This window comes from Granulimonas faecalis, assembly GCF_022834715.1.
GTDB classification, from domain to species: Bacteria; Actinomycetota; Coriobacteriia; order Coriobacteriales; family Atopobiaceae; genus Granulimonas; species Granulimonas faecalis.
Genome location: NZ_BQKC01000001.1, coordinates 1489314 through 1546984, shown reverse-complemented (window position 1 = coordinate 1546984; position 57671 = coordinate 1489314). Strand labels below are relative to the sequence as shown.

At 70.5% G+C, this 57671-nt stretch carries 46 protein-coding genes (2 of these 46 cut by a window edge); 31 read left to right on the top strand and 15 right to left on the bottom strand.

Going from position 1 to position 57671, the window contains the following annotated elements; translation table 11 throughout:
* The 3 genes from OR600_RS07050 to OR600_RS07040 form a co-directional block, all read left to right on the top strand.
* Nucleotides 1-1459, top strand: the 3' portion of a protein-coding gene (locus OR600_RS07050) for a formate--tetrahydrofolate ligase (protein WP_204407376.1). Its footprint begins 209 nt before the window's first position; only the last 1459 of its 1668 coding nucleotides appear in the window; its start codon lies off the left edge, out of view; its stop codon occupies nucleotides 1457-1459.
* A gap of 315 nt (nucleotides 1460-1774) precedes the next feature.
* Complete coding sequence (locus OR600_RS07045) at nucleotides 1775-1978, top strand: cold-shock protein (RefSeq protein WP_135978777.1); 204 nt, start codon at nucleotides 1775-1777, stop codon at nucleotides 1976-1978.
* Nucleotides 1979-2180: 202 nt separating this feature from the next.
* Nucleotides 2181-3338: a glycosyltransferase gene (locus tag OR600_RS07040; protein WP_265590905.1), complete on the top strand. Its 1158-nt coding sequence runs from the start codon at nucleotides 2181-2183 to the stop codon at nucleotides 3336-3338.
* A 60-nt stretch (nucleotides 3339-3398) separates the two neighbouring features.
* Here the strand turns inward: OR600_RS07040 and OR600_RS07035 are convergent, their stop codons facing one another.
* On the bottom strand, nucleotides 3399-4082 hold the full coding sequence (locus OR600_RS07035; RefSeq protein WP_135978779.1) for an HAD family hydrolase: 684 nt from the start codon (nucleotides 4080-4082) through the stop codon (nucleotides 3399-3401).
* 132 nt (nucleotides 4083-4214) lie between these two features.
* Here OR600_RS07035 and OR600_RS07030 point away from each other — a divergent pair, with 132 nt between their 5' ends.
* Complete coding sequence (locus OR600_RS07030) at nucleotides 4215-5621, top strand: Sapep family Mn(2+)-dependent dipeptidase (protein ID WP_251173115.1); 1407 nt, start codon at nucleotides 4215-4217, stop codon at nucleotides 5619-5621.
* Between the two features lie 96 nt (nucleotides 5622-5717).
* Here the strand turns inward: OR600_RS07030 and OR600_RS07025 are convergent, their stop codons facing one another.
* The 3 genes from OR600_RS07025 to OR600_RS07015 form a co-directional block, all read right to left on the bottom strand.
* Complete coding sequence (locus OR600_RS07025) at nucleotides 5718-6782, bottom strand: tetratricopeptide repeat protein (protein WP_265590904.1); 1065 nt, start codon at nucleotides 6780-6782, stop codon at nucleotides 5718-5720.
* Nucleotides 6783-7020: 238 nt separating this feature from the next.
* Complete coding sequence (locus OR600_RS07020; protein ID WP_265590903.1) at nucleotides 7021-7530, bottom strand: hypothetical protein; 510 nt, start codon at nucleotides 7528-7530, stop codon at nucleotides 7021-7023.
* Nucleotides 7531-7982: 452 nt separating this feature from the next.
* Nucleotides 7983-10313, bottom strand: coding sequence for a tetratricopeptide repeat protein (locus tag OR600_RS07015; RefSeq protein WP_135978783.1), 2331 nt, complete (start codon nucleotides 10311-10313; stop codon nucleotides 7983-7985).
* A gap of 210 nt (nucleotides 10314-10523) precedes the next feature.
* Between OR600_RS07015 and OR600_RS07010 the strand changes: the two genes are divergently transcribed.
* The 5 genes from OR600_RS07010 (at nucleotide 10524) to OR600_RS06990 (ending at nucleotide 16266) form a co-directional block, all read left to right on the top strand.
* Nucleotides 10524-10859, top strand: coding sequence for an ArsR/SmtB family transcription factor (locus OR600_RS07010; RefSeq protein ID WP_135978784.1), 336 nt, complete (start codon nucleotides 10524-10526; stop codon nucleotides 10857-10859).
* Nucleotides 10856-13231, top strand: coding sequence for a heavy metal translocating P-type ATPase (locus OR600_RS07005; RefSeq protein ID WP_265590902.1), 2376 nt, complete (start codon nucleotides 10856-10858; stop codon nucleotides 13229-13231). Before OR600_RS07010 ends, OR600_RS07005 begins: the two co-directional genes overlap by 4 nt.
* A 106-nt stretch (nucleotides 13232-13337) precedes the next feature.
* Complete coding sequence (locus OR600_RS07000; protein ID WP_251164101.1) at nucleotides 13338-14699, top strand: threonine/serine exporter family protein; 1362 nt, start codon at nucleotides 13338-13340, stop codon at nucleotides 14697-14699.
* Nucleotides 14696-15442, top strand: coding sequence for a tRNA threonylcarbamoyladenosine dehydratase (locus OR600_RS06995; RefSeq protein WP_135978786.1), 747 nt, complete (start codon nucleotides 14696-14698; stop codon nucleotides 15440-15442). Before OR600_RS07000 ends, OR600_RS06995 begins: the two co-directional genes overlap by 4 nt.
* 5 nt (nucleotides 15443-15447) lie before the next feature.
* Nucleotides 15448-16266, top strand: a complete 819-nt coding sequence (locus OR600_RS06990) for a TatD family hydrolase (protein ID WP_265590901.1) — start codon at nucleotides 15448-15450, stop codon at nucleotides 16264-16266.
* Between the two features lie 256 nt (nucleotides 16267-16522).
* Here OR600_RS06990 and OR600_RS06985 read toward each other — a convergent pair whose 3' ends face one another.
* The 3 genes from OR600_RS06985 to serC are packed head-to-tail and all read right to left on the bottom strand — an operon-like array spanning nucleotide 16523 to nucleotide 20128.
* The gene (locus OR600_RS06985; RefSeq protein ID WP_135978787.1) at nucleotides 16523-17800 is read right to left on the bottom strand and encodes a DUF1015 domain-containing protein; all 1278 of its coding nucleotides are present in this window, start codon (nucleotides 17798-17800) and stop codon (nucleotides 16523-16525) included.
* A gap of 8 nt (nucleotides 17801-17808) precedes the next feature.
* A complete protein-coding gene (locus OR600_RS06980) occupies nucleotides 17809-18972 on the bottom strand; it encodes a phosphoglycerate dehydrogenase (RefSeq protein WP_265590900.1) in 1164 nt (387 codons plus the stop codon).
* A 58-nt stretch (nucleotides 18973-19030) separates the two neighbouring features.
* Nucleotides 19031-20128 carry a 3-phosphoserine/phosphohydroxythreonine transaminase gene (serC, locus tag OR600_RS06975; RefSeq protein WP_265590899.1) on the bottom strand — a complete coding sequence of 366 codons (1098 nt, stop codon included), beginning with the start codon at nucleotides 20126-20128 and terminating at the stop codon, nucleotides 19031-19033.
* Between the two features lie 140 nt (nucleotides 20129-20268).
* On the opposite strand from serC, the gene OR600_RS06970 reads away from it, so the two are divergent.
* The 6 genes from OR600_RS06970 (at nucleotide 20269) to OR600_RS06945 (ending at nucleotide 28578) form a co-directional block, all read left to right on the top strand.
* Complete coding sequence (locus OR600_RS06970) at nucleotides 20269-20970, top strand: HAD family hydrolase (RefSeq protein WP_251164104.1); 702 nt, start codon at nucleotides 20269-20271, stop codon at nucleotides 20968-20970.
* Nucleotides 20971-21001: 31 nt separating this feature from the next.
* The gene (locus OR600_RS06965) at nucleotides 21002-21403 is read left to right on the top strand and encodes a phasin family protein (RefSeq protein WP_135978791.1); all 402 of its coding nucleotides are present in this window, start codon (nucleotides 21002-21004) and stop codon (nucleotides 21401-21403) included.
* A 6-nt stretch (nucleotides 21404-21409) separates the two neighbouring features.
* On the top strand, nucleotides 21410-23131 hold the full coding sequence (locus tag OR600_RS06960) for an ABC1 kinase family protein (protein WP_265590898.1): 1722 nt from the start codon (nucleotides 21410-21412) through the stop codon (nucleotides 23129-23131).
* A gap of 70 nt (nucleotides 23132-23201) precedes the next feature.
* Nucleotides 23202-24320, top strand: coding sequence for an acyltransferase (locus tag OR600_RS06955; protein ID WP_265590897.1), 1119 nt, complete (start codon nucleotides 23202-23204; stop codon nucleotides 24318-24320).
* Between the two features lie 3 nt (nucleotides 24321-24323).
* Complete coding sequence (locus OR600_RS06950; protein WP_265590896.1) at nucleotides 24324-26546, top strand: DUF6541 family protein; 2223 nt, start codon at nucleotides 24324-24326, stop codon at nucleotides 26544-26546.
* Between the two features lie 16 nt (nucleotides 26547-26562).
* Nucleotides 26563-28578: a DUF6541 family protein gene (locus OR600_RS06945; RefSeq protein WP_265590895.1), complete on the top strand. Its 2016-nt coding sequence runs from the start codon at nucleotides 26563-26565 to the stop codon at nucleotides 28576-28578.
* Nucleotides 28579-28680: 102 nt separating this feature from the next.
* Here the strand turns inward: OR600_RS06945 and OR600_RS06940 are convergent, their stop codons facing one another.
* The gene (locus OR600_RS06940) at nucleotides 28681-31743 is read right to left on the bottom strand and encodes a DUF4422 domain-containing protein (RefSeq protein WP_265590894.1); all 3063 of its coding nucleotides are present in this window, start codon (nucleotides 31741-31743) and stop codon (nucleotides 28681-28683) included.
* A 259-nt stretch (nucleotides 31744-32002) separates the two neighbouring features.
* On the opposite strand from OR600_RS06940, the gene OR600_RS06935 reads away from it, so the two are divergent.
* Together OR600_RS06935 and OR600_RS06930 are read left to right on the top strand one after the other, a co-directional pair.
* On the top strand, nucleotides 32003-32683 hold the full coding sequence (locus OR600_RS06935) for a response regulator transcription factor (protein ID WP_135978797.1): 681 nt from the start codon (nucleotides 32003-32005) through the stop codon (nucleotides 32681-32683).
* Nucleotides 32676-33899, top strand: a complete 1224-nt coding sequence (locus tag OR600_RS06930; RefSeq protein WP_265590893.1) for a sensor histidine kinase — start codon at nucleotides 32676-32678, stop codon at nucleotides 33897-33899. Before OR600_RS06935 ends, OR600_RS06930 begins: the two co-directional genes overlap by 8 nt.
* Here the strand turns inward: OR600_RS06930 and OR600_RS06925 are convergent.
* The 5 genes from OR600_RS06925 to OR600_RS06905 form a co-directional block, all read right to left on the bottom strand.
* Nucleotides 33896-34741 carry a histidinol-phosphatase HisJ family protein gene (locus OR600_RS06925; RefSeq protein ID WP_135978799.1) on the bottom strand — a complete coding sequence of 282 codons (846 nt, stop codon included), beginning with the start codon at nucleotides 34739-34741 and terminating at the stop codon, nucleotides 33896-33898. The two genes, OR600_RS06930 and OR600_RS06925, sit on opposite strands and share 4 nt — an antisense overlap.
* 652 nt (nucleotides 34742-35393) lie before the next feature.
* Nucleotides 35394-37304 (bottom strand): ABC transporter ATP-binding protein, encoded by a 1911-nt coding sequence (locus tag OR600_RS06920; RefSeq protein WP_373871645.1) that lies wholly within the window; start codon nucleotides 37302-37304, stop codon nucleotides 35394-35396.
* Complete coding sequence (locus OR600_RS06915; RefSeq protein ID WP_135978800.1) at nucleotides 37297-39075, bottom strand: ABC transporter ATP-binding protein; 1779 nt, start codon at nucleotides 39073-39075, stop codon at nucleotides 37297-37299. The genes OR600_RS06920 and OR600_RS06915 overlap by 8 nt, the downstream gene beginning before the upstream one ends.
* Nucleotides 39068-39511, bottom strand: a complete 444-nt coding sequence (locus tag OR600_RS06910; protein WP_135978801.1) for a MarR family winged helix-turn-helix transcriptional regulator — start codon at nucleotides 39509-39511, stop codon at nucleotides 39068-39070. The genes OR600_RS06915 and OR600_RS06910 overlap by 8 nt, the downstream gene beginning before the upstream one ends.
* A gap of 184 nt (nucleotides 39512-39695) precedes the next feature.
* Nucleotides 39696-40457, bottom strand: a complete 762-nt coding sequence (locus OR600_RS06905) for an IclR family transcriptional regulator (protein ID WP_135978802.1) — start codon at nucleotides 40455-40457, stop codon at nucleotides 39696-39698.
* A gap of 254 nt (nucleotides 40458-40711) precedes the next feature.
* Between OR600_RS06905 and OR600_RS06900 the strand changes: the two genes are divergently transcribed.
* The 9 genes from OR600_RS06900 to OR600_RS06860 all read left to right on the top strand — a co-directional run bounded on the left by OR600_RS06900 (nucleotide 40712) and on the right by OR600_RS06860 (nucleotide 48482).
* Nucleotides 40712-41014: a UxaA family hydrolase gene (locus tag OR600_RS06900; RefSeq protein WP_135978803.1), complete on the top strand. Its 303-nt coding sequence runs from the start codon at nucleotides 40712-40714 to the stop codon at nucleotides 41012-41014.
* Complete coding sequence (locus OR600_RS06895; protein WP_135978804.1) at nucleotides 41007-42176, top strand: UxaA family hydrolase; 1170 nt, start codon at nucleotides 41007-41009, stop codon at nucleotides 42174-42176. Before OR600_RS06900 ends, OR600_RS06895 begins: the two co-directional genes overlap by 8 nt.
* Nucleotides 42177-42234: 58 nt before the next feature.
* A complete protein-coding gene (locus OR600_RS06890; RefSeq protein ID WP_204407300.1) occupies nucleotides 42235-43026 on the top strand; it encodes an SDR family oxidoreductase in 792 nt (263 codons plus the stop codon).
* A 12-nt stretch (nucleotides 43027-43038) separates the two neighbouring features.
* Nucleotides 43039-44334, top strand: coding sequence for a sugar MFS transporter (locus tag OR600_RS06885; protein WP_251173137.1), 1296 nt, complete (start codon nucleotides 43039-43041; stop codon nucleotides 44332-44334).
* A 1-nt stretch (nucleotide 44335) separates the two neighbouring features.
* Nucleotides 44336-45157, top strand: coding sequence for an amidohydrolase family protein (locus OR600_RS06880; RefSeq protein ID WP_265590892.1), 822 nt, complete (start codon nucleotides 44336-44338; stop codon nucleotides 45155-45157).
* 9 nt (nucleotides 45158-45166) lie between these two features.
* Nucleotides 45167-45622, top strand: coding sequence for an RbsD/FucU family protein (locus OR600_RS06875; RefSeq protein ID WP_135978808.1), 456 nt, complete (start codon nucleotides 45167-45169; stop codon nucleotides 45620-45622).
* Nucleotides 45623-45694: 72 nt separating this feature from the next.
* The gene (locus OR600_RS06870) at nucleotides 45695-46582 is read left to right on the top strand and encodes a dihydrodipicolinate synthase family protein (protein WP_135978955.1); all 888 of its coding nucleotides are present in this window, start codon (nucleotides 45695-45697) and stop codon (nucleotides 46580-46582) included.
* 47 nt (nucleotides 46583-46629) lie between these two features.
* Nucleotides 46630-47790 (top strand): lactaldehyde reductase, encoded by a 1161-nt coding sequence (fucO, locus tag OR600_RS06865; protein ID WP_135978956.1) that lies wholly within the window; start codon nucleotides 46630-46632, stop codon nucleotides 47788-47790.
* A 230-nt stretch (nucleotides 47791-48020) separates the two neighbouring features.
* On the top strand, nucleotides 48021-48482 hold the full coding sequence (locus OR600_RS06860) for a zinc ribbon domain-containing protein (protein WP_251173140.1): 462 nt from the start codon (nucleotides 48021-48023) through the stop codon (nucleotides 48480-48482).
* Nucleotides 48483-48853: 371 nt separating this feature from the next.
* Here the strand turns inward: OR600_RS06860 and OR600_RS06855 are convergent, their stop codons facing one another.
* Complete coding sequence (locus tag OR600_RS06855) at nucleotides 48854-50908, bottom strand: class I tRNA ligase family protein (protein ID WP_265590891.1); 2055 nt, start codon at nucleotides 50906-50908, stop codon at nucleotides 48854-48856.
* Nucleotides 50909-50974: 66 nt separating this feature from the next.
* Here OR600_RS06855 and OR600_RS06850 point away from each other — a divergent pair, with 66 nt between their 5' ends.
* From OR600_RS06850 to queA, 3 genes are all read left to right on the top strand, one after another.
* A complete protein-coding gene (locus OR600_RS06850) occupies nucleotides 50975-51550 on the top strand; it encodes a DUF3267 domain-containing protein (RefSeq protein WP_135978959.1) in 576 nt (191 codons plus the stop codon).
* Complete coding sequence (locus OR600_RS06845; RefSeq protein ID WP_135978960.1) at nucleotides 51547-52149, top strand: epoxyqueuosine reductase QueH; 603 nt, start codon at nucleotides 51547-51549, stop codon at nucleotides 52147-52149. Before OR600_RS06850 ends, OR600_RS06845 begins: the two co-directional genes overlap by 4 nt.
* A gap of 76 nt (nucleotides 52150-52225) precedes the next feature.
* Nucleotides 52226-53386, top strand: a complete 1161-nt coding sequence (gene queA / locus OR600_RS06840; protein ID WP_135978961.1) for a tRNA preQ1(34) S-adenosylmethionine ribosyltransferase-isomerase QueA — start codon at nucleotides 52226-52228, stop codon at nucleotides 53384-53386.
* A gap of 726 nt (nucleotides 53387-54112) precedes the next feature.
* Here the strand turns inward: queA and OR600_RS06835 are convergent.
* Nucleotides 54113-55522 (bottom strand): coiled-coil domain-containing protein, encoded by a 1410-nt coding sequence (locus tag OR600_RS06835; protein ID WP_135978962.1) that lies wholly within the window; start codon nucleotides 55520-55522, stop codon nucleotides 54113-54115.
* Nucleotides 55523-55664: 142 nt separating this feature from the next.
* Here OR600_RS06835 and tgt point away from each other — a divergent pair, with 142 nt between their 5' ends.
* Both tgt and recJ read left to right on the top strand, forming a co-directional pair.
* Nucleotides 55665-56813, top strand: a complete 1149-nt coding sequence (gene tgt / locus OR600_RS06830; protein ID WP_251164113.1) for a tRNA guanosine(34) transglycosylase Tgt — start codon at nucleotides 55665-55667, stop codon at nucleotides 56811-56813.
* 111 nt (nucleotides 56814-56924) lie between these two features.
* Nucleotides 56925-57671: the 5' end (the start) of a single-stranded-DNA-specific exonuclease RecJ gene (gene recJ / locus OR600_RS06825; protein WP_135978964.1), read on the top strand. It continues 2577 nt past the right edge of the window; 747 of the gene's 3324 nt are visible here — the first part of the coding sequence; its start codon is at nucleotides 56925-56927; its stop codon lies off the right edge, out of view.

Sequence of the window (57671 nt, the reverse complement as noted above, 5' to 3'; positions counted from 1 at the left end):
GACCACCACCACCATCGGCCTGGCCGACGCCATGCGGCGCCTCGGGACCAACGCCGTGGTGGCCCTGCGCGAGCCGTCCCTGGGGCCGGTCTTCGGCATCAAGGGCGGGGCGGCCGGCGGCGGCTACGCCCAGGTGGTGCCCATGGAGGACATCAACCTCCACTTCACGGGCGACTTCCACGCCATCGGCGCGGCCAACAACCTCCTGGCCGCCATGGTCGACAACCACATCAAGCAGGGCAACGAGCTCGGCATCGACCCGCGTCGCATCACCTGGCGCCGCTGCGTGGACATGAACGACCGCCAGCTCCGCAACGTCGTGGATGGCCTGGGCGGCGTGGCCGACGGCATGCCCCGCCAGGACGGCTTCGACATCACGGTGGCCTCTGAGGTCATGGCCGTGCTGTGCCTGTCCTCCTCCATCACCGACCTCAAGGAGCGCCTCGCGCGCATCGTCGTGGGCTACACCTTCGACCGCGAGCCGGTGCGGGCCGGCGACCTCCACGCCCAGGGGGCCATGTGCGCCCTGCTCAAGGATGCCCTCATGCCCAACCTCGTGCAGACCCTCGAGGGCACCCCGGCCTTCGTGCACGGCGGCCCCTTCGCCAACATCGCCCACGGCTGCAACTCGGTCATGGCCACGCGCATGGCGATGCACTACGGCGACGTCGCCATCACCGAGGCGGGCTTCGGCGCGGACCTCGGCGCCGAGAAGTTCTGCGACATCACCTGCCGCATGGGCGGCTTCGCCCCCGACGCGGTGGTCGTGGTGGCTACGGTCCGCGCCCTCAAGTACAACGGCGGCCAGCCAAAGGCCGACCTCGCCACCGAGGACCTCGGCGCCCTGGCCCAGGGCATGCCCAACCTCCTGCGCCACGTCTCCAACATGCGCGATGTCTACGGGCTGCCCTGCGTGGTGGCGGTCAACCGGTTCCCCACGGACACCGAGGCCGAGCTCGCCCTCGTGGAGGAGGCCTGCCGCAAGGAGGGTGTGGACGTGCGCCTCTCCGAGGTGTGGGCCAAGGGCGGCGAGGGCGGCCTCGAGCTCGCCCGCGAGGTCCTGCGCTTGGTGGGGGAGCCCAACGACTTCGACTACGCCTACCCCAGCGGCACGCCCGTGCGCCGTGCCGTGGAGGCCGTGGCCAGGCGCGTCTACCGCGCCGACGGCGTCGACTTCACGCCCCAGGCCCTCCGGCAGCTCGCCGAGCTCGAGCGCAACGGCTTCGGGAACCTGCCGGTGTGCATCGCCAAGACGCAGTACTCCTTCACGGACGACCAGGCCAGGCTGGGCGCCCCCGAGGGGTTCCGCATCACGGTCCGCGAGGTCAAGGTGGACGCCGGCGCCGGGTTCGCGGTGGTGCTCACGGGCGCCATCATGACCATGCCAGGCCTGCCCCGGCACCCGGCGGCGGAGTCCATCGACGTAGACGAGACGGGGCGCATCACCGGTCTCTTCTAGGCTTCCCATCGATGCCTGTCGTTGGGTTGTCAAGGTGTTTTTCAGTGAAGATGTGACGGAGGCGGGGTCGGGCACGGTGTCGGTCCCGCCTTCTGCCCGGGGCGGTATCCCCAGTTCAGCGGCCCGTCCCGTGCGTCTCGGGCCCCGGCGCGCAAAAACGTCCGAGCCCGGACCCGGTTCTTGGGCCTGCGGTCGGGGGTTTCGGTTAAACTAACCCATGCCCTTGCGGGGTCTGACCCCAGGGGCGTTTGTTCAAGCGCGCATGCGCGCACCATGGTTGCCCTAAGCCAAGGGCAACAGAAAGAAAGGCACGTCATGGCTCACGGTACTGTTAAGTGGTTCAACCCGGACAAGGGCTACGGCTTCATCTCTCGCGAGGACGGGGACGACCTGTTCGTTCACTACTCCGAGATTCAGATGGACGGCTTCAAGACCCTCGATGAGGGCCAGGTCGTCGAGTTCGACATCACCACCGGCCAGAACGGCAAGCTCCAGGCCTCCAACGTCCGCAAGGCGTAGCGTAGGGTCTGACCTGCCTCCTGAAGGCACGCCGTACGGGGGCCGCATCCGACCGGGTGCGGCCCCCGTTCTCTTTCCGGGCTGCGGGGTCCCGAGGGTCCGGACGGGTACATGGTCCCCGAGAAAAGCGGGGACGACCCCAGGGCCGACGCGCCCCAAGGCCGAGCCACCCCGGGACCGACGCACCGAGAGGAGCCGCGCCATGCGCATCGCCTTTGTCATGGACGACCTCGGGGTCCACTCCAACGGGACCTTCGTCACCGCCCGGCGCTACGCCCGCGCTCTCAGGGCTCAGGGTCACGAGGTCCGCCTCGTGGGCGTGGGCGCCGAGGGGGACGACGCCTTCCCCCTGCCGGAGCGCCGCATCCCCGTGGTGACCCCGGTGTCGACGCGCTGCGGCTTCCGGTTCGGCGAGCCGGACCCGGACGCGCTCGACCGCGCCCTCGGGGGCGTGGACCTCGTGCACCTCTTCCTCCCGTTCGCCCTGGAGCGGGCGGCCCTCCGGTGGGCGCGCTCCCACGGCGTGGCCGCATCGGCGGCCTTCCACCTGCAGCCCGAGAACGTCACCTACAACGCCGGCATCGGCGCGGCGCCCCCGGTGTGCGGCGCCGTGTACGCGCTGTTCCGCCGTTGGCTCTACGACGGCGTGCGCCGCGTCCACTGCCCCAGCGAGATGATCGCGGGCCGCCTCGCCGACCACGGCTACCGCGCCCGCACCACCGTGATCTCCAACGGCGTGCCCGCGCCCTTCGTGCCCGCCGGGGCCCCGGCGGGCACCTTCGGCCCCGACGGCTTGGTGCACGTGGTCACCGTGGGGCGCCTCGCGCCCGAGAAGAACCAGGAGACCATCTTGCGTGCCGTGGGCCTCAGCCGGCACCGGGACCGCATCAGGCTCCACATCTGCGGCTCCGGCCCCCGCCGGCGCTCCCTCGAGCGGCTGGGATCCCGGCTCCCGGTGCCGCCGTCGTTCGAGTTCCACGACGCGGCCGGGCTCGTAGCGCTGGAGCAGGCGAGCCCCTTCTACGTGCACGCCTCCGTGGCCGACATCGAGGCCATCTCGGTCCTCGAGGCCTTGGCCTGCGGCTGCGTACCCGTCATCGGCGAGGCGCCCCAGAGCGCGCCCGCGGCCTTCGCCCTCACCCCCGAGAGCCTCTTCCCGGCCAGGGATCCCCGGGCGCTCGCCGAGCGCCTCGACTGGTGGATCGAGCACCCCGACGAGCGTGCCAGGATGTCGGCGCGCTACGTCGCCGAGGGTGAGTCCATGCGCGTCTCGCGGTGCTGCGAGCGGTTCGCGGCCTTCGCCGAGGGTGCCGTGGAGGAGGATGTGGCCCTCGGCCTTGCCGTGGCGGGGGCGCGATGAGAGAGGGCCGCCCCTCGACCCGGCCGAGCCCCCGGGGCACCGCCGGCGGCGGAGACCGGCCTACCGGGCCGTGAGCCTCTCCCAGCCGTCGATGACGAGGGTGGCCTCGGCACTCACGGCGTCGAGGTCCTGGGTGGGGTCGTCGGAGCGCACACCCACGGCCGTGAACCCGGCCGAGGCGGCGGAGCGGAGCCCCGCGGGGATGTCCTCGAACACCACGGTTCGTCCCGGCTCCCGGCCCATGCGGCGCGCCGTCTCCACGTAGATGTCGGGCCAGCGCTTGTCGCGCCCCACCTCGGCGCCGTGCACCCGGAGGTCGAACAGCGAGTCGACGTCCACCCGCGGCTTCAGGGCGTCGAGCACCGCGGCGTCGTTGTTGGTGGCGAGGGCGCAGGCCACGCCGGCCGCGCGGAGGGCCCGGATGTAGTCCTCGGCGCCCGGCCTCAGGCGCACCCGGTCGCGGTAGAGGGCGCTGCCGAGGTCGTTCCACTCGTCGCAGACCTGCTCCACGGTGTCGGGGAGGCCGTAGGTGCCGATGACCCAGCGGGCGCCCTCCCTGAAGCCCCGGGCGGCCAGCTGCGCGGAGAAGCCCGGCTCGTAGGCGATGCCCCGGCGCGAGAGGAACGTCTCGTCCACGAGGCGCCAGACGTGGGACGACTCCGCGATCGTGCCGTCGAAGTCGAAGATGGCGGCCGTGAAGGGGGTGCGCCCCGGGGCGAGGTCGGCGGGGCCTGTGAGGGTCATGGGCGCTCCTGTGGTCGGTCGGCGGACGCGGGAAGTATAGCCGAGCGCGGGCCGGTTGGATGTGGTTTCATGGGCCGTGAAGGAAGCTGTCAGGACAAGCGGCGCCCAGGGCGCCGGCAAAGGAGGTACGCCATGGAAGAGCCCAAGGTCTCCCGCGAGGAGATCGACGCCTACGTGGAGCGCGTGTGGCCCGAGGTGCTCGAGGACATCGCCACCCTCGTGGCCATCGACTCGGTGGAGGACCTCTCAGCCGCCGCCCCAGGCGCCCCGTGGGGCCCCGGCCCGAAGGCCGGCCTCGACGCGGCGCTCAACATCGCCGAGCGCCTGGGCCTCGACGCCCACGACGTGGAGGGCTACATCGGCTACGCCGACCTGCCCGGCAGGAGCGAGAGGCAGGTGGCCACCATCGCCCACGTGGACATCGTGCCCGTGGGTACCGGTTGGGACACCGACCCGTTCACCCTCACGGTGAAGGACGGCTACCTGATGGGCCGCGGCACCCTCGACGACAAGGGCCCGCTCGCCCTCACCCTCTGGGCCGCCCACTTCTTCAAGGAGCGCGGCCAGGAGCTGCCCTACACCCTGCGCTGCATCGTCGGCGCCAACGAGGAGACCGGCCTCGGCGACGTGGACTACTACAACGAGCACTTCGAGCAGCCGGCGTTCCTGTTCACCCCCGACGCCGAGTTCCCCGTGTGCTGCGGCGAGAAGGGCGGCTTCTCGGCCACCTTCACCTCCGGCCCCGTGGCCGGCGGCACCATCGTGGACTTCAAGGGCGGCACCGCCGGCAACGCCATCCCCGACCTCGCCGAGGTCACCGTGCGCGCCGACGCTGCCTCCCTGCCCGCGGCCGAGGGCATCGACATCGAGGACGCCGGCGACGGCCTGGCCCGCCTCACGGCCCACGGCAAGGGCGGCCACGCCTCCCTGCCCGAGGGCACGGTGAACGCCATCGGCATGCTGGTGGACTACCTCTGGGACAACGGCCTCCACTCCGAGGAGGAGCGCCCGTTCCTCGAGCTCGAGCGCCTCATCTTCGCCACCACCGACGGCAGCTCCCTGGGCATCGACGCCACCGACGACATCTTCGATCCCCTCACCTGCATCGGCGGCACCATCGAGGTCGAGGACGGCCGCTTCAGGCAGACCGTCGACGCCCGCTTCCCCAAGTCCACCACGGCCGAGCACCTCGAGGAGGTCCTCTCCAAGCTCGGCGAGGAGCACGGCTGCACCCTCACGGTGGACCTCGCCCTCGTGCCGTTCTACGTCGACCCCTCGAGCCCCGAGATCCAGACCCTCATCCAGACCTACAACGACCACACCGGCAAGGACAAGAGGCCATTCACCATCGGCGGCGGCACCTACGCCCGCGACTTCAAGAATGCCGCGTCGTTCGGCCCCGAGGAGACCGACCTGGTGAACCCCGACTGGGTGGGCGGCATGCACGGCCCCAACGAGGGCGTGTCCGAGCAGCTCCTGCGCGACTCGCTCTCCATCTACATCGACGCCATCGCGCGCCTCATGGAGCTCGACCTCTAGGGGTCGGGCCCCACGCACCGGCGCTCCGCGAACGGGAGGGCGCCCTGGCCACGGCGGCTGGGGCGCCCTTTTCCGTCCCTGTCCGCCGGCGGTGGGTCAGGCGTCCGCCTCCATGGAGAGGGCCACGGTGAGCAGGCTCTCGTCGTTGGTGAGGATGCCCACGAGGGTCGTGAGGTCGCGGGCCACGGGGAAGATGCCGGCGTCCACGGCCGCCTTCGCGCCGTCCACGAGGACCTCGCCCACCCGGGCCACGGGGGCCAGGGGGATGCCGGCGCCCTCGAGCTCGTCGGCGACGGTGCCGGCGGGGGCCGGTTCGTAGCCGCCCTGGGCCTGGAGGTCGCCAAGGGCCTTGGCGGCCGCCGGGGCGCACACGCCGCCCACGGCCAGGGCGTGGCGCAGGCTGGCGTCGGCCAGGCGCAGCTCGCCCTCCTGGCGGAGCGCGCCACCCAGACGCAGGTAGGCGGCGCAGATGGAGTCGGGGTCGTGGGCGAGGGACAGGAGCTCCCTGACGGTGGCCTCGGCCATGGGGGCGTCGCCCAGGAGCTCGTGGCACCGGGCCGCCCTCAGGCGGGCGTTGACGTCCATGGGGTCGAGCTCCACGGCGCGCAGGGCGAACGCGAGGGCGCGGTCGGCGCGGCCCAGGCGCATGGAGAGGCTCGAGAGGGTGCCGTGGGCGTGGTAGTAGGGCGCCGGGACGAGGCGTACCTCGCGGCCGTCGGGGCCCGAAAGCCGGTTGTGGAGCCCGCGCTCGGCGTAGGTGTTGAAGAAGCGCCACACGCGGCAGGCGTCGTCGTGGTAGGGCTCGGCGTCCTCCTCGGCCGCCAGGAGCCCTTCCGGCCTGCGGGCGCACCGCTCCACCCGCACGGGGTCACCGCCCTCGGGGGAGGCGAGGAGCGAGAGGGCTTCGGCCACGGCGCGGCCGAGGTCGCCGTCGGTCAGGAGGGCGTCGCGCACGGCCCCGGGGTCGCCGCCGTCCAGGGTGCCGTCGATGAGGGAGCGCACGACGCGCTGACCCGCGGCGCGGACCTCCCGGTCGTCGTCGTGGGCCGTGGCCTCGAGGACGGCCGCCACGGCGTGGGAGCAGGTTCCGTCGAGGGCGGCGCAGGCGCGGTCCGCGGCCGCCTCCCGGCGCGCGGTCCCGCGGATGGCGAGGTCGGCCATGGCCGAGGCGCCGAGGGCCCGGGCCGCCTCGGGCGTCAGGGGGTGCCGGGATGCCTCGGGCTCGTCGCCCCGCCACGGGGGGGCAGAGGAGCGGGTCGGTCATGGAGAAACGCGGCGTCACGGGGTGGAGGCGCCCGTCGTGGGCGTCGACGGACGCGCCCAGGGCGGCGAGCTCGTCCTCGGGGCGCTCGCCGGGGCCCTCGAGGTCGAGGGCTGCCACGGCGGCGCGGGTGGCGCGTCAGGAGACGAGGGGGCGCCCGTCGACGTCGGCGGCCTGCACCCACGCCTCGTGGAGGCGGGGCGACGTGGAGAGCGCCATGGCGGCGAGCACCATGGCCTCGCGGCACGCGAGCCTGGCGGCCCTGAGCTCGCGGCGCGCCCGGGTGGTGCGGCGGGTGCCGCCGTCCCCGCACCACTCGCGGGGCGCGACGACGTCTGGCTCCACGGTGCCGAAGGAGAGGGCCGCCACGCCGGCCTCGAGGTTGAGGCGGAAGCGGCACTCGAGACGGTAGGGGAGGCGTAGCGACCGGATGCCAAGGGCCAGGGCCCGGCGCACCTCCCACTCGCCGCGGTCGCCGTACCCGGCGGCGCCGGTGTCGATGCCGGCGGCCTCACAGGTGACGGAGCGCTCGATGACGTCCGAGAGCAGGTAGAGCTCGGAGACCGTGGTCTCGGGTCTTCGGCCGAGGCAGCGCTTGGCATAAACGGCGCGGTTGAGGGCCGACTCCACGCGCCGCAGGGCCCGCACGCCCTCCTCGTCGAGGCTGGCCCCTTGATGTCCAGACGCACCTGGCCCGACCGGGCATCGGGTCGGAGGCGCGCGGGGGCGTCGTCGGCGAGGTCGAGCAGTCCGGCGTCGTCGAGCTGCTCGGCCACGAACGAGGAGAGGGCGTCGGGGAGGGTGGGGGAGGTGCGGTGGGCCTGCGTCATCCGGAGGGCGCCGAGCACGGACTTCAGGGGCTCCACGGGGAAGGGGCCCCTCTCGAGTGCGGCCATAAGGCCGTCGAGGTCGATGGTCCCCTCGGCCGCGCCCCAGCCCGTCTCATGTGATGCCATGGATCCTCCCTGCGCTCTCGTGCGCAGGGTACGTCCCCCTCTTTTTCTGCCCCGTATTTAAGGGACAGTGCAGCATTGGGATCCTTGCGTGTGCCACGTCTGCCGCCCGGGTGGGACAAAAGTGTCCGGGTGGTGGGACGGGGGTCAGTCGCCGTGGGGCTGTTCCAGCGACTCCCGCAGCCCCAGGAGCACCTCGTCGCCGTCGAGGAGGGCCGCCGCCGTGGCGAGCTCGCGGGCCACGGGGAAGACGCCCGCCTCCACAGCGGCCCGGGCGGCCTCGCGGACGGCGGAGCGCACAGCCTCGGTGGGGGCGTCCGGGACGCCGCGGCTCGCGAGCACGCGCCCCTGCTCCCCCTCCGGCACCGGCGCGACGCCCTCCTGGGCCTCGAGGGCCGAGAGCTCGAGGGAGGCGATGAGGGCGCAGGGCGTGTTGAGGGCGATGGAGCGCCGGTAACAGGCGTCGGCCAGCTCGAGGTCCCCCTCCTGCCACGAGAGGAACGCGAGCCGGTAGTAGGCGACGGCCGCCCCGGTGGGATCGTAGGCGCGCTCGAGGAGGTCGCAGCAGGAGGAGATGGCCATGGGGATGTCGCCCAGGGCCTCGTAGCGGGCCACGAGGGCGAGGTGCGCCGACGGGTCGAAGGGGTCGAGGTCACGGGCGGCGAAGGCGTGGGCCGTGGCGCCGTCGCCGTCGCCCGTGGCGGCCAGGAGCGAAGACGTCAGCAGGTGGGCGGCCAGGCGCGAGGCGGGCACGAGGGGCGCCTGGGCGCCGTCGGCCCCCTCGAGCCGGTTGTAGAGGCTCCGCTCCACGTAGTTGGAGAAGCAGCGGGCGCCCTCCGGCACCCAGGCCTCGGTGCGGGCCAGGGCTTCCTGCACCTCGGAGAGGGCGGCCGCGCCGTCGCCGCCGTGGATGTGGGCCGCAGCCCGGGCCATGGCGTCGCGCACGGCGTCGACGCGGGTCACCCCCACGGCCAGGGCCATGGGGTCGCACCCGTCGACGGTCCCCTCGAGCAGCACGTCCACGAGCCCGCGCACGGCCTCGCGCACCTCCGGGTCGTCGATGCCGTCGAGCGCGCCCATCAGGAAGGAGACGCTGCTCTCGCATGACCCGCCCAGCCCCGCCGCGATCCTTTCGGCGAGGGCGCGGCGCCGTGCCGCAGCGTCGCGGGAGAGCCCCGCCAGGGTGGGGGACCCGAGCGCCTGCCGGGCCTGCTCGGGGAGCGCCCGGTCGGAGCCCTCCGGCTCCTCCGTGCGCCAACGGGGGCAGAGCGCCTCGTCGTCGAGGGAGAACCCGGGCGCCACGGGATCGAGTCCGTCGCCGTTCCAGGAGACGGAGCCGCCGGCGAGCCGCATGGCCTCCACGGGGTCGCCCAGGGCCGTCGGGTCGAGGTCGGCCACGGACGCCCGCGTCATCTGGGCGGAGAGCACGCAGGAGGGGCCACGGTCGACGCGGACCCACACGCGCCCCACGCCGTCGCAGCGGTCGAACACGTGGAACGCGAGGAGCAGCGCCTCCCGGCACGCGAGCTCGGCGGCCGCGCGGCGCCGCATGGTGCCGGTTGCCTTCACCACGCGGCCGAGGCCCTCCACCCACACGTGCCGGGCCATGGCGTCGGCCGGCTGCGCGGCCAGGGAGAACCCCACGACCCCGGCCCCGGTGTTGACGCGCCACCGGGCGTCCAACCGGTAGGGGAGCTGGAACTCCTCGAGCCCCTCCGACACGGCGCGCCGCACGTCCCACTCCCCGGACGCGCCGGTGACGTCGCCGTCCCTGCGCCACGGTGCCTGGGCGGCCACGGAGGCCTCCACCGACGCGCTGAAGCGGTAGCAGGCGTCCGTGCCCCCGGCGGGGGAGCAGCCCAGCCGGCGGTCGCAGAAGAGCGTCCGGTTGAACGCGGTCTCGACGCGTCTCAGGCGGAGCGGGGCGGCGGGGTCTGTGGGCGGCTCGGCGAAGGAGAGGCGCAGGCACCCGGTGCGGGGCGCCACACGGGCGCGCACGGGGGCGTCGCCCAGCGAGAAGATGTCGGCGTCCTCGAGCTCGGCCGCGAGGAAGAGCTCGAGGGTGCAGGGGAGGGGGGCCGTGCCGCCGCCGAAGACGCCGTCGGCCGAGCCTTGGCGCAGCCGCACGTCGCGGACGAGCCCGGCGAGAGCCACCACGGGCTCGGGGGTCCCGGCGAGGGCCGCGGCGAGGGCGTCCATGTCGAGGGAGCCCGTCTCGGCGGCGGGGACGGGCGCGTGGACAGTGGGGGCGGGGGGCGTCTCGCGGGTAGGGCCGGCAGGCGACAGGGCGCGCCGGGCGAAGGCCCTGCCCGCCCCCACGCCGCAGGCGAGGCCGCCGAGGCACCCGAGCAGCGCCGCGAGGGCGCCCCAGGCGGGGTCCTCCAGCGACGCTAGGATGGCGCCGCAACCGAGCAGGGCAGCCCCGGCCCAGCCGAGGGCGGCGTCGCCCATGGAGTCGATGCGTCGGCGAAGGTCCATGGACCCCTCCCTCCCGGTGCCGGCGGGTGTCCCCGCCGTTCCACCCACAGTATATGCGAGGCCGTCCGCCGACCCAGGGGCGCCGGCCGACGGAGCCGGCGGGACGGGCTTGCCTGTGGGAGCCTGTGAGGTATACTGCTGATGAACATATGAGCAAGTGCTCATGAATTGCGGAGAGGCCGCCTTTGACGGCGGCGGAGGGAGGGGCCCATGGGCATCGACGGACCGGCCACCGAGGGGACCGACGCGTTCCTCACCGACGAGGACGCCATCTACGGGGCGACGCAGATCTTCGACGCCCTGTCCGACTACACGCGCTTCCAGATCCTCGGGGCGCTCATGACGGCCGAGCGCTCGGTCTCCGAGCTCCAGGAGATCTGCCCGGTGTCGCAATCGGCCATCTCACACCAGCTGCGCCTCCTGCGCGACCGCGGGCTCGTGGCCCAGCGCCGCGAGGGGCAGCGCTCGATCTACTCGCTGGCCGACGGCCACGTGGCCACGCTCATCCGCGTGGGCCTCGAGCACGCGGGGGAGGAGCTCTCATGAGCGGGCACGATCGCCACGACCACGACCACGGGCACTGCGGCTGCGACGCCCACGGCCACTGCGGCTGCGACGCCCACGGCCACGACGGCCACGGCCACGACGGCCGCGTGCACTGCGGCTGCGACGGCCACGACCACGGCGAAGCCGCCCCGGCCCATGGGCCCTCCGGCACCCCGGACCTCACGTTCAAGGTCGCCGACCTCGACTGCCCCAACTGCGCCCGTGCCGTCGAGGAGGCCGTGAGGGGCCTGCCCGAGGTCGCCGACGCGAGCCTCACCTATGCGACGGCCACCCTCTCGGTGGTCTCCGCGGCCGGGGCCGAGCCCGCCGCCGTGGAGCGCGCGGTCCTGGACGCCGTGCGCTCGTGCGGGGAGGACCTCGAGCTCACCGACGAGCAGCTCGAGCGCCTCGACGCCCGTCGCGGCTGGTTCGCCGAGCACCGCGCCGCCGTGCTCCTCGGCACCTCCGCCGCCCTCATCATCGCCGGCATCGTGGCCGAGGCCGCCGCCGGCGGCCTCGCCACGGCCTGGCTCTACGCCGCGGCCGCCCTGGCCGGCCTCGCGTTCATCCTCCCGCTCGCCGCCGCGTCCCTCGGGCGCCGGAAGGCCGACATGAACGTGCTCATGTCCATCGCCGTCGTGGGCGCACTGGTCATGGGCCTCGTGGAGGCCCTCGGCGGCCACCTGGAGGTGGACACCTTCCGCGACGCCGCCATCGTCATCTTCCTCGACCAGGTGGGCGAGTGGCTCGAGGGCTGGTCCATGCGCCGCAGCCGCGGCTCGGTGGAGGGCCTCATGGAGCTCGCCCCGGAGACCGCCCACGTGGTGCGTGCCGACGGCTCCGTCGCCGACGAGCCCCTGGCCGACGTCGAGGTGGGCTGGGAGGTGCGCGTGCTCCCCGGCGAGCGCGTGCCCCTCGACGGCACGCTTGTGGCCGGCGACTCCAGCTTCGACGAGGCGCCCGTCACCGGCGAGTCCGTGCCCCAGGACAAGGGGGCGGGAGCCCGGGTGTACGGCGGCTCGCTCAACACGGTGGCGCCCGTCACCGTGCGCGTCACGAGCCGCGCCGACAGCGGCACCTTGGCCCGCATCGTCTCCATGGTGCAGGGGGCCCAGGCGCAGAAGGCGCCCTACGAGGCCTTCGTCGACCGCTTCGCCGCCGTCTACACCCCGGCCGTGGTGGCCGTGGCGGCGGCCGTGGGCGTCGGCGTGCCGCTCTGCCTCACCCTCGTGGGGGCCCTCGGCCTCGGGGCGGCGCCCGACTGGGGCGCCTGGGTCTGGCGCGCCCTCACGCTGCTCGTCATCGCCTGCCCCTGCGCCCTCGTGATCTCCACGCCGGTCTCGTTCGTCTCGGCCATCTCCCGTGCGGCCCGCATGGGCGTGCTCGTGAAGGGTGGGGCGTACTTCGACATCGGCTCCAAGGTGGACGCCGTGGCGTTCGACAAGACCGGCACCCTCACCGCCGGCACGCCCGAGGTGGTCTCGGTCACGCCCTTCGGCGGACTCTCCCGCGAGCGCGTGCTTGCCCTGGCCGCAGCCCTGGAGCGCGAGTCCACCCACCCCCTGGCCGCCGCCGTCCGCATGGCCGCCGAGGGGTCCGTCGCCCCCGCCCTTGCGGCCGCGGACGTCCGTGAGACGGCGGGCAACGGCATGACCGGCACCGTGGACGGCGCTGCCGTGCTCGTGGGCAAGCCGGCCTTCGCCCGCACCGTGGCGGCGCTCGACGGGGATGCCGGGCAGGCCGTGGACGACGCAGCCGCATCGGGGGCCACGGCCCTCGTGGTCGCGGTGGACGGCCGCGTCGCCGGCGTGGTGGCCGTGGCCGACTCCGTGCGCGCCACCACCCCCGAGGCCGTCTCCCGGCTCCATGCCATGGGCATCCGCGACACCGTGATGCTCACGGGCGACAACGCCCGGGTGGCCGCCGTGGTGGCGGGGCGCGTGGGCGTCGCGGAGGTGGCGGCCGAGCTGCTCCCCGACGACAAGGTGGCCCGCGTGGAGGCGCTCCGCTCCCAGGGCCGGACGGTGGCCATGGTGGGCGACGGCATCAACGACGCGCCGGCCCTCGCCGCGGCCGACCTCGGCGTCACCATGGGCGCCGCCGCCAGCGACACCGCCCTCGAGGTGGCCGACGTCGCGCTGCTCTCCGGCGACCTCGAGCGCCTGCCGTCGTTCTTCTCCCTGTCCCGCCGTTGCATGGCGGTGGTGCGCGAGAACATCGTCTTCGCCATCGCCGTCAAGGTCGCGGTGCTGGTGCTCGCGGTGCTCGGCGTGGCCGGCATGGGCGCGGCCATCTTCGCCGACACGGGCGTGGCCCTCATCGTCGTCCTCAACGGCATGCGCCTCATGACCCCCTGGGAGACGCGCTTCTAAAGGGCCCGTCCGGCAGGCGGGCGCGTTTCCGCCGGCACCGGCACCCGGCGGCGGGTGCCGGTGCTAGGCTGGTTTTCGTGTCTGCCGCCGTCAGGAAAGAGCCGCCGTGCCAGAGCCTGAGCAAGGGAACCGGAACCTCTCCACCTATCTCGACGTGTCGGGCCCGCACCACATGCGGGTGCCCTGGCACGAGGCCCTCAGCGAGCCGGGCCGCCCCGCCGTGGACGCCCCGCTCGCCGACAAGGTCTCGGTCATCATGCGCACCGGCCAGCTGGCCCTCTCGGCCGGGGACTCCGCCTGGCGGGTCCGCGACTTCATGAACCGCGTGGCCCACGTCCTCGGCGTCACGGTGCACGCGGACATCTCGCTTGTCAACATCGAGGCCACCTGCATCGAGGGCTCCCGGTCCATCACCGAGGTGGTGGCCAACCCCACGGCCGGCGTCAACACCGAGCGGGTCATGCTCCTCGAGCACTACCTCCACGAGGTCGAGGCTCTGGGCCGAGAGATCTCGGTGGGCGCCTTCCACGACCTGCTCGACGTCGTGGAGTCCAAGGGTCAGCGCTACCGCCCGTGGCAGAGCGGTCTCGCCTCGGGTCTCGCCTGCGGCTCGTTCGTCTTCCTCCTGGGCGGCGGCCCCGTCGAGATGGCCGGCGCCGCCCTCGGCGCCGGGTTCGGGCAGCTCGCCCGCCGCGTGGTGGCGGGCCGCCGCATCAACCAGTTCGTGGCCGTGGCTTGCGGTGTGGCCGTGGCCTGCGTGGCCTACCTCCTCTCCCTCATGGCCATGTCGCCCTGGGTGCCTGACGCCATGAGCCACGAGGCGGGCTACATCGGCGCCATGCTCTTTGTCATCCCGGGTTTTCCCCTCATCACAAGCGGGTTCGACCTCTTCCAGTCCGAGATGCGCAGCGGCATCGAGCGGCTGGCCTACGCCCTCACCGTCATCCTCACCGGCACCGCCGTGGGCTGGCTCGTGGCCACGGGCGTGCGGCTCTATCCCGACGACTTCGCGCCTTTGGGCCTCGGCCCCGTGCCGCTCACCGCACTTCGGGCCCTCTTCTCGTTCGTGGGCGTCTACGGCTTCTCGGTGATGTTCAACTCCACGCCCCGGATGTGTGCCACCGCGGCGTCCATCGGCGCCGTGGCCAACACGCTGCGCCTGTCGCTGACGGGGTTCTGGTCCGTGCCCCCCGAGGCCGCGGCCCTGGCCGGCGCCTTCGTGGCGGGGCTCCTCGCCGCCGCGTGCAAGGCGCGCACCTCCATCCCGCGCACCGCCGTCACCGTGCCCTCCATCGTGATCATGGTGCCTGGCCTCTACATGTACCGGGCCGTCTACTACATGGGCACGTTCCAGCCCACCGACGCCGTCGACTGGCTCATCAGGGCCGCCATGATCGTGGTGTTCCTGCCCGTCGGCCTCATCGCCGCCCGGGTTATCACCGACCCGCGGTGGAGGAGGGTCTCGTGACCGCGGCGCGGCCCGTGGGTGACGACGACCCCCGTCAGCGGCTGTTCCGGCTCTTCGGCGACGACGCCATGGCCCGGCTTGCCGGCGCCCGCGTGGCGGTGGTGGGCATCGGCGGCGTGGGCTCCGCCTGCGCCGAGGCCCTGGCCCGCGGCGCCGTGGGCAACCTGGCCCTCGTGGACGGCGACACCGTGGCGCCGTCCAACATCAACCGGCAGGCCGTGGCGTTTCTCGACACGGTGGGCCTGCCCAAGGTGGACGTCATGGCGGCCATCGCCGCGCAGGTGAACCCCGCGGCCCGGGTGGACACGTTCCGGAGGTTCGTGCTGTCCGACGAGGCGGCGGGCCTCCTGGACGAGATGGGCCCCGTGGACTACCTCTGCGACGCCGTGGACTCCATCGCCGTGAAACTGACCCTGGCCGAGCTCGCCCAGGAGCGCGGCATCCCGCTCGTGAGCGCCATGGGCGGCGCCAACAAGGTGCACCCCGAGCGCATCAGGGTCGCGAGCATCTGGGACACCGTCAACGACCCCATCTGCCGCGTGGTTCGCAAGGAGTGCCGCAAGCGCGGCATCCGCGACCTAACGGTGGTGTTCTCGGACGAGCACGCCGTGCCGGTGGCCATGGAGCCGGGCACGGGCCGCGCCGAGCGCACCAACCTGGGCACCGCGTCGTTCATGCCGCCGGCCATGGGGTTGGCCATGGCCGGCAAGGTGATCCGCGACCTCACCGGCGTGGGGGAGTGACGGCCGTGGTCTCCGGCGCGGAGGGCGCCTGCCCGGCGCCGTTCGACATGCACCTGCACGGCGACTGGTTCTCGGACCCGCGGGCCTGCTCGGCGTCGTTCGCCGCCGCCGGCGGCGGGGCGCTGGGGTGCACCGTGGAGCCGGCGGGCTACGAGGGGCTCGCGGCCGAGCTGGCGGACGAGGGCCGTGTGCCGGACGGCGAGGCCGCGCGGGAGGGCGGCGGCCCCGGGCTGGTCCCGGCCCTCGGGCTGCACCCGTGGTGTCTGGGGGAGGGCTCCGACGCCGGGCGGCGCGTGGAGCGGTTCTGCGAGCTCGCCGGCGGCTGCCGCCTCGTCGGCGAGGTGGGCCTGGACCGGGGGCGGGCCCACCGGCAGGCGTTCGACGCCCAGGTCGCGGCCTTCCGGCGCGCGTGCGATGCCGTGGCGCCAGGGTCGGTCCTCTCCATCCACAGCGTGGGTGCGGCGGGGGAGGTGCTCGACATCCTCGGGGAGAGCGGCCGTCTGGCCGACTGCGCCTGCGTGTTCCACTGGTTCTCGGGCACGTCCGACGAGCTCGCCCGCGCCCGGGGCGCCGGATGCCTCTTCTCCGTGGGCCCGCTCATGCTGCGGTCCCGGCGCGGCCGCGAGTACGCCCGCCAGGTGCCGGTGGGCCGCCTGCTGCTGGAGACGGACCTCCCCGAACATCCGGGCACCGCCTGGGACGCCGGCGCGGGGCTCTCGGCCCTGGACGGGGCCCTGGCCACCGTCGCCGCCCTCAAGGGGGTGGAGCCGGAGGCCCTCGCCGACGCCGTCCGCCGCGCCTCCCGGGGGCTCCTGTCCCGCTGAGCCTCGCCGCCGCTGCCGCCGAGAGGCCCCCTCCTCCGCACCTGAACGCGGTTGGGGGCGATCTCGAAGGCCGGTTCGGCCCCCGATCCGCCCTCAACCGCGTTCAGGTGGGCGATTTCCGCCCCCAACTGCGTTCAGGTGGAGGCGGGGGTGTCCTCAACCGCGTTCAGGTGCGAGGTGCTCGGGTGAGGGTGTTCAGGTGGGTGGGGGCGGAGCGGGGCCGTGCCTCGCCCGTGCTGCACGGCCCCGCGGTCGGCTAGATCCGGTGGAAGAACAGCCCGCTTCTCAGCTTGGGTTCGAACCAGGTGGACTTGGGCGGCATGAGGCGGCCCTCGTCGGCTACGGCCATGAGCTCGTCCATGGAGGTGGGGTGGCAGACGAAGGCCACACCCCCCTCGCCGGCCAGGCGCTCGAGCTCCGTGGTGCCGCGGTTGCCCCCCACGAAGTCCAGGCGCGGGTCCTGGCGCGGGTCGGCGATGCCGAGCACCGGTCCCAGCACGCGGTCCTGCAGCACGGCCACGTCGAGCGCGTCTGCGGCGTCTGCCGCGGCGGTCTCGGCCGCGAGGGCCGGGGAGGGCGTCAGCCGGTACCAGGCCCCGCCGCAGCACATGCCGAAGGTGCCGGGCTCCGTGGGCGCGGCGTCGGCGGCATCCACCGGCGCCACCTCGAAGCCGGCCGCCCCCACGGCGTCCACGAGCTCCTCGGCACCCAGGCCGGCGCGGTCGGCCACCACGCGGTTGTAGGAGAGGAGATCGAGCCCGTCCGCCGGGAACAGCACGGCCATGACGGTGTCGGAGGCCGCCTCGCTGCCGGCAGGGGCGTCGCGGCCGGCCATGGCGCCGGAGCCCTCCCGCCGCTCCATGGCCACCCGCACGGCCGAGGCGGCGCGGTGGTGGCCGTCGGCTATGTAGGCTCCCGGGATCTCGGAGGCGGCGTCGGCGAGCTCGCCGCGCAGGTGTCGGTCGTCCACGCGCCACACGGTGTTGCGCACGCCCTGTGCGTCGGTGAAGTCGTAGAGCGGCTCGCCCGCGCACACCGTCTCCACGGCGGCGGCTACGCGGCCGGCCCCCTGGGCGTCGGCGCGGTATGCGAGGAACACGGGCCCTGTCTGGGCCGAGAGCGCCCGGATGTGGCGTACGCGCCCCAGCTCCTTCTCGCGGCGCGTGTTCTCGTGGCGCCGCACGGCGCCGGCCACGAAGTCGTCCACGGCCACGCAGGCCACGAGGCCGGTCTGGGAGCGGCCGCCGTCCTGCTCGCGGTACACGTAAAACGTGGGCTCGCCGTCCTGGCGGTACACGCCCTCCTCCACCTGGCCGGCAAAGCGCCGGGCGGCCAGGGCGCAGGCCTCCTCGCCGTCGGGGTCGCCGCCGTCTGCCACCCAGAGGCCGGGGACGTCGACGCCGAGGAACGAGAGTGGCTCGGCCCCCACGGCGCGCCGGGCCTCCTCGAGGTCCACCACGTCGTAGGGCAGGGCGGCGGTGCGGGCCGCCAGCTCGGGTGCGGGCCTAAGGGCCGCGAAGGGATGGATGTGCATGGGGGCTCCTATTTGATGACGCGTACGCGCCACATGTTGGGGATGGAGGAGAGGCGCTCGATGATAGCGGGCTCCAGGTGCTCGTCGGTGTCAAACATGGTGTAGGCGGCGCGGCCGGCGTTCTCGTTGGTCATGCGCTGCACGTTGGCGCTGGCGTCCGCCAGCACGGCGGTGATCTGGCCGATCATGTTGGGCACGTTGGCGTGCAGGCACGCGACGCGGCTGGCTCCGCGGCACACGCCCATGTGGCACGTCGGGTAGTTGACGGAGTTGGTGATGTTGCCGTTGTCCAGGTAGTCCACGAGCTCGTCCACGGCCATGCGGGCGCAGGATGCCTCGGCCTCCACGGTGCCGGCACCGGTGTGGGGCGTCACGTAGGTGTGGGGCATGTGGAGCGACCTGGGCGTGGCGAAGTCGGTGAAGAAGCGCTGCACCTGGCCCGACGCCAGGGCGGCCTCCATGGCGTCCTCGTCGACCACGTCCTCCCGGGCGTAGTTGAGCACCACGGCACCGGGGTTGAGCAGGGAGAGCTGCGCGGCGCCGATCATGCCGACGGTGTCCTCCTTGCGGGGCACGTGTACCGTGAGGTAGTCGCAGCCGCGGCAGAGCTCGTCGAGGTCCTCCACAGGCGTGACGTCGCGGGAGAGCTGCCAGGCGTGGTCCACGGAGAGGTACGGGTCGTAGCCGCACACCTCCATGCCCAGGTCCACGCAGGCGTTGGCCACCTTGGAGCCCACGGCGCCGAGGCCCACGACGCCGATTCTGCGGTCGGCCACCTCGCGGCCCACGAAGGCCTTCTTGGAGGCCTCGGCCTCGGCGTAGGCGTCCGGGTCGTCCTCGTGCTCGCGGCACCAGCGCATGCCGCCGAGCACGTCGCGCGAGCCCATGAGCAGCAGGCCCACCACGAGCTCCTTGACGGCGTTGGAGTTGGCGCCGGGGGTGTTGAAGACCACGACGCCCTGCTCGGCCAGGCGCTCGTGGGGGATGTTGTTGACGCCGGCGCCGGCCCGCGCGATGCAGCGGACGGAGTCGGGCACCTCCATGCCGTGGATGTCGGTGGAGCGCATGAGGATGGCGTCGGCGCCCTCGGCGTCGGGCACGATCTCGTAGCCCTCGGCGATGGTGGACAGGCCGTCCTTGACGATGTCGTCGATGATCTTGATGGTGCGCATGGGGTCTGGTCCTCTCGTGAGCGGTGTGCGGTGGCTGGGCGCCGGCCCGGGCGGCCGGCTAGAAAGATCGCCCGGTCACCGAGAGCTCGAAGGACTCCATGAAGGCCACCAGGTCGCGGACGGCGTCGATGCCCACGGCGTTGTAGATGGAGGCACGGATGCCGCCCACGAGGCGGTGGCCGGCGAGCCCCACGAGGCCCTGCCCGGCCGCCCGGTCCACGAACTCGCGCTCGAGCTCGGGGGTGGGGAGGCGGAAGGTCACGTTGGCCACGGAGCGCGACGAGGGCACTGCGCAGCCGCGGTAGAGGTCGGAGCGGTCGACGGCGCCGTAGAGCAGCGCGGCCTTCTCGGCGTTGCGCTCGCCCATGGCCTCGAGGCCGCCCGTCCCGCGCACCCAGTCGAACACCTTGCCGCAGAGGTAGATGCCGAAGGTGTTGGGGGTGTTGAGCATGGAGCCCTTGGCCAGCTGCGCGGAGTAGTCGAGGTAGGTGGGGCAGACGCCGAGCGCCGGCCCCGCTTCCACGAGGGAGCGGTCCACGACGAGCACGCACACGCCCGAGGGTCCGGCGTTCTTCTGGGCGCCGGCGAAGAGCAGGCCGTAGTCCGTCACGTCCAGCGGGAACGAAAGGAAGCACGACGAGACGTCCGCCACGAGCGGCGTGCCCCCGCAGTCGGGGAGCCCGTGGAACATGGTGCCGTAGATGGTGTTGTTCTGGCAGATGTAGCCGTAGTCCATGCCTGCGAAGGCCTCGGGCGCCGGAAGGTCCGGGATGCGGTCGAACCCCGTGGGCTCGCTCGTGGCCAGGATCTCGGCGCTGCCGTACCTCGCGGCCTCCTCAGCGGCGACCTTGGCGAAGTGGCCGCTCACGATGTGTCCGGCGCGGCCGCGGCGCATGAGGTTCATGGGGATGCCCGCGAACTCGAGCGTGGCACCGCCCTGCAGGAAGAGCACGCCGTAGGAGTCGGGGATACCCATCACCTCGCGGAGCGACGCCTCGGCGGCGTCGATGACGCGCCGGTAGGCGGCGGAGCGGTGGCTCGTCTCGAGCACGGACATGCCGGTGCCGGCGAAGTCCATGAACTCCGCCTGGGCCGAGAGGAGGACGTCCTCGGGCATCTGGGCGGGGCCTGCCGAGAAGTTGCGCGGTCGGACCATGGGGCATCTCCCAACGTCGCGGGACAGACGCTAAGAGCATAGCCCGGGCCCCGGCGGCGCGGCCGGCCCTGACACCGGGTGGTAACGAGGGGGAACGGCCGCTGCGCTATGCTTGGTGCAGATTGAAAGGAGTCCCGCCCATGCCCTTCGCCCCCGACGCCGACCCCTCGGCCTTCTCCGCGGCCCCCGCCGTCTTCTTCGACTTCGACGGCACGCTCGCCAACACCATCGACTCCATCCGCGCCACGGGGCGCCGCGCCCTCATGGACTACGGCCTCACCGAGGAGGAGGTGGGCGACGTCAACCGTATCATCGGTCCGGCGTTTCCCGGCGCCTTCTCCGAGGTCTACGGCCTCACCGAGGAGGACGCCGCGTGGGTCACGGCCCGCTACCGCGAGCTCTACCGCGAGCAGGGCCCCGAGGCCTGCGCCCCCTACCCGGGCATCGTGGGGCTTTTGGACGCGCTTCGCGCCCAGGGGCGCACGGCGGCGGTGGTCACCTGCAAGCTGACGTCGCTCGCCTCGGCGGGGGCCGAGGCCCACGGCTACTTGGACCGCTTCGGGCTTGTGATGGGAAAGGCCGACGACACGCCCACGACCAAGGCCCGGCTTGTGGCCGCGGCCCTCGCCGAGCTCGGGCTTGCGCCCGATCAGGCCGTCATGGTGGGCGATCGCAAAAACGACATGGAGGGGGCCCGCGCCAACGGCGTCCTTGCCCTGGGCGTGGCCTACGGCGCCGGGACCGCCGACGAGCTCTGGGAGGCCGGCGCGCAGTGCGTCGTCGACTCTGTGGCCGCCCTATCCGACGTTTTGCTCGGGCGGGGGACGGGTAAGCTTCTTTAAACAGGTCTCACGACGGCATAAGGAGAGGACCATGGCAGACGATCGGAAGAACCCCATCGAGGGCCTGGGCGACATCGCCCACAACGTGTTCCTGGCGGGCGTCGGGGCAGCGGCCATCGTCGGCGAGAGGGCCGGCCAGGTGGTCGACGACCTCGTCAAGAAGGGCGAGCTCACCGTCCAGCAGGGCAAGGTGGTGAACGAGGAGCTCAGCCAGAAGGCGGCCGGCGTGGTCAACGAGACCACCGAGAACCTCATCAAGACCCACCTCAAGAACATGACGCCCGAGCAGCGCGCCGAGTTCGTGGCCAACGTGCGCTCCATGGCCGACGACATCGAGGCCAAGGCCCAGGAGGCCTCCGACGAGGCCGCGGCCGACGCCGACGACGCCGCCGAGGCAGTGGAGGCCGACGCCATCGAGGTCGACGAGGACTAAGGACCCATGGCGGAGGACTCGAGGAAGATCTCATTGGATGCCGAGCAGGTCGACGCCGACCTCTCGGCATCCGGCTCGCAGGAGGTCGTCATCGGCCTGTTCGGCGAGCGGGTGGTGGGCACCGGCGACCTGTCGGCCCGCGCGCGCCACCGCCGCCTGCGCGAGATCTTCGCCATCCTGCGCCGCTACGACATCCTCCGGGGCCTCACGCCCCAGAAGCTCGTGGCCATGCTGGAGGACCTGGGCCCCACCTTCGTGAAGGCCGGCCAGATCCTCTCCATGCGCTCCGAGATCCTCCCCGAGAGCTTCTGCCGCGAGCTCGAGAAGCTCCGCACCGACGTGGAGCCCATGGGCTACCAGACGGTGGTGGAGGTGCTTGAGCACGAGTACGGCCGCCCGGTGGGGGAGGTCTTCTCCCACGTCGACGAGACGCCCCTCGGAAGCGCCTCCATCGCCCAGGTGCACCGCGCCACGCTTCGCACTGGCGAGGACGTGGCCGTGAAGGTCCAGCGCCCCCGGGTGCGCGAGGTCATGGGCCAGGACATCGAGATCATGCGCACCGTGGTGCGCCACGTGGCGCCCTTCATGGGCGGGGACCAGTTCCTCGATCTCAAGGCCGTGGTGGGTGAGCTCTGGGACAGCTTCAACGAGGAGACCGACTTCCTCGTGGAGGCGCGCAACCTCCAGGAGTTCCGGGCCGAGAACGCCTCGGTCCGATACGTCACGGCGCCCGCGCCCCACATGCGCCTGTGCACGGCCCACGTGCTCGTGATGGACTACGTGGCCGGCCCCACCATCTCCAAGCCCAAGGAGATCGAGGCCGAGGGCTACGACCTCGTGGAGATCGGCACCAAGCTCGTGGAGAACTACGCCAAGCAGGTGCTCGACGACGGCTTCTTCCACGCCGACCCGCACCCCGGCAACATCATGGTGGCCGACCGGAGGATCGTGTTCATCGACTGGGGCATGGCCGGGCACCTCTCCACCTACTACCGCGGCATCCTGCGCTCCATGCTCACGGCCGTGGCCGAGCACAGCTCGCCCAAGCTCAAGCAGGGGCTTCTGGAGCTCTCCGAGAACCGCGCGAGCGGGGCCGACATCGACCACGGTGCGCTCCTCGCCGAGCTCGACGCCATCGTGGACACCTACGGGTCCATGAGCCTCGAGGAGCTCAACCTGGGGCAGTTCCTCTCGGACCTCATCCAGCTGGCACGCACCTACTCCATCGAGCTGCCGGGCGCCATGACCATGATCGCCCGCGGGCTCGTGACCCTCGAGGGCGTGGTGGACGAGTTCCTGCCCGGCGTCTCCATGATCGAGATCGTGGAGAACCACGTGCGCGACAGCCAGGACCTGCGCGCCATGGCGAGGGACGAGGCCCGGACGCTCGCCCTGGAGGGCCACAAGGCGCTCCACGGGGCGCTCGAGGCCATGGGGCAGGCGGGGCTCGTCACCGACATGCTCACCCGCGGCCAGCTCAAGCTCAACCTGGACTTCTCCGGGTCCCAGGACCCCATCGAGGACCTCTCGCACATCGCGGACCGCCTCACCCTGGGCATCATCATCGCGGGCCTGCTCGTGGGCAGTTCCATCATCTACTTCGCCGGCGCGAGCTTCACGGTCCTGGGCGTGCCGCTGCTGGGCTTCCTCGGGTACGTGCTGGCCATATCGCTCTCCGTCTACATGGTCCACGACATCCTCAAGCATGACCGCAAGCGCAAACGATAGGATTTAGCTGTCGACATCGATGGGTGTCGTCGTCCGTTCATACGGCTGTCGGAAGGACGCCTGCTAACCCATGGCTAAAAAGCGCCTTGTCTTTGTGTACGTGCTCAACGTCCTCGCCGCGTTCGCGGTGGTGATGCTCCACGTGTCCTTGGATGTCTTCTCGCCCCGGGCGGGCGGGGACCCCAAGTGGTTTGCCTCGTTCTTCTTGCAGGCGGCCTTCATCTTTGCCGTGCCGGTGTTCTTTGCCGTGAGCGGTATGAACCTTTTGGACTACCGGTCCAAGTACGACACGCGCACGTTCTTTGTAAAGAGGGTGCGCCGGGTGGGCGTGGCCCTGCTCTTTGGCAGCGCCGTGTGCTATCTGGCCTACGGGCTGTTTCCCGGCGACTTTTGGGGCGCGGAAGGGGCCACCCTCTCCGTCAAAGGGTTTGTCAAAGGGGTGTTGTCCAATACGGTAAACGACACCTACTGGTTCCTCTATACCATTATCTACCTGTACATTCTTACGCCCCTGCTCTCTCTTGCCGCCGGGCGCAAGCGCCTTTTGGAATACCTTCTGGCGTGCTGTGCCGTGTCGGCGGTGCTCCTCCCCCTTGCGGCGGCCCTCGGGTTCGACCGTTCCTACCTCGACCCGCTCTTTGGCTGGGGCGCCTTCGCCAACGTGGCGCTCTTGTACTACGTGGGCGGCTTCTACCTGGCCCGCTATGTGAACAGGCCCGAGGGTTTCCCAGTGCCATGGCAGGCCTCGGCGGCCGTCTACGCCGTCTCCACCGCGGCTATGGCCCTGGTGTCGGCGGCCTCCAACGGCTTCGTGGGCTTCAATGCCGTTCCCGGTGCTTACGACCCCTATTGGATCTCCATCGCCTCGCCGTTGTGCATGGTGCAGGCGGCGTCGGTGTTCATGGGAGCGATGGCGTTGGAGCCGCGCTTCTCGCGCCTCAAAGGGCGGGGGCTGAGCGTGCTCGTGGCCCTTTCCGGGGCGTCCCTTGGCGTCTACCTCATTCAGATGCCCGTCATCAACTGGATCGGCCACAGGCTCTTCTGGCCTGGGTACGGGTGGCTGCAGGACACGGTGGTCCGTGGCCTCGTGGTGTTCGCCGTGGCGATGGCCCTCTCTGTGGTTTGGTGCACGGCATGGGGCACACTCAAGGGCGGTTTGAGGCGCCTCGCTGCCGCAGGGAGGCGATAGGGCGTGGGCGTATCCTTCGTTCTTGCGTTTTTGCTCGCTCTTGCTGCGGTCGTGGTCCCTGGCTTTCTTCTGTGCACGTCCTTTGGCCTGGGGTGGCGCGCGTCGATATGCGTGGCCCCGGGCACGAGCCTGTTCCTGTACTTTGCCGTGAGCCTTGGGCTGGGAGCGCTGTCAGTGGACGGCGTGCTCCCGCTTGGCGCAGGCGTGCTCGGCGTCGCGGCCGTGGCCTCGGCCGTGGCCTGGGCCGTCCGTCACAAAACGGGCTGGCACCCTGCCATCGAGCAGCCTGCGCTGTGGGTCATGGCAGTCTATGTGGCCGTGGGCAGCGTCTTGTTCCTCATCCTGTTTGCGAGAAACTCCGGGGGGCTCGGCTGGTTCCTCCAGTACAACGACAACTCCGCACATCTCACGAGCATCAAGGCCATGGTGGACGGTGCGTCCACATCGCCCGTGCGCTCCGTCATGTACGGCTCCAACGTGCTCGCCAACCAGTCGCCGCTTCCGCCTGGAACGTCGGGTTTCTCTGCCCCCGCGTCGTTTTACCCGTCGGCCTATCACAACGTTGCCGCCTTGGTGCTCGCCTCCGGCGTGGGAGCCATCGCCGTGGTGCAAAACGCCGTCAACGCGGTTTTCACGGCGGCGGTCTTTCCCCTGGGGGTGTGCGTCCTGCTCGCGCAGGTGACCAGCGGCAATCAAAAGGCGGTTCTTTTGGGTTCCGTCGCCTGCGGGGCCAGCTACGCTTTCCCTCTGCGGGCGCTCGTGGTCCACCAAAACTATCCCAACGTCGTCGCGTTCTGCTGCATCCCGCTTGTTTGCGCCCTCTTGGTGGCCGCTTTTCCCGTGGACGACGGGGGAGAGGAGCCTGCGGTGGGTGTCTCTGCGGCTCCTTTGGCGCTGCTCCTCGTTTCTGTGGCGGGCCTTGTGGACCTTCATCCCAATGCGGTCATCGCCTGCGCATTGGCTGCCTCGTGCTTTCTCATGGGCCGCGTGGTGCCGGCATGGGCGCGCACGCTGCCGCGCCGCTTCACCTCGGTGCTCTTGTTCGTGGGCGCCGAGGCGGGCATTCTTGTCGTTTGCTTGAGCGTCTGGCTCGCCTGCCTTGTATCTCCCCCGTTCGCGTCTGCCGTCGGCTTTCTGTGGGAGTGGACCTTGCCCGTTGGCGACGCCTTTGTGCAGCTGGTGCTTCTGGGGCTTCGCATCCCGGTGGAGCAGCCTGTGCTGGCCGCCATGGTCGCCGTGGGCCTCGTCTGGTGCGTCACCCACAGGGGCCGGGGTTGGATCGCCTTGGCCTATGGGGTCTTTGCCGCGATCTTCCTTGGAAACGCGGCAGGCTCGCCCACGGTCAAGCGCATCTTTGCCGGCTTCTTCTACACCGATCCCGACCGGACGGCCGCCCTTGTGGGCCTATGGGCCTCCATCGTGGCCGCCTTTGGCCTCTATGCGCTGTTCAGCGGTGTGACGGCGCTTCTTAGAAAGGCTTGGGGGCGCAGGGGCGAGTGCACGCTTCCCAAGGCGGTCCCGTGGGCCGTTGCGGCCGTTGTCTGCGCCGCTTTCTCCGCTGGCAACTACGGCGAGGCCCTGGCCGTCAGCTCCTATCCAAAGGACGAGGGCCGTCCTTACCTCAGCCCGTCCGAAGACCTTCCCGGTGGGGCGTTCGCCTGGCAGGAGTGGGAGCTTCAGTGGGTCTCCGACCCCTATCATGCGCTGTTCTATCGCAAGGACGATGCGGGCTTCATGCGGAGGGTCGTCGCCATAACCGGTCACGACGACCTCATCCTCAACATCCCTCTCGACGGCTCCATGTACGCCTACCCCATCGACGACGCCAACGTGTTCTACAAGCGCGAGCTCACAGGACCGGACTCTGAGACGAGCCAGGCCTTGAGGCTCCGTCTCAACGAGTATGCCGAGAGCCCCGAGGTCCAGAAGGCTGTGGAGGAGACTGGCGCCAAGTATGTGCTGCAGCTTTCGGTCAAGGGGCCCGAGGGTGCCAACTACGCCGACTACGAGCGCAACCGGCCGGAAGACTGGGTGGGCATCGCCTCTGTCACGCCCGATACGCCGGGCTTTAAGCTGGTGCTCTCCGACGGCAACATGGCCCTCTATGCCATTGAGCCCATGCCTGTGGCCAAGGAGCAGGCCGCCGAGAAGAGCCAGGGGCCCGGTCGCGACGGGGCCTCCGACGCCGCCGGCGCAGGAGAGGCCCCGGCTCGAACGGTCTTCTGAGAGGAGCGTGATCTGCGTGCTCAAGGTCTGCCTCGTCGAGGCGGTGGTGGTCTACGGCCTGGGCTTCCTGGCGCTGGCGCCCCTGCTCGGCTGCCGGCTCAAGACCCTGCTGCTGGCACCTTTGGGATCCTACGGGCTGCTGGCGGCCTTGGGTACCGTCTACGGCTTGCTCTCGGTTCCGGGAAACCCGGTGACTATGGTCTTCGTGCCGGCCGCCCTGCTCGGCGTGCTTCTGGCCGCGCGGTGCGCACGGGGGTTGGAGGACACCCGGCCATCCCTTCGCCGTCCAGAGGGCCGCGACTTGGCTCCTTGGATCATCGCCGCGCTGTACGGCGCCTGCGGCCTCGTCGTGACCTGGCGCGTGCTCTTTGCCCCCATGGCCGGCGCCTACGACCTCATTCAAGGCTATGACGGCGTCTACCACGTCAACCTCGTCCATGCCATGGCTGCCTCGGGTGACCTGTCGTCGGTGTCCCAGGGCATCTACCGGGCGGCGGGGGAGGGGACTGTCCTGCAGGGGGCGCCGTCGTTCTACCCGGCCGCCTGGCATGTGGTGGCGACCCTTGCCATGGAGCTTGTAGGCACCGACGTGGTGGCGGCCACGAACGGGTCGATCCTCTTCGTGTGCGGCTTGGTGCTGCCCCTCTCCACCTTGGTCTTTTTCGAGCGGCTCTATGGGCGTCGCCCGCGGCTCCTGGCCATGGGGTGCTTGGTGCCGGTCATGTTCGCGGCCTTCCCGGTCTCGTGCGTCGTGGGTGGCACGTGGTATCCCGTGGTGCTCTCCATGGCCCTGCTTCCCGCCGCGGTTGCCGTGGCCATGGCCTTCGTCGACGACCTGACGGGTGCCGAGACGGCGACGGACGGGACGCGCCGGGCGGACTCCCGGTTTCTCGCGGGGCGCGGCACAGGGCTCGGCACCCTGTCTGTGCTCCTCGCCATCGCCTTTGTGACGCTGGCCCTCTCGCAGACGAGCGCTGTCTTTGCCCTCGGGGTCTTTGGGGTCTCCTACGCCTGCTTCTCGCTGTTTCAGGCCGCAAGGCGCCGGGAGGCGGCCGTGGTGGCGGCCTGTGCGGTCGTCCTCTGGGCAGTCTGCTACAAGCTGCCGTTTCTGCAGTCGCTCGTCCACTACCAGTGGGACGCCTTCGCCTCGCCCGAGCAGGCCATGGCGAACCTCCTGCTCCTCTCGCCCTCCGCGGCCGATGTGGCCCAGCCGCTTCTGGGCGCGGCCGTGGCCCTGGGGCTCGTCGTTTGCCTCGCCGAGAGGCGCTTCCGATGGCTCGTCGCCCCCTACGCCATCTTCGCCGCAGGGTATGTGGCCACGGCCTCCTCGGAGGGGCTCCTCAAGCACCTGCTCTCGGGGTTCTGGTACACCGAGCCCCTGCGCATGGGGGCGCTCGTCGTCGTTGCCTCTATGGCCGTGGTGCCCGTCTTCCTCGACCGCGCGTGGTCTGTGCTGGTGGGACGTCGGGAGTTTGGGTGCGTGGCCCGATGGGCCTCGTCGCTGGCCTTGGCCGGCCTTTTCTCCGCCATGGTCCTCGCGCCCGCGGTCGCGGTCTACGGGGCGGGAGACCACGTGGGCGCGTTCGGCTACTGGGAGGACCGCGTGGCCCGTGCCACGGTGCAAAATCTCGACCGCGTGCTGCCTGCGGACGAGCGCGCCTTTGCGGCACGGGTCAAGGCCGAGGTGGGAGATGCCGTGGTGCTCAACGTGCCAGATGACGGGAGCTGCCTGCTCTACGGTCTCGATGACCTCGACGTGCTCTGGAAGCGCGACTCGGACGCCCACCCCGAGCTTCGTGAGCACCTCGACCGCTATGCCGCCGACCCGGAGGTCCAGCGGGCAGTGGCCGAGACGGGTGCTCACTATGTCCTGCAGCTCGATCAGGGCAACCTCGACGGTGCCGGCATGTACCACACCTACCGCCACGACAACTGGGCGGGCATCGACGCCGTGGGCCCGACCACGCCGGGCTTTACCGAGGTGCTTTCCGAAGGCGACATGCGCCTCTACCGCATCGAGGCGCTCGGCTGAACCGAGGCTGCCCGTGTGATGGCGGAACGCCTTCCGTTCCAAGGAAAAGGCGGGCCCCTCTGCCGAGGGGCCCGCCTTCGTGTGCCTGGCTTTATGGGCGCCTTAGTTCAGTCCGCGCACCGTGCGCCCGATGGACTTCATGACCTCGCGACGGCGCGTGCCGTAGGGCATGATGGGGTCAACGAGCTTGCGGATGGGGTTGTTCTCGCCGATCGCCTTGGGCGGTTGCCAGGAGATGCGCTTGCCACCGAGGTCGACGTGGGTCACCGCGGCGGCCAGCTGGGCGATGAGGCGCTCGTAGAACGGCGTCTTGCGGGCGTACTCCCAGTAGAGCTCGGCCTTGTCGCAACCCACCATGGTCCAAGGCTTCTGGAACCCGGCGTAATGGGTGACGAGGGCGTTGCCGCGGGCGCGCAGGAAGGCGTCGAATACAGGTGCCGGGGCAAACGAGAAGATGCGCCCGATGCGGCCATCGCAGTCGATCATCACGTTCCAGGCGTTGTCGAGGTAGGTCACGCGCCCCTCGCAGCAGCGGTTGAGCACGTCCTGGTCGTTGTAGATGAGGGTGGGGTCCGACGCGGCCTCGAGCCACTGCTCCATGCTCATGAACTGCCGCATCTCCCCGGTGTTGAGCAGCAGCACGCCGGCCTGGAAGTAGTCGTAGGGGTCGCGCATCCCGAGGACGTCCTCGGCATAGGCCATGCGCTTGCCGTCGGGCATGTTGAGGTTGCCGAGGAAGTCGACGTCGCGGGCGGCGGCCAGTAGGTTGCCGGTGACGTCGGTGTGGTAGAGCTCGGCCACGTCTCCGGTGACCACGAGGTCGGAGTCGAGGTAGAGCACCTTGGTGTAGAAGGGGAGCAGCTCCTGGATCAGGAAGCGGTAGTAGGTCTCGTTGGAGATGTGGGCGTTGCTCGTGGTGAGGTCGTACTTCTCGACGATGTCTGCCACGTCGAGGAAGCGCAGGTGGGCATGGGGGTAGCGGGCCATCACGGCGCCCATCTCGGCGCGGTTCTCGCCGGAGATGTCGCTCGTGAGCACGATGACGTCGTAGCGGTAGGCGGGGTCCGCGTTCTCGAGCATCGAGACGATGGTGGTGGACACCATGGGCACGTAGTTGTTGTCGGCGGCAAAGACCACCGGGATGGTGGAGCGTACGGGCGTCTCCAGGGGGAGGGGCCGCGGGGCCGGGCGGGGTGCCGGGTCCTGGAAGTGCACCACCTGGAGCTCCTTGGTCTTCCAGCCGCGGCCCACGCGCTCTCCGTGGATCAGGTAGATGTTGAGCAGGCGCTCGGCAAGGTGTCCCGGGGTGCGCACGCCCTCCACGGAGTAGTGGGAGAAGTCGATGGCGTCGATGCAGCGGTCGAGGATGGGGAACACCCACTCGGCGTACTCGCGGAACAGCTCCGTGCGCATGATGTACATGTTGCAGAAGCACGAGGTGTGGCCGTTGAGGTAGGCGTCCACGTCCTGGGCGTAGTCGGGGTGGAGCTCCTTGACGACCTCGCCGCACAGGATAAGGTCGTCGATGTGGAGCTTGGGGGCGTCGGCGTACTGCTCGGCCGGCGTGGTGTAGGGGGCAGGGAGGGAGCGGATGTCCTGCATGGGGGCGGTGACGATGTCGTAGCCCTCGATCGCCCGGGCGATGGAGGCGTCGTCGAGGCCGAACCTCCTCTGGGCGGCCTCGTCGATGGTGCCGGCCATGACCTCGCCCCAGCCGTTCTCCTCGTAGCGGGTGTCGGAGAAGTTGAAGTAGCGGCGGTAGTGGCAGAAGCCCACGTACTCGGCGTCGGTCACGTGCTTCCAGGCCCAGTACTGGGCCGTCATCTCGCAGAGCATCTTGTTGAGCCCGGAGTCGTTGTCGCCCTCGTCGTCGTGGAGCATGTCGGGCAGGCGGCCCCCGTTGACGGCGCAGCCCACCTGGATCATCTGGAGGCTCTTGGCGTCAAAGCGGGCGAAGTCGCGGTGGGCCGAGACGAGGATGCGCACCTTCTGGGCGTCGTAGTCGGCCAGGAGGTCCCGCTCGGCGCGCTCCGCATCGCGGCGGCGCAAATCGCCGATGTGGCTGGCGGCGGCGGCGACGGCGGCGTCAAGGCGTGCCCGGGCGTCGTCGGCGACGTGTGCCGTGTCGGAGAGCTCCAAGGCGAGGTTGAAGGTGCGCTCCACCGACGGGTCGTCAGCCAGCGAGACGTCGGTATCCCACAGACGGTAGGCGCCGTCGCGTGCGAGCCGCGCGAGGTTTGCGGCAACCTCGTTGGGGCCGAGCACGGAGGCGATGAGCTCGGCCGCCTTGGCCTGGTCTTCGGGGGCGACGCGGTTCTGCCAGTCGTTGGTGACGATCTCGGCGAGCTTCACCTTGGCGCCGGACGCCGCCTCCGCCAAGGCCTCGTCTCCCGACATGCGGGCGAAGTCGACAGACGCGTCGATGCAGGCCTGGCACTGGGCCGCCTCGCGGGCATAGGCCTCGGGCGTGAGCCGGTCGTAGTTGATGATGCCACGGCCCAGGTTGTAGACATAGCCGAGGATGTCGTTGCGGGTGGCCTCCTGCTCGATGACGGAGCAGATGACCAGGTACTCGTAGGCGTCCTCCGCCCGATCGAGGCGTTCGGGCGTCATCGCCTCAAAGGCGCGCTTGAGCGCCTCGGTTTTGTAGGCATGGTTGGTGACGCGCCAGTCCCGGCGATAGCCACCCCTCTCAAAGAAGACCTGGGTGAGGAGCTCCTGGCGGGCAAGGGTGCCTTCGCCCTCGTTGTTGAAGCGCTCGAAGGCTTTGGCGGCCTCGTCGGACGTGGACCCGGCTGCCTGGGCGACAAGGCCACAGTGAATGGAGTCCACGGGGTCGGCCGAGAGCGCCTCGTCAAGAAGGGCAAGGCAGTCGGGTTTGAGGGAGTCGTCGCCGTCAAGGAACACGGTGTACTCGCCGCAACAGCGCTCCATGCCGGTGCGCCGGGCAAGGTGCGTACCCTCGTTCGCCGCCTTGTGGACAACCGTTATCCTCGGGTCGGAAGCGGCGAGGCGGTCGGCGACGGCGCCGGAGCCGTCGGGGCTCGCGTCGTCCACCACCACGGCCTCCCAGTCGCCGAAGGTCTGGGCCAAAAGGCTGTCGAGGCACTGCTCGAGATAGGCCTCCACGTTGTAGGCCGGGATGACGATAGAGAAACGGGGCATGGCTCCTCCAAGGAGACGGTCGAGGCACAGTGAGGTCACAGGTTCCATTGTGGCCGGTCGCACGGGCTTGGCGCATACGTGCCGCAAACGTCCATAACCTGACGGTCCACTGTGCCTGTCTAGCGTTGCGGCGCGGCGCTGAAGTCCGGCGCGCGGCGGAGCGGGCGCGATCCTTGAGGCCCGCTTGAGGCCGATGGCGCACAATCGCCATGCCATGATTGGGCGTAAAGACATCATGCAGTGCAAAGAGGGGGGTGCCATGCGTCTGCTGGTGGCAGAGGACGACCGCGACCTCGCCGAGGTGCTCGGCGTGTTCCTCGAGCGCAACAACTTCGCCGTGGAGGTGGTGGGCGACGGCCGCACGGCCCTCGACCACGGGCTCTCCGGCGCCTACGACGGCATCGTGCTCGACGTCATGATGCCGGCCATGGACGGCATCGAGGTGCTGCGGCGCCTCCGCGACGCCGGTGTGGACACACCGGTAATGATGCTTACGGCCAAGGGCGCCACACGCGACCGCATCGAAGGCTTTGACGCCGGTGCCGACGACTACCTGCCCAAGCCGTTCTCGCCCGACGAGCTCCTCTCCCGCGTGCGCGCCATGCTGCGACGCCGCGGTCCCTGGCAGCCGCGCACCGCGTCCTTCGGCGACCTCGTGCTGGACCTCGACGGCTCCGTGCTGTCGTGCGGCGTCCGCTCCGTGCAGCTGTCGCGCCGGGAGTTCCAGGTGATGGAGCTGCTCATGGCGGCGCCGGGGGCGGTGACGCCCGCCGAGCAGATCCTCGAGCGCGTGTGGGGCTGGGACGCCGAGGCGGAGGTCAACGTCGTCTGGGTGCACATCTCCAACGTGCGCAAGAAGCTGGCGTCCCTGGGTTCCTCGGTGTCCATCGTGGCCATCCGGGGGCTCGGCTACACCCTCCGGGAGGCCGCCGGTGATTGAGCGGCTGCGTCGACGCTTCGTCGCCGTGGCCATGGCCGCCGCCACCGTGGTCATCGTGCTCGTGGGCCTGGCCATCAGCGGCGCCGGCCTCTACGGCGTGTGCGCCCGCGCCGACCACGTGCTCTCCGTCATCGCTGCCAACGGGGGCACCATCCCGCGCGGCACGGCGGGGCTCGACCCCGAGACGCCCTTCTCCGCCAGGTACTTCGTGGTGGAGGTGGGCCCCGACGGCACCGCCGTGGGCACGGACCTCTCCCACGTCGCGACCGTCACCGCCGCGGACGTCGTTGCCTTCGCCCGCCGGGCCTCGGCGGCGTCGCCGGGCTTCAGCTGGTACGACGGCTACCGCTGCCTCGTGACCGAGGACGGCCAGCGCCGCACCGCCGTCTTCCTCGACTGCCGGGGCGGCCTGGCGTCGCTCGAGACCACGGCGCTCGCCACGGTGGCCGTGGGCGCGGCGGCCGACCTCCTCGTCTACCTGTTCGTGCGGCTCTTCTCGGCCCGGGCCATCGACCCCCTCGTGCAGGCGGCCCAGCGGCAGCAGCGCTTCGTCACCGACGCCTCCCACGAACTCAAGACGCCCGTCACCGTCATCGTGACGAGCCTCCGCGTGCTGGAGATGGAGGTGGGGGAGAACCGCTGGATCGAGAAGGCCTCGCGGCAGGCGCACTCGCTGGCGCGCCTCGTGGACGACCTCGTGGTCCTCTCGCGCTTGGAGGACGAGGGCGCCGCCGTCCGGGAGCGCGTGGACCTCTCGTCCCTCGTGGCGGGGGTGGCCGACGACCTGGCGGACTTCGCCTCGGTGGAGGGCCACGGGCTCCGCGCCGAGGTGGAGCCGGGCGTGTCCGTGGAGGCCGACCCCCGCGCCGTGGGGACCCTGCTCTCCGTGCTGCTCGACAACGCCGTTAAGTACGCGCTGCCCGGCGGCGAGGTGACTCTCTCCCTGGCCCGGGTGCGCCGCGGCGCCGAGCTCCGGGTGTCCAACCCTGCCGAGCCGCTGGACCCGGAGGCGCTGGGGCGCGTGTTCGACCGCTTCTACCGGCCCGACGAGGCGCGGTCCCGGGAGACCGGCGGCTTTGGCATAGGCCTCGCCCAGGCGGCCGGTATCGTGGGGGCCCACGGCGGCACCGTCCGGGCCACCCAGGGCCCGGGGGCCGACGGCGCCAACGCCTTCACCGTGACGGTGTGGCTGCCGGCCAAGGGGGCGCGGGCTTAGAAGGCCAGGGGGTGCGCCGTGGGCACGCGCCGCTCGTAGGTGACGAACTCCGTGAAGCCCAGGTCGCGGAGCATCCGCTGGCCCACCCGCAGGTAGGAGCCCAGGTGCGAGGGCCGGTGGGAGTCGGAGCCCAGGGTCAAGAGCGTGCCGCCGAGGTCGCGGTAGAGCCTGAAAACATCTGAGGACGGCATGGTGTCGTCGAGGCCGTAGCGCCAGGACGACGTGTTGAGCTCGATGGCCTTCCCGTGGGCGATGACGTGCTCGAGCACGGCGGCCACCTGGTCTCGGACCCGCTCGAAGGGCACGGGCCCAAAGGGGTCATAGCGGCGCATGAGGTCCAAGTGGGCGACGGAGTCATAGCCGTCGAAGGCGTCCATGACGGCCAGCATCTCGTCGTAGTAGTCGCGGTGGACGGCGTCTTGGTCGCGTCCCTTTTGGTAGTCGCCGTTCCAGAACTCTCTGTCTTCCACCTGATGGATGGACAGCAGGCAAAAGTCCAAGCGGTCGCCCCAGTGGTCCAGTACGGCCTCGTACCGGGCCACCGTGTGGCGCTGCACGCCCAGCTCCAGCCCGGCCCGTATCGTCAGCCGCCCGTCAAAGAGCGCTCGTACGCGCTCTACCTCTGGAAAGTAGCGGGCGTAGTCCACGTTAGTGACGGGCTTGCCGTTGTCGGGGTCGAATCGGTCGCAGGGCTCGCCGGCATCGGGCTTCACGCCGTAGTCCACATGGTCGCAAAAGCACAGGGCGTCCAGGTTCAGGCGGAAGGCGTCTGCGGCCACCTGCTCCATCGGGTAGACGGAGTCGTCGGAGAACTCGGTGTGGACGTGGAAGTCGGCAAGCATGGCAGCCTCCTTTGCGGTTCTACGGGGCGGCGGTGGTGTGACGGGTCCGGGCGTCCCCGACCAGTCTAGGGTTTCAGGGGGCGGGGTGGGGACACAGGCCATCCGCCCGCAACCGGTTCCGGGCGGGGCACTTCAATCAAGCGGGAAACCACCTTCGCCCGCAACCGCTCCCGGGCGGGAAAACGCCGCCTGCGGCCCCTCCAGGACGGCGTTGCGGCCTCAGCCGAGAAACCGCCCCCGCCCGGAACCGCTCCCGGGCGCTCCGTCTCTCCAGCACGGTAGCCACCCCGGCCCGCGACCGCATCCGGACGGTCAGTCGCTTCAACGTGGCGACCGCTCCATCTGGCATGGCTTTCGGACGGGCGGCCCCTTCAACAAGGCGGCCGTCGCGGCCTGCAGCCGGTTCCGGACGGCATCAGCCCCCGAACCCCCGCATGCAGCGGCGCCTTCCAACAAAAAAGTGGTAAAGGGCGTCAATGCGAGGTCGGCACCGGCGCCGTCGCGACAGGGGCTCTCGCCAAAGCAGGGGAGGGGCTCATGCATCGTTAGGGAGTCCTCCTGAGAGGGCCTGTGCATCCGAAGATGCACAGGCCCTCGAAGTGACTCCCGTTGATGCATGAGCCCCTCCCCGGACAACCGGAAGGGAGCGCCCCTACTCCAGCTCGAAGGCGCCGGTATAGAGCTGGTAGTAGGTGCCCTTCTTGGCGATGAGCTCGTCGTGGCTGCCGCGCTCGATGATGCGGCCGTGGTCCAGCACGATGATCACGTCGGAGTTGCGCACCGTCGAGAGGCGGTGGGCGATGACGAAGGTGGTGCGACCCTTCATGAGGGCGTCCATGCCGCGCTGTACGATGGCCTCGGTGCGGGTGTCGATGGAGCTCGTGGCCTCGTCGAGGATCATGACGGGCGGGTCCGCCACGGCGGCGCGGGCGATGGAGATCAGCTGGCGCTGGCCCTGGGAGAGCTGGGAGCCGTTGTCGGTGAGCAGGGTGTCGTAGCCCTGGGGCAGGCGGCGGATGAAGTCGTCGGCCCCGGCCAGCTTGGCGGCGTCGAAGCACTCCTCGTCGGAGGCGTTGAGCCGGCCGTAGCGGATGTTGTCGAGCACCGTGCCGGTGAACAGGTTCACGTCCTGGAGCACGATGCCCAGGGAGCGGCGCAGGTCGCCCTTGCGGATCTTGTTGATGTTGATGCCGTCGTAGCGGATCTTGCCGTCGGCGATGTCGTAGAAGCGGTTGATGAGGTTGGTGATGGTGGTCTTGCCGGCACCGGTGGCGCCCACGAAGGCCACCTTCTGGCCCGGCTTGGCGTAGAGGGAGACGTCGTGGAGCACGGTGTGGTCGGGGGTGTAGCCGAAGTCCACGTCGTGGAAGCGCACGTCCCCGGCCAGCGGGGTGTAGGTGACCTCGCCGCTGTGGTGGGGGTGCTTCCAGGCCCACATGCCCGTGCGCTCCCCGGCCTCGGAGAGCTTGCCGTCGACCATGCGCACGTTCACCAGCTCGACGTAGCCGTCGTCGGTCTCGGGCTCCTCGTCGATGAGGGTGAAGACGCGCTCGGCGCCGGCCATACCCATGACCACGGGGTTCACCTGTTGGGAGATCTGGCCGATCTGGCCGGCGAACTGCTTGGTCATGTTGAGGAAGGGCACGGCGATGGCGATGGTGAAGGCCGACCCCGAGATGGAGACGCTGGGCACGTCGAGGGCCAGGAGGATGCCGGCCACCACGGCCACCACCACGTAGATGACGTTGCCCATGTTCATGAGGATGGGGGCGAGGATGTTGGCGAACGTGTTGGCCTTGCGGCTCGCGTCGAAGAGGCGCTCGTTGTACTGGTCGAAGTCGGCCTCGCACTCGCGCTGGTGGCAGAAGACCTGCACCACGCGCTCGCCGTTCATGATCTCCTCCACGTGGCCCTCGACGGCGGCGATGGCGCGCTGCTGGGCCAGGAAGAACCGGGCGGAGCGCCCGGCGAGGGCCTTGGAGGACAGGGCCATCAGGGCGGTGCCCGCCACCACGACGATGGTCATCCACAGCGAGTACCACAGCATGATGAAGAAGACCGAGACGAGCACCAGGCAGGTCATGGTGATCTGGGGCAGCGACTGGGAGATCATCTGGCGCAGGGCGTCGATGTCGTTGGTGTAGAACGACATGATGTCGCCGTGGGCGTGGGTGTCGAAGTAGCGGATGGGCAGGGTCTCCATGTGGTCGAACATCTCCTCGCGGAACTTCTCGAGGCTGCCCTGGCAGATGATGGCCATGAGGCGGTTCCAGGTGAAGTTGGCGACGAGGCCCACGAGGTAGATGCCGGCCAGGGAGAGGGTGATCTGGCCGATGGGGCCCGCGGCGGACTCCCAGTCCCCGGTTGGCCAGCAGCGCCCCACCACGGCCAGGGCCTGCTGCATGAAGATGGCCGGGGCCGCGTTGGTGAGTGCGTTGATGAGCAGGCACACGAACACGATGGGCATGAGCACGGGATAGAACCGGAACAGCGACTTGAACACGCGCAGGATGACCGCCGGTTTGACGCCGGGGCGCTTCGCCTGCATGGTCTGCTTAGCCACGCTTGGCCTCCTTTCGGTCGATGTCCTCGATCTTCTCGTCGTGGGACTGCTTGTTCTGCGACATGTACACCTCGCGGTAGATGGGGGAGCGGCGCAGCAGCTCCTCGTGGGTGCCCACGTCGGCGATGGTGCCCCGGTCCATGACCACGATGCGGTCGGCGTCCTTAACCGAGCTGGTGCGCTGGGCGATGATGATCTTGGTGGTCTCGGGGATGAAACTCTTGAAGCCCTCGCGGATGAGGGCGTCGGTCTTGGTGTCCACGGCGCTCGTGGAGTCGTCGAGGATGAGGACCTTGGGCCGGGCGAGCAGCGCCCGGGCGATGCAGAGGCGCTGCTTCTGGCCGCCGGAGACGTTGGTGCCGCCCTGCTCGATGTAGGTGTCGTAGCCGTCGGGGAAGCGCTCCACGAACTCGTCGGCCTGGGCCAGGCGGCAGGCCTCGATCACCTGGTCCATGGTGGCGTCGGGGTTGCCCCAGCGCAGGTTGTCGGCGATGGTGCCGCTGAACAGCACGTTCTTCTGGAGCACCATGGACACGGCGTGGCGCAGGGTGTCGAGGTCGTAGTCGCGCACGTCGACGCCGCCCACCTTGAGCGTGCCCTCCGTGACGTCGTAGAGGCGCGGGATCAGCTGCACGAGGGTGGACTTGGCGGAGCCGGTGCCGCCGATGATGCCGATGGTCTCGCCGCTCCCGATGTGCAGGTCGATGCCGTGGAGGGCGGGGAGCTCGCTGCTTTCGGAATAGGAGAAGTCGACGCCGTCGAAGTCGATGGAGCCGTCGGCCACCTCGCGGACGGGGTCTGCCGGGTCGTGGATGGTGGTCTCGGCCTGGAGCACCTCGTCGATGCGGCGGGCGCTCTCCATGGACATGGCGATCATGGCGAAGATCATGGAGAACATCATGAGGCTCATGAGGATCATGAAGCCGTAGGTGAACAGCGACGAGAACTGGCCGACGTTCATCACGGTGCCGCTCGTGGACACGATGGTGTAGGAGGCGAAGTAGATCACGCTCACGAAGATGACGGCCACGGCCAGGTTCATCATCGGGCCGTTGAGGGCGAGCAGCTTCTCGGCGCGGGTGAAGTCGGCCTGGACGTCCTTGGCGGCCACGCCGAACTTCTCCATCTCGAAGTCCTCGCGCACGAAGCTCTTGACCACGCGCATGCCCGAGACGTTCTCCTCCACCGACTCGTTGAGGGCGTCGTACTTGCGGAAGACGCGGCGGAAGATGGGCAGCACGCGGCGGATCACGAGGAACAGGCCGAAGGCCAGCGGGATGGTGACGTAGACGTAGACCCACGCCATGTCGCCCGCCATGACGAAGGCCATGACCAGGGCGAACACGATCATCATGGGGGCACGGATGGCGGTGCGGACGATCATCATGAACGACATCTGCACGTTGGTGACGTCGGTGGTCATGCGGGTGACCAGCGACGGGGTGGAGAACCGGTCGATGGTGGCGAAGGAGAAGGTCTGGATGTTGTAGAACATGTCCTTGCGCAGGTTCTTGGCGAAGCCCGCGGCGGCCCGGGAGCAGGTGATGCCCGCCGCCGTGCCAAAGGCCAGGGAGGCCACGGCCATGACCAGCAGCACCAGGCCGGCCTGCAGGATGGAGGTCACCTGGGCCCCGGTATTGATCGCGTCGATGAGGTTGGCGGTCACGAAGGGGATCAGCACCTCGATGACCACCTCGCCCGTGACGAGGATGGGCGTGGCTATGGCCGCCCGCTTGTACTCGCGCAGGCTCTTGGCCAGTCTTTTAATCATCCAGCTCCTTCCAGTCTTTCTGCTTCCAGTGGTCGAGCACCCGGTCGAGCAGCCCCTGCAGCTGCTCCTGCTCGGTGGGGGAGAGGCAGGAGAGGCTCCATGCCCTGAACCGGTCCCGGCGCGCGATCTCGGCCTCGGCCTCGGCGGCCCCCGCCTCGGTGAGCTTCACGATGAGCTTGCGGCTGTCGTCGGCGTCGCGGGTCCTGACCACGTAGCCGCAGGCCTCCATCTTGGCCAGGACCTCCGAGAGGGAGCTGGCCTTGATGCCGAAGCGGTCGCCGAGCTCCCGCTGGGTCTTGACGCCCCCGCTCTCGAAGAGGGCGCAGAGGATCTGGGGCTTTCCCGAGACGCCTCTTCCATGAAAGTACAGGTAGTGGCCCAGGCACTTGATGTCGAGCAAGGTGGAGTCGATGCGGTGCGCCTCGACGTTGTCCATGGGTTTCCAGACACCTCCTCAGGTCTTCACGATGTGGCCTAAGGATACTAGTCCCCTGGAACTGATATTGCAAGGTACCGAATGGTTCGGGACCAAAGTTTGTTCATAGGAGGGTGCGGGGCCTGAAAGGGGCGGCCGCACGGCGCCCATGGGCTGCGGCGGGCGGCCCGGGGCGGGCCGAAGGTCAGGCCAGGAGGGCCTCGAGGCCGTCGCGGGCCTTGGCGAGCACATCCTCGATCAGGCGGCCCTTCGCGGCGTCGAAACGGAAGCTCGGCGTGGTCACCCCGATGCCCCAGGCGACCCTCCCCGCCTCGTGTACCGGCAGGGCGATGCAGACGACCCCCTCGCTCGTCTCCCCCCGGTCGAAGGCGAAGCCGCCGGCCCTCACCTCGTCGAGCTCTGCGTGGAGTTGGTCCGGGGAGTCGAGGGTCTCGTCGGTGAGCCGCTCCCAAGGGGTCGGCACCAGGGCGTCGACCTCCCCGTCGTCCATGGCGGACAGCAGGGCCTTGCCGATGGCCGTGCTGTAGAGCGGCAGGGTGGCCCCCGGGGCGCTCGCCAGGCGCACGGCCTGCGGGGAGTCCACCCGCAGCAGGTAGCGAACCCGGGACCCGTCGCGGCAGCCCACCTGGCAGGTCTCCCCGCAGGCCGCCACCACGCCGCGGGCGCACTCGTCGAGGAGGCGGAACGTCCCGTCGCCGCGCTCGAAGGCCCGCCCGCACATGGCGGTCATGGGTCCCATGCGGTAGCGTCCCGTGGCGGCGTCGAGGGAGAGGAAGCGCATGTCGACCATGGTCTTGAGGATGGGGAAGAGGCTCCCCTTGGGGGCGCCGACGGCTCGGCAGAGCTCCGAGAACGACAGCCCCTCGTCGTGGGCCGCCAGGAGGGAGAGCACCTCGAGCACACGTGCCGTGGCCCGATGCGGTGCCGCGGCGGTCTCCTCGGCCATGGATCCTCCTGCCCTCAGCTGCCCAACCTATATTCAGTCTATATACATATAAACCGATTTTTGCCCTGAACTGCCGTTCGCGGAGAAAACACGCCCGCTCGTGGCAGAGCCGGCGGAACCGCGTCTTCGGCGTCTCGACGGCTTCCTAGTATAGCAATCGTAATAGCGAACATAGTTCGTATATACGAACAACAAGCGTACGGCAACAGTCGTACGAACACCGCCCACCCCCGATCCCACGAAGGAGGTAACCCATGCGCAACGCCGTCCTCATCGACCAGAAGGACAACGTCGTCGTTGCCATAGAGCCCCTCGAAGCCGGCACCGAGGTCTGCTACGTCACCCGCACCGGCGAGACCGGCCGCCTCGACTGCGTCGAGACGGTGCCCCTGTACCACAAGGTCGCCCGAACGCCCATCCCCAAGGGCGAGAACGTGGTCAAGTACGGCGAGTACATCGGGGTGGCCACCTGCGACATCGCCGCCGGTGAGCACGTCCACACCCACAACTGCGTCTCCACCGATGGACTGCGAGCCGAGGAGGTCGGCAATGAGTAGGGTCTTCGACGGCTACCGTCGCCCCGACGGTCGGGTGGGCATCCGCAACCACGTGCTCGTGCTGCCCACGAGCATCTGCGCCTCCGACACCACCGAGCGCATCGCCCGCAACGTGGAGGGCTGCGTCTCGTTCCACAACCAGAACGGGTGCTCCCAGGTGCCCGCCGACCAGCAGGTCACCATGGACACCATGGCCGGGTTCGCCGCCAACCCCAACGTGAGCTCGGTGCTGGCCGTGTCCCTGGGGTGCGAGGGGTGCCAGAACGACCTCGTGGTAGAGGCCATCCGCGAGCGCACCGACAAGCCCGTCGAGACCCTCGTGATCCAGCAGGTGGGCGGTTCCATCCGCGCCGTTGAGGAGGGCACCCGCATCGCCGGCAGGCTGGCGGAGCGGGCCGCCTCCGAGCGGCGCGAGCCCTGCGACATCTCGGAGCTGGTCCTGGGCACCAACTGCGGCGGCTCCGACACCACCAGCGGCCTGGGGTCCAACCCCCTCATCGGGGAGGTCTCGGACTGGCTCGTCGCCCAAGGCGGCACCTCGGTGCTCTGCGAGACGAGCGAGTTCTTCGGCGCCGAGCAGATCCTGGCCCGCCGGGCCGCCACGCCGGAGGTGGCCTCCCGGATCCTCGGGATCGTCAAGGACTACGAGGAGTACGTGCACATGTTCGGCGCCGAGATGCGCCAGGGAAACCCCAGCCCCGGCAACATCGCGGGTGGCCTCACCACCCTCGAGGAGAAGTCGCTCGGCTGCATCCACAAGGGGGGCCACAGCCCCATCAACGCGGTCTACCCCTACGCCGACCAGCTCAAGGCCCACGAGGGCCTCGTGATCATGGACACCCCCGGCAACGACCCGACCTCCATCTCCGGGCTTGTGGCCGGCGGCTGCCAGCTGGTGGTCTTCTCCACCGGCCGGGGCACTCCCACGGGCAACGCCATGGCGCCGGTCTTCCGCCTCACTGCCAACCGCGAGACGGCCCGCGCCATGGCCGACAACACCGACTTCGACGCCTCGGCCACCATCTACGGCCCCGAGACCATGGAGCAGCTGCGCGACGCCATGGTCGACGACCTCGTTGAGGTCTGCAGCGGGCGCCTCACCTGCGCCGAGGCCATCGGCTACACCGAGACGGCCCTGCCCCATCTCTGCAACTACATGTAAACGCCGGGGGACCGGCAAGGACGCCCGGCGGCGCCGGGCAAGGAAGGGAGCTTTCGTCATGGACCTGCATCTCAAGGACAAGGTCGTCTTCGTCACCGGCGGCTTCAAGGGGATTGGCAAGGGCATCGTGTTCCAGCTGGCCCGCGAGGGGGCGGTGCCGGTCGTCCTCAACCGCAAGGACGGCGTGGAGGACGAGTTCGTCGCCGAGCTCAAGGAGGTCACCGACCGGTTCGAGGTCTACTTCATCGACCTCAACGACGACGACGCCATCAAGCCCATCGTCGACGAGGTCTACGCCAAGTACGGCCACATCGACGGCGTGGTGAACAACGCCGGCAAGAACGACAACAAGGACGTCGAGACCACCACCTGGCGCGAGTTCGAGGAGTCGATCCACGGCAACCTCACCCACTACTACGAGCTCGTCCACGAGTGCTGCCCCTACCTCAAGGAGTCCAAGGGCGCCATCGTCAACATCTCCTCCAAGACCGCCCTCACCGGCCAGGGCAAGACGAGCGCCTATGCCGCCGCCAAGGGCGCGATCCTCGGCCTCACCCGCGAGTGGGCCGCCGCCTTCGCCAAGGACAACGTGCGCGTGAACGCCATCGTGGTGGCCGAGGCCTGGACCCCCCTCTACGCCAACTGGATCAAGACCTTCGGCGACGAGGAGGCCCAGCAGGCCCGCCTCAGAACGATCACCGACAAGATTCCCCTGGAGCACCGCATGACCTCGGTGGAGGAGATCGCCGACGCCTGCGTCTTCCTGCTCTCCGACCGTTCCAGCCACACCACCGGCCAGTGGCTCCACGTCGACGGCGGCTACGTCCACCTCGACCGCGCCCTGGACTAGGGGAGGGGACCCATGGCAGAACCCGCCCCCAAGGCCACCGGTCCCAAGGACGCCGTCGGCGAGCGCCGCGGCTCCAAGGCTGTGGTGGCCATCGCCCTCGTCACCTCGCTCTTCTTCGTCTGGGGCCTCACCATGAACCTGGTGAACGGCCTCAACAGCCCCATGGCCAACTACCTCGAGCTCTCCGCCACCGAGGCGTCGCTGCTCCAGGTGGCCTACTACGGCGCCTACTTCATCATGGCCGTGCCGGCCTCCCTGGTGGCCCGCCGCTACGGCTACAAGGGCGGCGTCGTCCTCGGTCTTGCCCTCTTCGTGGTGGGCTCCTTCATCACGGTCCCCGCCACCAACGCCGCGAGCTTCGCCCTCTTCCTCGTGTCGATGTTCGTGGTGGCGGCCGGCGCCTCGAGCCTCGAGGCCAACTGCAACCCCTACATCACCAAGCTCGGTGACGAGAGGCACGAGGCCATGCGTCTCAACCTCGCCCAGGGCTTCAACGGCGTGGGAAGCATCGTGGGGCCGCTCATCCTGGCCCAGATCCTCGGCGTCACCGTGGCCGCGGGCAACCCCGGCTTCGACGCGGCCAAGGTCGACTTCCTCGCCAACATGCGCACCGTCTACATCGTCATCGGCGTCGTGCTCGCGGTGCTGCTCGCCGTGTTCGTGTTCGTGAAGCTGCCCGTGCCCCCGGGCGACGAGGCCGACGGCTCCGAGGTCCACGACAGGGAGGCCTCCTTCGCCCGGGTCGTGCGCCGGCCCCACGTGGCCCTCGGCGTCGCCGCAGAGTTCCTCTACGTGGGCGTCCAGACCATCGGCATGTCGCTGTTCTCCGGCATCGCCCTCGACCAGTGGCAGGGCATGACCGCCGCCCAGGCCGCCATGCTCCTCTCGGTGCTCTCGCTGCTGTTCACCGTGGGCCGCTTCGTCTCGGTTCCCCTGCTCGCCCGCTTCGACGCCGGCAAGATGCTCGGCGTCTACATGGGGGCCGCGGCCGTGCTGTTCCTCGTGTGCTTCCTGGGCCTTGGCCCGGTGTCGGTGGTGGCCCTCATCCTGGCCTTCCTGTTCATGTCCATCGGTTACCCCACGGTGTTCTCCCTCACCCTGCGGGGGCTCAACGGCGCCGCGGCCAAGACCTGCTCGTCGGCCCTCGTCATGTCCATCGTGGGTGGCGCCCTCGTGCCGCTCCTGGCGGGCGCCCTCATCGACATGACCGGCAGCCAGACCTTCGCCATGATCATCGCCGTGCCCTCCCTGGCCTTCGTGGCCTGGTACGGCTTCAGGGGCTCCCGCATCGGATTGGAGGCGAGCTGAGATGGCCGACAAGGGACTGCGCGTTATAGACGCCCACTTCCACGTGTGGGACCTCTCCTGCCAGAACCTCCCCTGGCTCGAGGGCACCGACGGCTCCATCACGTGCACCTATGACCTGTCTGACCTCGAGGCCGCCTATGCCGGGCTTCCCGGCGTGGACTTCGTCGGCGGCGTCTATGTCGAGGTCGACGGCGACGACCCGGCCCTCGAGGACCGGCTCGTGTGGGACCGCATGGCCGACGACCCCAAGCTCCTCGCCGCGATGCTGCGCACCCGGGTGGAGCCCTGGATGCGCCTGCCGGTCTTCGCGGCGGGTGTCCGCGAGCCCCTCCACATCGACTCCGAGCCTCCCCGCCGCTGTCTCGAGCCAGGGTTCCTCGAGGGGCTGCGGGTGCTCGCCGCGGCCGGGCTGCCCTTCGAGTCGTGCAGCCGCACGGCCGAGCTCCCCGACGCCCTCCGGGCCTTCTCCCAGGTGCCCGAGGAGACCGTCGTGCTTAACCACCTCGGCAACGTGACCCCCGACACCTTCGACGACGCCTGGCGCGACGTCATGGCCGGCTTTGCCGACCTGCCGAACCTCTACGTCAAGGTGTCGGGGTTCCCGACGGCCGACGCCGGCTTCTGCCGGGAGCTCCTGGGCTTCGTGCGCGAGACCTTTCGCGCCGACCGCCTGCTCTACGCCTCCAACTGGCCCGTCGTCTCCATGTACGGCGACTTCGCCGAGCACTTCGCTCGCCTGCGCGAGGCCTTCGGCGACGACGGGCGCTTCTTCTGCGACAACGCCTGCGCCTGCTACGGCATCGACCCGGCTGCGCTGGACTAAGGAGTGACCATGCTCAAAGGAATCCCCGCCATCATCGGGCCCGAGCTGCTGCGCGCCTTGGACGAGATGGGCCACGGCGACACCCTCGTCCTCGCCGACGCCAACTTCCCCGCCGAGTCGGTGGGCAGGGACACCCTCGTGGTCCGCTGCGACGGCCACGGTGTGCCCGAGCTGCTCGAGGCCGTCCTGAGGCTCGTGCCCCTCGACCAGTACGTCGAGAAGCCCGTCACCCTCATGGAGAAGGTCCCGGGCGACACGGTGGAGACGCCCGTGTGGGACGTCTACGACAGGATCGTCGCCGCCGCAGACGGGCGCGGAGCCGAGGCGGTGGGCCGCATCGACCGGTTCCCCTTCTACGAGGCCGCCTCCCGGGCCTATGTGGTGGTGGCAACCGGCGAGCGCGCCCAGTACGCCAACGTGATCGTGCAGAAGGGCGTGGTCTACGAGAGCGAGGAGCTGGCCTAGGGCCGGCGACCGAACCATGTGCGAGGCGTGCCGGGCCCCGGGGCCCGGCACGCCCATGAAAGGAGCGATTAGATGTTCGACGGCGTGTTCTGCCCCTCGGTCACCGTGACCGACGACGAGGGCAACCTCGACCTCGACCTCTGGGGGCGCCACATCGACCACCTGGCCGAGGCCGGGATCGACGGCGTCCTCCTGTTCGGGTCCATAGGCGAGTTCTACTCGGTGAGCCTTGAGGACAAGAAGCGGGCCGTGTCCTTTGCCGTGGAGAGAGCGGCCGGGCGCATGAAGGTGTTCGTGGGCGTGGGCGACACCACCTTCTCCAACGTCCTCGAGCTGTCCCGCCATGCCGCGCGCTCCGGCGCCGACGCCGTGCTCGCGGTGTCGCCCTACTACTTCGGGCCGAGCCCGCAGTGCGCCGAGCGCTATTTCGGGGCCATCGCCGAGGCCCAGGACCTGCCGGTGGTCCTCTACAACTTCCCGGCACGCACCGGCACCGACCTCACCCCCGACCTCGTCGCTTCCCTCGCCGCCCGCCACCCCGCCATCTGCGGCATCAAGGACACCGTGGACTGCATCAGCCACACCCGCGAGGTGATCGGCGCGGTCAGGGCCGTGAACCCCGAGTTCTCGGTCCTCTCCGGCTTCGACGAGTACTACCTCGCCAACCGCTCCTCCGGCGGCAACGGCGTGCTCTGCGGCCTCACCAACGCCGTGCCCGAGGTGTTCTCCAGGATGGACAAGGCCTACAAGGCGGGGGACCTCGCCGAGGCGTTCGCGTGCTCCCAGAAGATCTCGCGCTACATGGCGGTCTACGGGTGCGCGGACCTGTTCGTGTCGGCCGTGAAGGGGGCCGTGGCCGTGGAGGGGCTGCCCATCTCCACCCGAATCTTCGACCCCGCAGTCCAGCTCGACGACGCCCAGATGGAGCGCATCGCCTCCATCCTCGGCGTCAGCCGGTAAAAGCCAGCAGGCGGGCCGAGCCCGCCGAAAGGAAGGAAGTACCGCCCATGGTCAACCGTTTCGTTCTCAACCCCGTCTCCTACCACGGCCCTGGGGCCGTGGCCGAGATCCCCGGCGAGCTGCTGCGCCGCGGGAAGTCCAAGGTCTTCGTATGCACCGACCCCGGCCTGGTCAAGGCCGGCATCGCCGCCAAGGTGTGCGACGTGCTCGACGGAGCCGGCATCCCCTGGGAGCTCTTCTCCGATGTGAAGCCCAACCCCACTGTCGAGAACGTCCAGGCCGGTGTGGCCGCCTTCGAGGCCTCCGGTGCCGACGCCATCGTGGCCGTGGGTGGCGGCTCCTCCATGGACACCGCCAAGGCCATCGGCGTCATCGCCGAGAACCCCGAGTTCTCCGACGTCGTCTCCCTCGAGGGGGTGGCCCTCACCAAGAACCACGCCACCTTCACCGTCGCCGTGCCCACCACCGCCGGCACCGCCGCCGAGGTGACCATCAACTACGTCATCACCGACGTGGCCAGGAAACGCAAGTTCGTGTGCGTGGACGTCAACGACATCCCCGAGGTCGCCGTGGTCGACCCCGACATGATGGCCGGCATGCCCCCGGCGCTCACCGCCGCCACCGGTATGGACGCCCTCACCCACGCCATCGAGGGCTACCTCACCAAGGGGGGCTGGGAGCTCTCCGACATGTGCCACCTCGAGGCCATCCGCATCATCTCCCGCAACCTGCGCGACGCGGTGGCCGAGGCCGAGGGCGGCGAGCCCGGCAGCGGCCGCACCGCCATGGCCCTGGGGCAGTACATCGCGGGCATGGGGTTCTCCAACGTGGGGCTGGGCATCGTCCACTCCATGGCCCACACCCTCTCCGCCCGCTACGACACGCCCCATGGCGTCGCCTGCGCCATGCTGCTGCCGGTGGGGCTCGAGTACAACGCGCCGGCCTGCGGCGAACGCTACCGCGCCATCGGCGAGGCCATGGGCGTCGAGGGTTCCGACAGCCTCCCCATCGACGAGGTGAACCGCCTCGTGGTGGCTGCCGTGGCCGAGCTCGGTGCCGACGTGGGCATCCCCACGGCGTGCGAGGGCATCGTCGAGGAGGACCTCCCCGACCTCGCCGCCGACGTCATGGCCGACGCCTGCTTCCCCGGCACGCCGCGCGACGCCGACGCCGAGACCATCATCGGGCTCTATCGCAAGATCATGTAGCCCTTGCTCTCACCCTGCGTCGGGGGCGCGCCGGACCCGTCGTCCGGCGCGCCTTTTTCCCTGTGGCGAGGTGCCGGGTCGTCTTGGCGGCGCTCGTGCGTCGGTGACGCCCAACGAGGCCGGCCCATGGGACACCGGGCCCCTCCGCAACAACCCGTTTCTTGTCGGGCACCCCTCCGCACCCCCATCATGGGGCCACCCACCAACGACCTCGGGAGGAACCTATGGCCATGAAAGACATCGTCGCCACCATCCGCAAGGAGTCCGGCCTCACCCAGGAGGAGATGGCCCGCAGGCTCTACGTGACCCGTCAGGCCGTCTCTCGCTGGGAGACCGGGGAGACGGCCCCGGGCATCGACATGATCAAGCTCATCTGCACGGTGTTCTCCGTGCCGCTGGAGCGCTTCTTCGAGATGCCCATGGAGTACTACTGCCAGTGCTGCTCCATGCCCATCCCCGACCCGTCCCTCCACGGCACCGAGGCCGACGGCAGCCCGAGCGACCACTACTGCAAGTACTGCTACGACGGCGGCGACTTCACGGCCAAGGACGTGTCCATGGACGACTTCATCGAGGCCACGGCCCAGCTCGAGGCCGACGCCATGGGTATCTCCCGGGAGGAGGCCGTCTCCCTCATGGGCACGTTGCTGCCGCACCTGGACCGCTGGCGCGGCGAGGCGGCGCAGGGGTAGCGCGGCCGCTGCGGTCGCTCGCGCTCGGCGGCTTCCCGATAACGCTTTTGGGAAGCCGGGAAGGCCGCGTGGCATCGGGTCGTCCTTCCCAAAACCCCTTCTGGGGCGTTTTTCCTTCCCAAAAGGGATTTTGGGAACCTCTCTGGGGAAAAGGGCCTTCCCGATTTGGATTCTGGGAAGACGCGGTGCGGCAACGGGGCAGATCCCCTTCCCGGGACGACTTCTGGGAAAGGGGAGACCCTCCTCATGCATCGCAAGGGCGGCAACGGAAGGGCGGCCCCCGCATCTCGAGGTGCGGGGGCCGCCCTTGATTGACCCGATGATGCCCGCCCGGGTCCTCTCGCCGTAGGGCACGGGCGGGCGGTACCGGCTCAGCGGTACTGGCTCGGGTGCTTCTCGAAGAAGTCGGTCCTCGGCGGGAGCTCCACGAGCCTGTGGTCGGCCACGGCCTCTCCCATGGCCCCCACGAGTTCCGTGACTCCCTCGAAGGCGTGGTCCCAGGAGAACAGCAGGTCGGCGGGTATGGCCAGGTGCTCGCGGACCTTCTCGCAGCCGGTGGGGGCTGCGGGGTGCATGAGCAGCGTCAGGGTGCGCAGGCTCCGGAAGGCGTCGGCGAGGGCGGCCGCATAGGCGTCCTCGTCGTCCTTGGCCGCCTTGGACGCGGCATCCCAGCGGCGGTTGGCCTCGCGGCCGAAGGCGTCGGCCACGGAGAGGGCGCGGGTGAAGTCGAGCCCGTGCATGGCCTCCTCGAACGCCAGCGTGGCCTCGTCGCAGGCGGCCACGCACTCCTCGGCGGGCGCCACCTCGGGCAGGTGACCGTCCAGGTGCCGCTGGGCGCCGTAGAAGCAGGAGCGCGCCAGGCGGTTGAAGATGTTGGTGAGGAACGCGCTCTCCTTAAGGGCCGGGTCCACCACGCGGGGGTCGTCCTTGACCAGGACCTCCTCGCCGCTCTTCTTGTCCCTGTGGGAGACGCTCGTGTCGAACGGCTTGGGGGCGAACGACACGGCCTTGGCGCCCAGGCCCAGCGACAGCCAGTGGCAGCGCAGCTGCTCGGGCGTGTAGAAGTCGAGCAGCTCGGCGGCCATGGGCGGCTTGACGGCACCGGAGCTGGAGGCCTTCTTGTTCATGAACAGGATGTGGTAGTTGGCCACCGGGGTGTCCTGGAACAGGCCCCACCCGAGCGCCTTCCAGATGGCCGGCTGGGCCACACAGTAGAAGTAGATGTTGTCCTGGCCGATGAACTGGAAGACCTGGGCGTCGTCGGCGCACCACCAGTCGCGCCAGTCGGCCCCGGCGTGGGTGTCGGGCACGGCCCCGGGCAGCGTGGCGTTGGCGGCGTGCTCCTCGGGCGTCTCGCCGAGCACGGTCTCGGTGAACGAGATGGGCGCCCAGAGCGACTCGGGCCAGCACCACACCGTGAGGCCGTCCACGCCGTCCATGGCCGGCGCCGGCACACCCCAGTCGATGTTGCCGGTAATGCGGAACGGCAGCAGGCACTTGCCGGTGCGGAAGCGCAGGCCGGCGCCGTCGAGCACCTCACGGGCCCGGTCACGGGCCTCCCAGTCGGCGAACTCCACCGAGAAGGACTGCTGCCTGCCCTGGGGCTCGTGCACCGTGTGGGGCGGGAGCTCCGTGGCCACGGCGTCGAACTCCCCGCGCAGGTCGCACTTGAGGTAGATCGCCGGCGGCACGAGCGACTCGCGCACGGTCTTGACCACGACGTCGCGCACCTGGTCGTCGGTCTCCCAGTCGTCGTCGAGGCCCTCCAGGTAGTCCTGGAACCCCGGCAGGTCGAAGTACCAGTTGGCCACGGGCCGCAGCTCGGGCACGGTGCCGGTGACCTGGCTCACGGGGCGCACGAGGTCGGCCGGCTCGAACTGGTGGCCGAGGTCGCACTCGTCGGCGTAGGCCTTCTCGGACTTGCAGCCCGGCACGGGGCAGAAGCCCTGCACCTGACGGCCGTTGAGGAACTGCCCGGCCTCGACGTCGTAGAACTGCAGCGTCTCGCGGAGCTTGAGGGTGCCGGCCTCGTGGAGGCGGCGGATGACGGCGTCGCTCATGGCGGCGTGGACGTCTCTGGCCGGGGCCAGGCCCGACCCGCCGTAGAAGTCGAGGGCCACCTCGTAGCTGGCGAGCGCGGCCTTCTGGGCCTCGTGGTTGGCGGCGACGTAGTCGGTGATGGTCCCCTCGTAGCCGTCCTCCGCCTTCTTGCGGAAGCCCTCCATGATGGGGGAGCCGTAGCAGTCGGTGCCCGAGACGAACAGCACGTTCTCGGCGCCGATGCGGTCGCGCAGGAAGCGGGCGAAGAAGTCCGCGGGGACGAAGACGCCCCCGATGTGGCCAAAGTGCAGGCCCTTGTTGCCGTAGGGCATGCCGGCCGTCACCACGGCGCGGGCAGGGAATGAGGGGCGGTTGGCAGTGGGCATGGCATACCTCGCGGTGGTCGCGTATCGTGTGGTCAACCCATCCATTATGGCCCATCGGGAGGTGCCGTGCGCGACCTGGGGATGACGACGGTCGAGTCCTTCGACCTCACGGCAGACGACGCCTGGCTGGCCTCCGTGGCCCGCGGCTCCCTCGTCGTGGCCGCCGCAGGCCTGGTCCTCGACGTGCTCCTCGCCGTCGCCGCGCCCGTGGAGGCGGTGGGCATCCCGTGGCTCGCCGCGGTGGTGCTGGTCTCGGCGGTCGCGCTGCCGGTGCACGAGCTCGTCCACGGGGCGGCGTTCAAGCTGTTGGGCGGCCGCGACCTCCGGCTGCGGTTCGGCTACATGCCGCCGGGCATGCTCTACACCTGCGCCGACGGCGCCGTGCTGCCGCGCCGGTCGTTCGTGGCCGTGCTGCTCGCCCCGGCCGCGCTCCTCTCGGCCGCGTTCCTGGCGGGCGGCGCGCTGCTCGACGTCCCGTTGGCCGGCGTCACCTGCCTCTGGCTGCACCTCTCGGGCTGCACGGGCGACCTCGTCATGGCGCGGCGCATCGTGGCGGCGGGGGCGCCCTACGTCCGCGACACCGCCCAGGGCTACGACCTCGTGGCGCCCGGCCCCGCACCCGTGGGGGAGGGGGAGCGGTGAGCGCGCCGGTGCCGGTGGCCGTCCATGCCTGCTGTGGCCCGTGCTCCCTGGAGCCCGTGCGGCTGCTCCGCGAGGAGGGCATGGAGCCCACCATCTTCTGGACCAACCCCAACATCCAGCCCGTGGCCGAGCACGACCGGCGCCTGGCGACCCTGCGGGAGTGGGCCGAGGGGGAGGGGATCGAGGTCGTGACCTGCGGTGACGACCGTGCCCTCTGGGAGAGGGCCGTGGCTCCCAAGGGCTTCGACCGAGCCGCCCGCTGCCGCGCCTGCTACGCCCTGCGCCTGGCCGAGGCGTGCCGCGCCGCCCGGGAGCGGGGCTTCTCGCTGGTGACCACCACCCTGGCCGTGTCGCCCCACCAGCTCCACGACACCTGCGACGAGGTGCTCGTGGCCTGCGCCCGTGCCCATGGCCTCGAGCCCGTGGTGCGCGACTTCCGGCCGGCCTACCCCGAGGCCACGCGGCGGTCGCGCGAGCTGGGCATGTACCGGCAGAACTACTGCGGCTGCCGCTTCTCGGCCGTGGAGGCCGCGCTCGGGCGCGCCGAGGCCCGCGAGGAGCGCAGGCGCCGCCGCGAGGGGGCCCGGGCCGGGGCGTGACGGCGCCCCCGGGGCTCCCGGCGGGCATCGGTGGTATAACCCTCATGTTTTGCCGCGCGTCCCAGGGAGCCAAGCCATGAAGACCGACGATTTCGACTACGACCTGCCCGAGGCCCTCATCGCCCAGGCCCCCGCGGAGCCCCGCGACAGCTGCCGCCTCCTCGTGCTGGACCGCGAGGACGGCTCGGTGGAGCACCGTACCTTCACCGACATCGTCGACTACCTCGAGCCGGGCGACCTGCTCGTGGCCAACAAGACCCGTGTGCTGCCGGCCCGCCTCGTGGGGCGCAAGCCCACCGGCGCCGTTTCCGAGACGCTGCTGCTCCGCCGCCGCGAGGACGTGGACCCCCTGGGAGGCGTCTGGGAGTGCCTGGTGAACCCGGGCAAGCGCCTCAAGCCCGGCGCCGTCATCGAGTACCGCGCCGGTGGCCTCCATGCCCCCGAGGGCGCCGAGGTCGTGCTCACCGGCGAGGTCATGGACTTCGTGGAGGGGTCCAAGGGCGGCCGCCTCGTGCGGTTCTCGCCCGCAGGCGGCCGCACCTTGGACGAGGCCATGCACGCCGTGGGCCACGTGCCCCTGCCGCCGTACATCACCTCCTACGAGGGCGACCCGGAGAAGTACCAGACGGTCTACGCCATGGACGAGGAGCACTCCGCCGCCGCGCCGACGGCGGGCCTGCACTTCACGCCGGCCCTCATCGACCGCCTCGCCGCGAAGGGCGTGGAGATGTGCTTCGTGGAGCTCGAGGTGGGGATCGACACGTTCCGCCTCGTGGAGGAGGACGACCCCGCCGACCACGTCATGCACACCGAGCGCTACCACGTGCCGGCGGATGTCGTGGAGAGGGTGAAGGCCGCCAAGGCCGCCGGGCACCGCGTGGTGGCCGTGGGCACGACGTCCGTGCGCTCCCTCGAGAGCGCCTTCGACCCGGAGGCACCGGCGGACGACCCCGCCGTCGTCGCGCGCCGCTTCGAGGACGTGCCCGACTCCGCCGCCGTGTGCGGGAGGGGCGACCTCGTGGAGCGGCGCGACGCCACCACCGACCTCTTCCTCATGCCCGGCTCCACCTTCCACGTGGTGGACGCCATGGTCACCAACTTCCACGTGCCCCGCTCCACGCTGATGATGCTGGTCTCGGCCTTCGCCACGCGCGACCAGATCATGGACGCCTACGCCGAGGCGGTCGACGAGGGTTACCGCATGCTGTCGTTCGGGGACGCGATGCTGATCAGGTAGGCTGCGGGGCCTTCGGCCCATGGGTCCGGCGTTTTGCATCGTCGGACCGGCCTGTGACCCCGACAGCTGGGATGGCTTAGGTGCGCTCGTCGGGGGTTGGGGCTCAGCGATTACTGCTCGTCTTTGTCCCAACACCCGGACACTTTTGTCCCACTTCTTGTCCCAGCACCCGGACACTTTCGCCGTCACCTTGGTCGGGCACTTTAACCGTCACGCCCGGTCGCGCACCTGCCGCCCTGCGCCTCTGCGGCCTCCCTCCCTCTTCAGGAGCACCTCCTGATGCTCGGTGCTTTTCGGTAAGAAACCTTGTCTAAACCACCGAACATCGTGATGTTCGGTGGTTCTGGGTCCCTCGCGCAGAGAAAACCACCGAACATATGGCATGGCAGCGCTGCCTGGCCAATCCGTTGTGGCGGCGCTGCCTGGCCAGTCCGTCACGTCGCCTGTTTCCCACCTTATGGGTTCCGGACATGCCGGAGCGGGTTGCGGCATGGTTTTCAGGCGGCCGACGCTGAGTGACCCATGCCGCAGGGGCCTGTGGCATGGGTTCGAGCACCCCTCAGCCGAAAAACCCATGCCGCAGGGGCCTTCGGCATGGTCCGGCACCCGCTGGTCGCGCGACACCTCGGGTGCCCGACCAGGGTGACAACTGGAGAGCCCGACCAATGGGACAAAAGTGTCCGGGTGTTGGGACGGGAGCCGGGACGGGGCGCCGCCGGGGGAGGCTTACGAGGAGAACGCCATGAACAGCACCGCCAGCACGATGACGGCGGCCACCACCACGAGGATGAAGGCCACACGGCTGCGCAGGGTGCGCTGGCGCAGGTCGCGCTCGGTGTCGGCCAGCGTCTGCACGTGGATCTCCTGGCGTTCGGCGGCGGCGCTGTTGTCGGTCACGCGGTCGGCCAGGGCGTCCGTCTCCTCGGGGTGGGCCACGATGTCGGCGGCCTCGTCGAGGGTCGCCTGGGCCTGGGACTCGGCCTCCTGCTGCGCGGCGAGGTCCTGCTTGAGGGCGCGCACCTGCTTCTGGGCCTCGATGAGCAGGTCCTCGGCGTCGGCCTCCGCCGCCTTGGCGCGCTCCTGCTCGCGGTCGAGGTCGCGGGCCCGCTTCTTGGCCTCCTTCTTGGCGGAGTCGGCCTCCCTCTCGGCCTCCTCCAGGACCCTGCGGGCGTCGGCGAGGTGCGCCTCGGCGGCCTCGATGGCGGGCGCTGCCTCGCCCGGGGCGGCCTTGGCGTCGTCCTGGGCGCGGGAGAGGCGCGCCATCTCGGCGGTGGCCTCGGCCTTCATCGAGGAGAGCTGCTTCGGGTCGGCGTCGGGGTCGCGCTGCATGGAGGAGATCTCGGACTGCAGGCGCGCGAGGCGCTGGCGGGCGTTGTCGGCGGCCTTGTTGGCGGTGGACACGCGGGAGTCGCGCCTCTTCGTGATGTCGCGCACGGCGCCCTCGGCCGTCTTGGCGGCCTTCTTGGCCTCCGAGAGGGTGCGGGCGGCGTCGTCGGCCGTGGACTTAGAGCTGTCCGCAAGGTTCTTGTAGGGACGGAGGTCGCGTTCGTTCTTGGCCTTGAGCTCCTCGAGGTCGCCCTCCCGGGCCCCCACCTCCGCCTCGGCGGCGGCGATCCTGTCCGAGAGGTCCCGCTGCGCCCGACGGGCCGCCTCGAGGGCGGCGGTCTGCCCGGCGACGAGCTCGTCGTAGGTCTCCTCCACCTCGCGGCGGTGGGCGAGCGTGCGGCTGTCCTCCTCGATGGTGGCCTTGAGCTCGGCCAGGCGGTCGGCGGCCTCCCCGTGGGCGCGCTTGGCCTGGCTCACGGCGCGCATGGCGCTCCAGCCGCTCACGGTCTCCTGGCCCAGCGCCCCCGCGGCCTTGCGGGCGCTGTCGGCCACGGTACCTGCGGCCTTGCGGGCGCGGTCCACGATGTCGGGGGCCGGCGCCGCTTCGAGGCCGTCGTCGGGGGCGTCACTCTCCGCCACGCCGTCCGCCGCGGGGGCGCCGTCCTCGGCGGCCGTCTCGCCGTCGCTGGCCTGCCCGCCCGTCCCCGGGGCGCTCTCCGCCGCCTCGGCCGCGTCCGCCCGGTCCTCCGTCGCGTCCGTGCCCTGCAGGTCGTCCTGCGCCTGCCCGTTCTGCCCGGCATTGTCCGCCATGGGACCTCCCAAAGCCGTTCCATCCGTATGTGAACCACTGTACCCGCCTCGGCGCGGCGTTGCCGCCGGGCCTGACTCCCCGCCCCCGCCGCACCGGCCGCCGCTGCTAGACTGGCCCCACCGCGAACACTCTGGAGGACCCGTGAGCCAGCAGCCTTTCCCCTTCACCTTCGACGTCGTCGCCGAGGACCCCGCCACCCACGCGCGGGCCGGCGTGCTCCACACGCCCCACGGCGACGTCCCCACCCCCATCTTCATGCCCGTGGGCACCAAGGCCACCGTCAAGGGCCTCATGCCCTCCATGGTGCGGGACCTCGGTGCCAAGATCATCCTCGCCAACACGTACCACCTGGCCATGCGCCCCGGCGCCGAGCTCGTCGCCCAGATGGGCGGCCTGCACGCCTGGGAGCGCTGGGACGGCCCCATCCTCACCGACTCCGGCGGGTTCCAGGTCTTCTCCCACGGCGACCACGTGCGCCTTTCCGACGACGGCGTGACCTTCCGCGCCGTGGACTACGACGGCTCCTACGTCACCTGGACGCCTGAGGAGAACATGCGCATCGCCGAGCTCCTCGGCTCCGACATCTGCATGCAGCTGGACGTCTGCCCCGGCTACCCCTGCGAGCGCTCCTACCTCGAGCGGGCCGTGGACCTCTCGAGCGCCTGGGCCGAGCGCTGCTGGAGGGCCCACACCCGGCCCGACCAGGCGCTCTTCGGCATCGTCCAGGGCGGCATGGACCTCGACCTGCGCCTCAAGAGCCTCCGGCGTCTCGAGGACATCGGCGACTTCCCGGGCTACGGCATCGGCGGTTACTCGGTGGGGGAGAGTCATGACGTGATGTTCGAGACCCTGGCGCCCCTCGCCGGCGAGTACATGCCGCGCGACAAGCCCCGCTACCTCATGGGCGTGGGCAACCCCACCACCCTCGTGGAGGGCGTGGGCGTGGGCGTGGACATGTTCGACTGCGTGCTGCCCACCCGCACGGCTCGCACGGGCACGGCCTTCTCCGACGAGGGGCGCCTCAACCTCAAGAACGCCTGCCACCGCGCCGACCCCCGTCCCATCGGCGAGCATTGCGGCTGCCCCGCCTGCGCGGGCGGCTTCTCGCGCAGCTACATCCACCACCTGGTGAAGCAGAGGGAGATGCTCGGCGGCATCCTGCTGTCGCTCCACAACACGCGGTACCTCCTCGACCTCATGGCCCGTGCGCGCCAGGCCATCCTCGACGGCCGCTACGGCGCCTTCATGGCCGAGTACCGCGACCGCCTCGACGGCCGCCGCGACTTCTAGGCCCCGCACCCCTCGCGGCCGCCGCGGCGCCCCCCCGCAGCGGGGCGCCGCCGTCGTGGCATACTCAAAGACCACGAGAGGCGGGCCGCGGCCCGGGGAGGGCGGTGTGCCATGGCAGGGCTTGACCGGAGCGACCGGTGGCGCGTCCTCGAGCCCGACCCCGCCGTCGAGCAGGCCATACGTCAGGGCTTCGGCGTCCCGGCCCTCGTCGCCCGCGTGCTGGCCGCCCGCGGATTCACCGACCTCGACGCCGTGGGGCGCCTCCTCACACCGTCCCTCGGGCGCGACTGGCTCGACCCGCTCGACCTGCCGGGCATGGCGCAGGCGGCGGACCGCGTGGAGCGGGCCGTGCGCGACGGGGAGACCGTCGCGGTCTTCGGCGACTTCGACGTCGACGGCATGAGCTCCGCCGCCCTGCTCGCCCTGGCCCTGCGCGACCTCGGTGCGACGGTCCACGCGTTCATCCCCCGGCGCTTCGGGGAGGGATACGGCCTCTCCGCCGCCGCCCTCGAGCGCGTGGCGGCCGCCTGCTCGCCCGACCTCATCGTCACCGTGGACAACGGCATCGCGAGCGCCGACGAGGTGGCGGCCGCCGTCGCCCGCGGCATCGACGTCGTGGTGACCGACCACCATGAGCCCGGCTCCTCCGTGCCCCGGGGCGTGCCGGTCACCGACCCCAAGCTCGACCCCGAGAGCCCGTCGCGCGACCTCGCCGGCGCCGGCGTGGCGCTCAAGCTCGTCTGCGAGCTGGGCCGCCGCCTGGGCCGGCCCGACCTCTGGCGCGGTTACACCGACCTCGCCAGCCTGGGCACCGTGAGCGACATGATGGAGCTCGTGGGCGAGAACCGCGCCCTCGTG

What these genes read in the sequence shown, in the direction of transcription:
- OR600_RS07045 (WP_135978777.1), top strand. Translation starts at nt 1,775, where the DNA reads ATGGCTCACGGTACTGTTAAGTGGTTCAACCCGGACAAGGGCTACGGC.
- OR600_RS07040 (WP_265590905.1), top strand. Translation starts at nt 2,181, where the DNA reads ATGCGCATCGCCTTTGTCATGGACGACCTCGGGGTCCACTCCAACGGG.
- OR600_RS07035 (WP_135978779.1), bottom strand. Translation starts at nt 4,082, where the DNA reads ATGACCCTCACAGGCCCCGCCGACCTCGCCCCGGGGCGCACCCCCTTC.
- OR600_RS07030 (WP_251173115.1), top strand. Translation starts at nt 4,215, where the DNA reads ATGGAAGAGCCCAAGGTCTCCCGCGAGGAGATCGACGCCTACGTGGAG.
- OR600_RS07025 (WP_265590904.1), bottom strand. Translation starts at nt 6,782, where the DNA reads ATGGCCGACCTCGCCATCCGCGGGACCGCGCGCCGGGAGGCGGCCGCG.
- OR600_RS07015 (WP_135978783.1), bottom strand. Translation starts at nt 10,313, where the DNA reads ATGGACCTTCGCCGACGCATCGACTCCATGGGCGACGCCGCCCTCGGC.
- OR600_RS07010 (WP_135978784.1), top strand. Translation starts at nt 10,524, where the DNA reads ATGGGCATCGACGGACCGGCCACCGAGGGGACCGACGCGTTCCTCACC.
- OR600_RS07005 (WP_265590902.1), top strand. Translation starts at nt 10,856, where the DNA reads ATGAGCGGGCACGATCGCCACGACCACGACCACGGGCACTGCGGCTGC.
- OR600_RS06985 (WP_135978787.1), bottom strand. Translation starts at nt 17,800, where the DNA reads ATGCACATCCATCCCTTCGCGGCCCTTAGGCCCGCACCCGAGCTGGCG.
- OR600_RS06980 (WP_265590900.1), bottom strand. Translation starts at nt 18,972, where the DNA reads ATGCGCACCATCAAGATCATCGACGACATCGTCAAGGACGGCCTGTCC.
- serC (WP_265590899.1), bottom strand. Translation starts at nt 20,128, where the DNA reads ATGGTCCGACCGCGCAACTTCTCGGCAGGCCCCGCCCAGATGCCCGAG.
- OR600_RS06970 (WP_251164104.1), top strand. Translation starts at nt 20,269, where the DNA reads ATGCCCTTCGCCCCCGACGCCGACCCCTCGGCCTTCTCCGCGGCCCCC.
- OR600_RS06965 (WP_135978791.1), top strand. Translation starts at nt 21,002, where the DNA reads ATGGCAGACGATCGGAAGAACCCCATCGAGGGCCTGGGCGACATCGCC.
- OR600_RS06960 (WP_265590898.1), top strand. Translation starts at nt 21,410, where the DNA reads ATGGCGGAGGACTCGAGGAAGATCTCATTGGATGCCGAGCAGGTCGAC.
- OR600_RS06955 (WP_265590897.1), top strand. Translation starts at nt 23,202, where the DNA reads ATGGCTAAAAAGCGCCTTGTCTTTGTGTACGTGCTCAACGTCCTCGCC.
- OR600_RS06940 (WP_265590894.1), bottom strand. Translation starts at nt 31,743, where the DNA reads ATGCCCCGTTTCTCTATCGTCATCCCGGCCTACAACGTGGAGGCCTAT.
- OR600_RS06935 (WP_135978797.1), top strand. Translation starts at nt 32,003, where the DNA reads ATGCGTCTGCTGGTGGCAGAGGACGACCGCGACCTCGCCGAGGTGCTC.
- OR600_RS06925 (WP_135978799.1), bottom strand. Translation starts at nt 34,741, where the DNA reads ATGCTTGCCGACTTCCACGTCCACACCGAGTTCTCCGACGACTCCGTC.
- OR600_RS06915 (WP_135978800.1), bottom strand. Translation starts at nt 39,075, where the DNA reads ATGATTAAAAGACTGGCCAAGAGCCTGCGCGAGTACAAGCGGGCGGCC.
- OR600_RS06910 (WP_135978801.1), bottom strand. Translation starts at nt 39,511, where the DNA reads ATGGACAACGTCGAGGCGCACCGCATCGACTCCACCTTGCTCGACATC.
- OR600_RS06905 (WP_135978802.1), bottom strand. Translation starts at nt 40,457, where the DNA reads ATGGCCGAGGAGACCGCCGCGGCACCGCATCGGGCCACGGCACGTGTG.
- OR600_RS06900 (WP_135978803.1), top strand. Translation starts at nt 40,712, where the DNA reads ATGCGCAACGCCGTCCTCATCGACCAGAAGGACAACGTCGTCGTTGCC.
- OR600_RS06895 (WP_135978804.1), top strand. Translation starts at nt 41,007, where the DNA reads ATGAGTAGGGTCTTCGACGGCTACCGTCGCCCCGACGGTCGGGTGGGC.
- OR600_RS06890 (WP_204407300.1), top strand. Translation starts at nt 42,235, where the DNA reads ATGGACCTGCATCTCAAGGACAAGGTCGTCTTCGTCACCGGCGGCTTC.
- OR600_RS06885 (WP_251173137.1), top strand. Translation starts at nt 43,039, where the DNA reads ATGGCAGAACCCGCCCCCAAGGCCACCGGTCCCAAGGACGCCGTCGGC.
- OR600_RS06880 (WP_265590892.1), top strand. Translation starts at nt 44,336, where the DNA reads ATGGCCGACAAGGGACTGCGCGTTATAGACGCCCACTTCCACGTGTGG.
- OR600_RS06875 (WP_135978808.1), top strand. Translation starts at nt 45,167, where the DNA reads ATGCTCAAAGGAATCCCCGCCATCATCGGGCCCGAGCTGCTGCGCGCC.
- OR600_RS06870 (WP_135978955.1), top strand. Translation starts at nt 45,695, where the DNA reads ATGTTCGACGGCGTGTTCTGCCCCTCGGTCACCGTGACCGACGACGAG.
- fucO (WP_135978956.1), top strand. Translation starts at nt 46,630, where the DNA reads ATGGTCAACCGTTTCGTTCTCAACCCCGTCTCCTACCACGGCCCTGGG.
- OR600_RS06860 (WP_251173140.1), top strand. Translation starts at nt 48,021, where the DNA reads ATGAAAGACATCGTCGCCACCATCCGCAAGGAGTCCGGCCTCACCCAG.
- OR600_RS06855 (WP_265590891.1), bottom strand. Translation starts at nt 50,908, where the DNA reads ATGCCCACTGCCAACCGCCCCTCATTCCCTGCCCGCGCCGTGGTGACG.
- queA (WP_135978961.1), top strand. Translation starts at nt 52,226, where the DNA reads ATGAAGACCGACGATTTCGACTACGACCTGCCCGAGGCCCTCATCGCC.
- OR600_RS06835 (WP_135978962.1), bottom strand. Translation starts at nt 55,522, where the DNA reads ATGGCGGACAATGCCGGGCAGAACGGGCAGGCGCAGGACGACCTGCAG.